The sequence below is a fragment of the Acidovorax sp. Root217 genome (assembly GCF_001428645.1).
Lineage (GTDB): Bacteria > Pseudomonadota > Gammaproteobacteria > Burkholderiales > Burkholderiaceae_C > Acidovorax.
This window is the reverse complement of the sequence record NZ_LMIH01000024.1, coordinates 1-56,441: the sequence shown is the minus strand read 5'-3', so window position 1 is coordinate 56,441 and position 56,441 is coordinate 1. Positions and strand designations below refer to the sequence as shown.

General features: G+C 68.0%; 47 protein-coding genes. 26 read left to right on the top strand and 21 right to left on the bottom strand.

Annotation, left to right across the window (positions count from 1 at the left end):
* Positions 1–257: 257 nt before the first annotated feature.
* The 3 genes from ASE31_RS21840 to ASE31_RS21825 all read left to right on the top strand — a co-directional run bounded on the left by ASE31_RS21840 (position 258) and on the right by ASE31_RS21825 (position 3,845).
* Positions 258–1,520: a cation:proton antiporter gene (locus ASE31_RS21840; RefSeq protein ID WP_057203918.1), complete on the top strand. Its 1,263-nt coding sequence runs from the start codon at positions 258–260 to the stop codon at positions 1,518–1,520.
* Positions 1,517–2,641 carry a YbdK family carboxylate-amine ligase gene (locus tag ASE31_RS21835; RefSeq protein ID WP_057203917.1) on the top strand — a complete coding sequence of 375 codons (1,125 nt, stop codon included), beginning with the start codon at positions 1,517–1,519 and terminating at the stop codon, positions 2,639–2,641. Before ASE31_RS21840 ends, ASE31_RS21835 begins: the two co-directional genes overlap by 4 nt.
* A 301-nt stretch (positions 2,642–2,942) precedes the next feature.
* Complete coding sequence (locus tag ASE31_RS21825; protein WP_057203915.1) at positions 2,943–3,845, top strand: LysR family transcriptional regulator; 903 nt, start codon at positions 2,943–2,945, stop codon at positions 3,843–3,845.
* Positions 3,846–3,869: 24 nt separating this feature from the next.
* On the opposite strand, the gene ASE31_RS21820 is transcribed toward ASE31_RS21825, so the two are convergent.
* On the bottom strand, positions 3,870–10,868 hold the full coding sequence (locus tag ASE31_RS21820; RefSeq protein WP_057203914.1) for an ExeM/NucH family extracellular endonuclease: 6,999 nt from the start codon (positions 10,866–10,868) through the stop codon (positions 3,870–3,872).
* 203 nt (positions 10,869–11,071) lie between these two features.
* Here ASE31_RS21820 and thiL point away from each other — a divergent pair, with 203 nt between their 5' ends.
* The 3 genes from thiL (at position 11,072) to ASE31_RS21805 (ending at position 12,873) form a co-directional block, all read left to right on the top strand.
* On the top strand, positions 11,072–12,028 hold the full coding sequence (gene thiL / locus ASE31_RS21815) for a thiamine-phosphate kinase (RefSeq protein ID WP_057203913.1): 957 nt from the start codon (positions 11,072–11,074) through the stop codon (positions 12,026–12,028).
* Between the two features lie 105 nt (positions 12,029–12,133).
* On the top strand, positions 12,134–12,337 hold the full coding sequence (locus tag ASE31_RS21810; protein WP_057203912.1) for a DUF2892 domain-containing protein: 204 nt from the start codon (positions 12,134–12,136) through the stop codon (positions 12,335–12,337).
* Positions 12,334–12,873, top strand: a complete 540-nt coding sequence (locus ASE31_RS21805; RefSeq protein WP_057203911.1) for an RNA polymerase sigma factor — start codon at positions 12,334–12,336, stop codon at positions 12,871–12,873. Before ASE31_RS21810 ends, ASE31_RS21805 begins: the two co-directional genes overlap by 4 nt.
* A 21-nt stretch (positions 12,874–12,894) precedes the next feature.
* Here the strand turns inward: ASE31_RS21805 and ASE31_RS21800 are convergent, their stop codons facing one another.
* Both ASE31_RS21800 and ASE31_RS21795 read right to left on the bottom strand, forming a co-directional pair.
* The gene (locus tag ASE31_RS21800) at positions 12,895–13,863 is read right to left on the bottom strand and encodes a tripartite tricarboxylate transporter substrate binding protein (protein ID WP_057203910.1); all 969 of its coding nucleotides are present in this window, start codon (positions 13,861–13,863) and stop codon (positions 12,895–12,897) included.
* A gap of 42 nt (positions 13,864–13,905) precedes the next feature.
* Entirely contained in the window at positions 13,906–14,967 is a 1,062-nt protein-coding gene (locus tag ASE31_RS21795; protein WP_235514732.1) for a pyridoxal-phosphate dependent enzyme, read from the bottom strand.
* Between the two features lie 202 nt (positions 14,968–15,169).
* Here ASE31_RS21795 and ASE31_RS21790 point away from each other — a divergent pair, with 202 nt between their 5' ends.
* Positions 15,170–16,090: a LysR substrate-binding domain-containing protein gene (locus ASE31_RS21790; protein WP_057203908.1), complete on the top strand. Its 921-nt coding sequence runs from the start codon at positions 15,170–15,172 to the stop codon at positions 16,088–16,090.
* Here ASE31_RS21790 and ASE31_RS21785 read toward each other — a convergent pair.
* Positions 16,081–17,256 (bottom strand): hypothetical protein, encoded by a 1,176-nt coding sequence (locus ASE31_RS21785; RefSeq protein ID WP_057204122.1) that lies wholly within the window; start codon positions 17,254–17,256, stop codon positions 16,081–16,083. The two genes, ASE31_RS21790 and ASE31_RS21785, sit on opposite strands and share 10 nt — an antisense overlap.
* A 20-nt stretch (positions 17,257–17,276) precedes the next feature.
* On the bottom strand, positions 17,277–18,281 hold the full coding sequence (locus ASE31_RS21780; RefSeq protein ID WP_057203907.1) for an NAD-dependent epimerase/dehydratase family protein: 1,005 nt from the start codon (positions 18,279–18,281) through the stop codon (positions 17,277–17,279).
* A 112-nt stretch (positions 18,282–18,393) separates the two neighbouring features.
* On the opposite strand from ASE31_RS21780, the gene ASE31_RS21775 reads away from it, so the two are divergent.
* Complete coding sequence (locus tag ASE31_RS21775; RefSeq protein ID WP_057203906.1) at positions 18,394–19,278, top strand: LysR family transcriptional regulator; 885 nt, start codon at positions 18,394–18,396, stop codon at positions 19,276–19,278.
* A gap of 13 nt (positions 19,279–19,291) precedes the next feature.
* The gene (locus tag ASE31_RS21770; protein WP_235514718.1) at positions 19,292–21,259 is read left to right on the top strand and encodes a right-handed parallel beta-helix repeat-containing protein; all 1,968 of its coding nucleotides are present in this window, start codon (positions 19,292–19,294) and stop codon (positions 21,257–21,259) included.
* 6 nt (positions 21,260–21,265) lie between these two features.
* Here the strand turns inward: ASE31_RS21770 and ASE31_RS21765 are convergent, their stop codons facing one another.
* Entirely contained in the window at positions 21,266–22,672 is a 1,407-nt protein-coding gene (locus ASE31_RS21765) for an esterase-like activity of phytase family protein (protein WP_057203904.1), read from the bottom strand.
* Positions 22,673–22,767: 95 nt separating this feature from the next.
* On the opposite strand from ASE31_RS21765, the gene ASE31_RS21760 reads away from it, so the two are divergent.
* From ASE31_RS21760 to ASE31_RS21745, 4 genes are all read left to right on the top strand, one after another.
* On the top strand, positions 22,768–24,516 hold the full coding sequence (locus tag ASE31_RS21760) for a DUF4139 domain-containing protein (protein WP_369819483.1): 1,749 nt from the start codon (positions 22,768–22,770) through the stop codon (positions 24,514–24,516).
* A 17-nt stretch (positions 24,517–24,533) separates the two neighbouring features.
* Entirely contained in the window at positions 24,534–25,061 is a 528-nt protein-coding gene (locus tag ASE31_RS21755) for a phosphatidylglycerophosphatase A (protein WP_200961152.1), read from the top strand.
* Positions 25,058–25,546, top strand: coding sequence for a CinA family protein (locus ASE31_RS21750; protein WP_057203901.1), 489 nt, complete (start codon positions 25,058–25,060; stop codon positions 25,544–25,546). Before ASE31_RS21755 ends, ASE31_RS21750 begins: the two co-directional genes overlap by 4 nt.
* Before the next feature lie 101 nt (positions 25,547–25,647).
* Positions 25,648–26,139, top strand: a complete 492-nt coding sequence (locus ASE31_RS21745; RefSeq protein WP_057203900.1) for a nuclear transport factor 2 family protein — start codon at positions 25,648–25,650, stop codon at positions 26,137–26,139.
* Positions 26,140–26,169: 30 nt separating this feature from the next.
* On the opposite strand, the gene ASE31_RS21740 is transcribed toward ASE31_RS21745, so the two are convergent.
* Positions 26,170–27,666 carry a SulP family inorganic anion transporter gene (locus ASE31_RS21740; RefSeq protein WP_057203899.1) on the bottom strand — a complete coding sequence of 499 codons (1,497 nt, stop codon included), beginning with the start codon at positions 27,664–27,666 and terminating at the stop codon, positions 26,170–26,172.
* Positions 27,667–27,804: 138 nt separating this feature from the next.
* A complete protein-coding gene (locus tag ASE31_RS21735) occupies positions 27,805–28,656 on the bottom strand; it encodes a YecA family protein (protein WP_057203898.1) in 852 nt (283 codons plus the stop codon).
* A 169-nt stretch (positions 28,657–28,825) separates the two neighbouring features.
* Between ASE31_RS21735 and ASE31_RS21730 the strand changes: the two genes are divergently transcribed.
* The 3 genes from ASE31_RS21730 to ASE31_RS21720 all read left to right on the top strand — a co-directional run bounded on the left by ASE31_RS21730 (position 28,826) and on the right by ASE31_RS21720 (position 33,389).
* Positions 28,826–30,574: an FMN-binding glutamate synthase family protein gene (locus ASE31_RS21730; protein WP_057203897.1), complete on the top strand. Its 1,749-nt coding sequence runs from the start codon at positions 28,826–28,828 to the stop codon at positions 30,572–30,574.
* The gene (locus tag ASE31_RS21725) at positions 30,571–31,407 is read left to right on the top strand and encodes a hypothetical protein (protein ID WP_057203896.1); all 837 of its coding nucleotides are present in this window, start codon (positions 30,571–30,573) and stop codon (positions 31,405–31,407) included. The genes ASE31_RS21730 and ASE31_RS21725 overlap by 4 nt, the downstream gene beginning before the upstream one ends.
* 257 nt (positions 31,408–31,664) lie before the next feature.
* Positions 31,665–33,389, top strand: a complete 1,725-nt coding sequence (locus ASE31_RS21720) for an ABC transporter ATP-binding protein/permease (RefSeq protein ID WP_057203895.1) — start codon at positions 31,665–31,667, stop codon at positions 33,387–33,389.
* Positions 33,390–33,397: 8 nt separating this feature from the next.
* Here the strand turns inward: ASE31_RS21720 and ASE31_RS21715 are convergent, their stop codons facing one another.
* The 3 genes from ASE31_RS21715 to ASE31_RS21705 are packed head-to-tail and all read right to left on the bottom strand — an operon-like array spanning position 33,398 to position 35,648.
* Positions 33,398–33,889, bottom strand: coding sequence for a putative toxin-antitoxin system toxin component, PIN family (locus ASE31_RS21715; protein WP_057203894.1), 492 nt, complete (start codon positions 33,887–33,889; stop codon positions 33,398–33,400).
* Positions 33,879–35,171: a class I SAM-dependent RNA methyltransferase gene (locus ASE31_RS21710; RefSeq protein ID WP_057203893.1), complete on the bottom strand. Its 1,293-nt coding sequence runs from the start codon at positions 35,169–35,171 to the stop codon at positions 33,879–33,881. The genes ASE31_RS21715 and ASE31_RS21710 overlap by 11 nt, the downstream gene beginning before the upstream one ends.
* A gap of 24 nt (positions 35,172–35,195) precedes the next feature.
* Positions 35,196–35,648 carry a thioesterase family protein gene (locus tag ASE31_RS21705; RefSeq protein ID WP_057203892.1) on the bottom strand — a complete coding sequence of 151 codons (453 nt, stop codon included), beginning with the start codon at positions 35,646–35,648 and terminating at the stop codon, positions 35,196–35,198.
* 197 nt (positions 35,649–35,845) lie between these two features.
* On the opposite strand from ASE31_RS21705, the gene ASE31_RS21700 reads away from it, so the two are divergent.
* From ASE31_RS21700 to ASE31_RS21690, 3 genes are read left to right on the top strand one after another with little or no spacing between them, the layout of a single operon-like run.
* A complete protein-coding gene (locus tag ASE31_RS21700; RefSeq protein ID WP_057203891.1) occupies positions 35,846–36,334 on the top strand; it encodes a glutaredoxin domain-containing protein in 489 nt (162 codons plus the stop codon).
* Between the two features lie 33 nt (positions 36,335–36,367).
* On the top strand, positions 36,368–36,916 hold the full coding sequence (locus tag ASE31_RS21695; protein WP_057203890.1) for a hypothetical protein: 549 nt from the start codon (positions 36,368–36,370) through the stop codon (positions 36,914–36,916).
* A 29-nt stretch (positions 36,917–36,945) separates the two neighbouring features.
* Positions 36,946–37,305: a VOC family protein gene (locus ASE31_RS21690; protein WP_369819482.1), complete on the top strand. Its 360-nt coding sequence runs from the start codon at positions 36,946–36,948 to the stop codon at positions 37,303–37,305.
* Here the strand turns inward: ASE31_RS21690 and ASE31_RS21685 are convergent, their stop codons facing one another.
* The 6 genes from ASE31_RS21685 to argS all read right to left on the bottom strand — a co-directional run bounded on the left by ASE31_RS21685 (position 37,306) and on the right by argS (position 43,636).
* The gene (locus ASE31_RS21685; protein WP_057203888.1) at positions 37,306–38,907 is read right to left on the bottom strand and encodes an RNA polymerase factor sigma-54; all 1,602 of its coding nucleotides are present in this window, start codon (positions 38,905–38,907) and stop codon (positions 37,306–37,308) included. It lies immediately after the preceding gene.
* A gap of 63 nt (positions 38,908–38,970) precedes the next feature.
* Complete coding sequence (lptB, locus tag ASE31_RS21680; protein ID WP_057203887.1) at positions 38,971–39,753, bottom strand: LPS export ABC transporter ATP-binding protein; 783 nt, start codon at positions 39,751–39,753, stop codon at positions 38,971–38,973.
* The gene (lptA, locus tag ASE31_RS21675; RefSeq protein ID WP_057203886.1) at positions 39,750–40,403 is read right to left on the bottom strand and encodes a lipopolysaccharide transport periplasmic protein LptA; all 654 of its coding nucleotides are present in this window, start codon (positions 40,401–40,403) and stop codon (positions 39,750–39,752) included. Before lptA ends, lptB begins: the two co-directional genes overlap by 4 nt.
* A 110-nt stretch (positions 40,404–40,513) precedes the next feature.
* A complete protein-coding gene (locus ASE31_RS21670; RefSeq protein ID WP_057203885.1) occupies positions 40,514–41,170 on the bottom strand; it encodes a thiol:disulfide interchange protein DsbA/DsbL in 657 nt (218 codons plus the stop codon).
* Between the two features lie 74 nt (positions 41,171–41,244).
* Positions 41,245–41,913, bottom strand: coding sequence for an SPOR domain-containing protein (locus ASE31_RS21665; protein WP_057203884.1), 669 nt, complete (start codon positions 41,911–41,913; stop codon positions 41,245–41,247).
* Positions 41,914–41,926: 13 nt separating this feature from the next.
* Positions 41,927–43,636, bottom strand: coding sequence for an arginine--tRNA ligase (argS, locus tag ASE31_RS21660; RefSeq protein ID WP_057203883.1), 1,710 nt, complete (start codon positions 43,634–43,636; stop codon positions 41,927–41,929).
* Positions 43,637–43,868: 232 nt separating this feature from the next.
* Here argS and ASE31_RS21655 point away from each other — a divergent pair, with 232 nt between their 5' ends.
* Positions 43,869–44,219, top strand: a complete 351-nt coding sequence (locus tag ASE31_RS21655; protein ID WP_057203882.1) for a PsiF family protein — start codon at positions 43,869–43,871, stop codon at positions 44,217–44,219.
* Positions 44,220–44,308: 89 nt separating this feature from the next.
* Here ASE31_RS21655 and ASE31_RS21650 read toward each other — a convergent pair whose 3' ends face one another.
* Positions 44,309–44,755 carry a DUF2214 family protein gene (locus ASE31_RS21650; RefSeq protein ID WP_057203881.1) on the bottom strand — a complete coding sequence of 149 codons (447 nt, stop codon included), beginning with the start codon at positions 44,753–44,755 and terminating at the stop codon, positions 44,309–44,311.
* A gap of 175 nt (positions 44,756–44,930) precedes the next feature.
* Positions 44,931–46,295, bottom strand: a complete 1,365-nt coding sequence (locus ASE31_RS21645; protein WP_057203880.1) for a dicarboxylate/amino acid:cation symporter — start codon at positions 46,293–46,295, stop codon at positions 44,931–44,933.
* 230 nt (positions 46,296–46,525) lie between these two features.
* Here ASE31_RS21645 and ASE31_RS21640 point away from each other — a divergent pair, with 230 nt between their 5' ends.
* Positions 46,526–49,201: a PAS-domain containing protein gene (locus ASE31_RS21640; RefSeq protein ID WP_057203879.1), complete on the top strand. Its 2,676-nt coding sequence runs from the start codon at positions 46,526–46,528 to the stop codon at positions 49,199–49,201.
* 13 nt (positions 49,202–49,214) lie between these two features.
* On the opposite strand, the gene ASE31_RS21635 is transcribed toward ASE31_RS21640, so the two are convergent.
* Both ASE31_RS21635 and ASE31_RS21630 read right to left on the bottom strand, forming a co-directional pair.
* Positions 49,215–49,859 carry a response regulator transcription factor gene (locus ASE31_RS21635; RefSeq protein WP_057203878.1) on the bottom strand — a complete coding sequence of 215 codons (645 nt, stop codon included), beginning with the start codon at positions 49,857–49,859 and terminating at the stop codon, positions 49,215–49,217.
* A gap of 27 nt (positions 49,860–49,886) precedes the next feature.
* Positions 49,887–50,819: a LysR family transcriptional regulator gene (locus ASE31_RS21630; RefSeq protein ID WP_057203877.1), complete on the bottom strand. Its 933-nt coding sequence runs from the start codon at positions 50,817–50,819 to the stop codon at positions 49,887–49,889.
* Between the two features lie 172 nt (positions 50,820–50,991).
* Between ASE31_RS21630 and ASE31_RS21625 the strand changes: the two genes are divergently transcribed.
* From ASE31_RS21625 to ASE31_RS21610, 5 genes are all read left to right on the top strand, one after another.
* Positions 50,992–53,202, top strand: a complete 2,211-nt coding sequence (locus ASE31_RS21625; RefSeq protein WP_057203876.1) for a malate synthase G — start codon at positions 50,992–50,994, stop codon at positions 53,200–53,202.
* A gap of 214 nt (positions 53,203–53,416) precedes the next feature.
* Positions 53,417–53,650, top strand: a complete 234-nt coding sequence (locus ASE31_RS31200) for a cysteine-rich CWC family protein (RefSeq protein ID WP_082604301.1) — start codon at positions 53,417–53,419, stop codon at positions 53,648–53,650.
* Between the two features lie 48 nt (positions 53,651–53,698).
* Complete coding sequence (locus tag ASE31_RS21620) at positions 53,699–53,887, top strand: 4-oxalocrotonate tautomerase (protein WP_057203875.1); 189 nt, start codon at positions 53,699–53,701, stop codon at positions 53,885–53,887.
* Positions 53,888–53,914: 27 nt separating this feature from the next.
* Positions 53,915–55,411, top strand: coding sequence for an MFS transporter (locus ASE31_RS21615; protein ID WP_057203874.1), 1,497 nt, complete (start codon positions 53,915–53,917; stop codon positions 55,409–55,411).
* Positions 55,412–55,440: 29 nt separating this feature from the next.
* Positions 55,441–56,208: a class II glutamine amidotransferase gene (locus ASE31_RS21610; protein ID WP_057203873.1), complete on the top strand. Its 768-nt coding sequence runs from the start codon at positions 55,441–55,443 to the stop codon at positions 56,206–56,208.
* The last annotated feature ends 233 nt before the right edge of the window (positions 56,209–56,441 follow it).

Genomic DNA, 56,441 nt, shown 5'->3' with positions numbered 1-56,441 from the left:
CAGTTAAATTAGGCGCACCCTGACAGGCCTCGGCCGGTGCGCAAAACCGAAGCGGTTCCTGAGGTCTCTGCAGGGTACGTTAAGGTAAGGGCGCGCCAGCCGCTGTCGGCTGGGCCATGGCCATGCACCATGCCGCGCTGCACCGATGTGATCTGGCCGGTACCGTCCGGCACGGGCCACCGCACGGGTGGTGCCGTGCTGCCGAAGAATCAACCCGCGGGCGCCTGCCGTGCCCGCGCCATGCAGAGGTCCCCTACATGAATGAAATCCTGAGCTTCTGGGCGCAGTGGCTGCGCCCCTCGGCCGGGCTCCCCACCGTGCAATGGTCCCTGCTGCTGGCGGTGGCCGCCGTGGCGGGCTACCTGTGCCAGCGCCACACGGGCCTGCCCAAGGTGGTGGGCTATTCGCTGGTGGGCACGGCCGCGGGCCTGGCCGGCTTCAGCGGCGCGCTGTGGCCGCTGCAGGGCATCGGCCTGTTCCTGCTGGAGCTCGGGATCGCCCTGGTACTGTTCGAATGCGGCGGGCGCATCCCGCTGCGGTGGTTCCGCCACAACCCCATGGTGCTGGTGCAGAGCATTGCCGAATCCACGCTGACCTACTTTGCCGTGTACTGGGTATTGGTCTGGCTCAACCAGCCCACGCAGGTGGCAGGGCCCCTGGCCCTGGTGGCGCTGGCCGCCTCGCCCGCGGTGCTGACGCGCGTGGTGGCCGACACCCGCGCCGCCGGCCCGGTGACCGAGCGCGCCATCGTGCTGGCCACCCTGTCCACGCTGTACGCGCTGACGCTGGGCAGTGCCCGCGCCGAGCAGATCAACCGCCAGAGCCTGACGCTCATCGACACCATGTACCCGGTGGTGGTGGTGCTCGGCGTTTCGGTGGTGGTGGCGGCTGCGCTGGCGCTGGTGATGCGCATGGCCTTGCGCATCATGAGCCCGGCCAGCGAGAACACCTCCATGCTGCTGCTGGCGCTGATCGCCGCCGGCACGGCCGTGGCGGCGCACATGGGCGGCTCGGCCCCGCTGGCCGCGCTGCTCGGCGGCATTCTGCTCAAGCAACTCAACCCGCGCCCCTGGGCCTGGCCACGCCAGCTGGGCAATGCGTCGTCGCTGTTGACCATGCTGATGTTCGTGCTGGTCTCCACCGTGGCCGCGCAGGCCGACTGGAGCGGCCCGGTGGCCGGCGTGGTGCTGGCCCTGATCGCCGTGCGCCTGGTGGCCAAGGTGCTGGGCGTGGCCCTGGGCAACGTGGGCAGCGGTGCCAGCTGGCGCCAGGCCCTGTGGGTCGGCGGCGCAATGACGCCCATGTCCTCCATCGCGCTGCTGATCGCCTCGCAGTTCGTCGTGGCCTCGCCTTCCACCGGCCACCTGATCGCCCGCGTGGCCCTGCCTGCCATCCTGTTGATGGAAGTCCTGGGCGCGGTCATCGCCACGGTGGCCATCTACCGTGCGGGCGAAAGTTCGAAACCCTGGGCGCCGCTGTCGAACGCCGCCACCACCAGCAGCAACGGAGACAACGCGTGAGCCTTGAAGCCTTCAACCATTCCGAACCGCTGACGCTGGGCGTCGAGCTGGAACTGCAGCTCGTCAACACCAACGACTACGACCTCGCGCCCTATGCCGAGGACATGTTGCGCCTGATGCACAAGACACCGCTGCCCGGCAGCGTGGTGCCCGAGATGACGAACAGCATGATCGAGATCTCCACCGACATCTGCCACTCGGCCAGCGAGGTGCTGGGCCAGCTCACGCCGATCCGCGATGCACTGGTCAAGAGCGCCGACAAGCTCAACATCGCCGTGGTGGGCGGCGGCACGCACCCCTTCCAGCAGTGGCACGAGCGCCGCATCTACGACAAACCGCGCTTTCGCGAGCTGTCGGAGCTGTACGGCTATTTGTCCAAGCAGTTCACCATCTTCGGCCAGCACGTGCACATCGGCTGCCCCGATGCCAATTCCGCGCTGCTCATGCTGCACCGCATGTCGCGCTACATCCCGCACTTCATCGCACTGTCGGCGTCGAGCCCCTATGTGCAGGGCCAGGACACGGCCTTCGACTCGGCGCGGTTGAACTCGGTGTTCGCCTTCCCGCTGTCGGGCCGCGCGCCGTTCGCGCTGACCTGGGAGGACTTCACCGCCTACTTCGACAAGATGACGCGCACCGGCGTGGTCAAGAGCATGAAGGACTTCTACTGGGACATCCGCCCCAAGCCCGAGTTCGGCACCATCGAGATCCGAGTCTTCGACACGCCGCTGACCATCGAGCGTGCCGCCGCGCTGGCGGGCTATGTGCAGTCGCTCGGTGCCTGGTTCCTCGCGGACCAGCCCTTCATGCCCGAGGAAGACGACTACCTGGTCTACACCTACAACCGCTTCCAGGCCTGCCGCTTCGGCATGGACGCGGTGTACGTGGACCCGGCCACCGGCGACCACATGCCGCTGCGCGAGCACATCATGATGACCATGGACAAGATCGCCAGCCATGCCGCCATGCAGGGCGCTGCCAACGCCATGCACATGCTGCGCACCGAGACCGAGGCCGGCCAGAACGATGCCCGCTGGCTGCGCGAGCGCCAGCGCGAAGAGCAACTGCTGGCCGAAGTCAGCCGGCAGGCGGCACAGCGCTTTCGCGGCGCGCGGATCTGAACGGCGCCCTCAGTCGCCGCAAGGCCTGTACGGCCATGCGCCACAGCGCACCTGGGGCATTTTGCAGCGCTTCGTCGCGCAGGCGGTGGGATTCGCGGAGGGCGGCGGCCTTGAGGCGATGCAGGTCGTCGGGGTAGAGCTCATCTATCTGCGGCATGGAACACATCCTTCACGTTCGAAACAGGTGTGGCCACTGTAGGCACAGGCGTGCGCGGGCGAAACGCCATATGGCGCAAGGGCGTTTTGCGCAGCCTGCAAGGGCCACCACGGTTGTGCGCGCCAGTCCCGCTACCATGCGTCCATGCGCGATATCCGCTTTGAAGACATGCACCTCTTTGTCCGCGTGGCGGACCTGGGCTCGCTCTCGGCCGTGGCGCGCGAGCGCGATGTGCCGGTGAGCCAGGTCTCGCGCACCCTGGCGCGCATCGAGAAGGCCTGCAATGCGCGGCTGATCCACCGCTCGACGCATGGCCTCACGCCCACGGCCGAGGGGCTCACCTTCCTCGAGTACTGCCGATGCCTGACCAGCACCATGGACGAGCTCGAAGGCGAGTTCGCCAGCCAGAGCGGCCAGGCCAGCGGTTCGGTGCGCGTGGCCGCCAGCTCGGTGTTGGCCGAGCACCTGCTGATCCCCAGCTTCGACAGCCTGCAGCAGGCACACCCGCTGCTGCGCGTGGAGCTGGTGGTGGACGACCGCATGGCCGACATGGCGCGCGACGGCATCGACATCGCCATCCGCACCGGGCCGCCCACCAGCGATACCGTAGTGGCGCGCCCGCTGGGCACCCTGGTGCGCCGGCTCTATGCCACGCCGGCCTACCTGCAGGCTTACGGTTCGCCGCAGCACCCGGATGAGCTGCACCGCCACCGGCTCATCACCAACAGCGCGATGGCCCAGCTCAACCGCTGGCCCTTCATCGTCGATGGCGAGCCCCACGTGGTGGTGGCCGACGGGCACTGGCGCTCCGGCAGCACCGGCATCACGGCGCGCCTGGCGCTGCAGGGCCTGGGCATTGCCCGGCTGGCCACCCTCGTGGCCGATCCGTTGGTGCAGCAGGGCGTGCTGGCACCGGTGCTGCGCGAATGGGTGGACGAGCAGCCCTCGCCCATCCACGCCATCACGCTCACGCGCAGGCACCGCCTGCCCAAGATCAAGGCCTGCATCGACCACTGGGCGCTGTGGTTCGCAGGCCCGCCGGCATAGCGCGGCGGGCCTGCGCGCTCCTGCTTACACAGGGAAGGCGCTGGCGTCCAATGGCTGCACCACACCCACCAGCTCGGCCAAGCCCTCGGTGGCAATCGGCAGCTTGGTCACTGCAGCCAGGAAGGCGCCCTGCGTGGCATAGGCCTTGCCGGGGCCGATCATCGACGAGAACTCCTGCACCTGCTGGGCCGTGGGGGCCACGCCCGTAACACGCTCGAAGAGGAAGTTCACCAGACCATCGTTGCCGATGCCGGGGGCGAGCATATCGATGAAGGACTGGGCCAGTGCGTCCAGGCCCGTCATGCTGTCGGCCTTGTGCACCCACTGGCTCAGGGCGGCGGTGTCCGGCTTCTGGCCGAAGATGGTGTAGGCCAGGGCCAGCATCTGGCCGGTCTTGCCGCCCTCGCTGGTCGCCGAGGGCAGCGCCACGTCGAAGGCAAACAGGCTGCCCTGCAGCTCCACGCGTTCCACGCCGCTCAGGGTGACAGGGCCCGTGGGGGTGTTGATCACCACCTTGCCGCTGCTGTCCTGGCTGATGCCCAGGCGCAATACGTCGGCCAGCGTGGCCGAGACCACGACCGTGTCCACGCCACCGCCACCCGTCACCGTGTCGGCGCCGCCACCCGTGAACACACGGGTCAGGGGCAGGTCGGGCACGACGATGGTGTCGTTGCCGCTGGAGCCCTGCAGCGTGGCAGGCAGGCCAGGGCCTGCGGGCGGGATGACGGGGATGGTCGGCGTGGTCGGCGTGCCGCCGCCACCACCACCGCCACCGGACGCAGGCGTGCTGCTGAGGTTCAGGCCGATCAGGATCGGGTTGTGGTCGCTGGAGCGGTAGGGGTCGGCGTTGAAGTAGCTGGCGTCTTGCGCGTCGTTCTTGTTCTCCATGTTGTAGTCCAGCAAGGTGGGCTCTTCGGCGTTGATGCCCCACTTGAAGGTGCCGGCAACCTGGCTGGTCAGGCTGGAACTGGCCAGCGCATGGTCGAGCGAACCCCACAGGCCGTCGAACGAATACGAGTTGCCCGTGGACACCTTGCTGTAGCCGCTGGCGGCCAGCGTGGAGATGGGGGTTTCCTTGCTGTAGGCGTTGAAATCACCCACCAGCAGGACATCGGTATCGCTGCTGCCCGTGGGGTGCGTGGCGAGCCACTGCGCAAGCTGATCGGCCGCCTTGTCGCGCGCGATGGTGCTGGCGCCCTGGCCATCGCCGGCATCCACGCCCTGGGCGGCCGTGCCGCTGCCCTTGCTCTTGAAGTGGTTCACCACCACGGTGAAGTCTTCGCCATCGGCCTTCGACTTGAAGGTCTGCGCCACGGGGACGCGGCTGCCGTAGGTGGACGAGAACGCGTCGTACACCGTGGGGTCGGGCGTGGCGGCGGCTCCGACCAGCTCTACCTTGGCCGGCTTGTAGATGATGGCCACCATGATCGCATCGCTGCCGGTCTTGGTCTGTTCCACGAAGGCATAGGTGTTCGGGCCGGCCTTGGCGTTGAGCGCATTCACCAGCGACTGGATCGCGCTGCCGGAGCCGAAGCCGTTGTTCTGCACCTCCATGAGGCCGACCACGTCGGCATCCAGGCCCAGCAGGTTCTCGACGATCTTGTCCTGCTGTCGCTGGAATTCGGTGGCATTGGTGGCCCCGCGTGCCGCGATGCTGTTGCCTTCGGGCGTGACGAAGTTGGCCGTGCCCAGCGTGGTGAAGTAGTTCAGCACGTTGGCGGAAGCCACCTTGATCTCGGCGTTGCGCACGCTGTCCGGGATGGAATTGACGGTGGGGCGAGCGGCATCGCCCGTGAACTGCACCGTCTGCGTGGGCTGCACGCGGTAGCTGGTTTCGTGGGTACCTGCGGCGGCGTCCACGAGCTGGTCCACGATGCCGGTCACGCTCGTCACGCCATCGCCGGCGCGCAGCGTATTGCTGGCCGACAGCGGCTGGCCGTCACGGCCGATGTGGCTGGCGGGGTTCGACGTGCTGCTCAGGTCGTCCAGGATGATCTGGTCTTTCTTCAGATCCGCCAGGTAGTTGGCATTGCCCGCGGTGCTGGGCGCGTTGTTCTCGGTGTACGTCGTCTGGATGGCGTCCGAGGTCAGCGTCACCTGGCCATACTGGGCCAGGTTGAAGTTGTCGGTGACCACCAGCTTGCCGCCGTTCGTTGCGGACTGCACGGTCACCAGCATGCCTTCGTAGGCTTCCCAGCTCACGGCGCTGGCCACGGGCAAGGTCACCACCGTGGCGGCGGGCAGGCCTGCGTTGTCCTGCACCTGCGTGAAACCCGACAGGCCCGTCAGCTGGGTCTGGCCCTTGAAGTCGGCCACCGTGCCCTTGATGCGGATCTTGTCGCCCACGCTGTTGGCGTCCAGGCCCACGATAGGCGTGCTGCCGTAGTACACGAAGATGCCTTCGGAGGTGCTGGCATCGGCATCGTAGTCGGCCGCTTCCTCCTGAACGTAGAAGCCCTGCAGGTTGGGGGCGTAGCCCGTCACGATGCCTTCGATGGTGACGGCGCTGCCCATCAGCAGCGCGGTGTCGTTGCTGCCCTGGATCTCGTGGATCTTGGTGATAGGGGCCTCGTCCGAGCGGATCACGCCCTGCGCGGCTGCGCCGATGACGGTGATGCCGCCGGGCACGCCCGACAGCGTGACGGTGAAGCCTTCGTCCTGCTCGATGCTGGTGTCGCCCTGCACGTTGACGGTGATGAGCTTGCTGGTCTCGCCCGCTGCGAAGCTCACCGAACCCGATGGCAGCGCGTTGCCGACGAAGTCGTCCGCCGTGGCCGGCGAAGCGCCAGAGCCGGTGACCGCCCAGTTCATGGATGCCGTACCCGACGTATCACCGGCACGCGCCACGGTGAAGGTGTAGGCGGTAGTGCCCGCGTTGCCTTCCATCTTGTCGGCGCTGGTGGCCGCGATGGAGACAACGGGGCCGCTGTAGCTGTCGATCTTGAAGTCGTCAACGCGCCAGCTCGACGACGAACTGGACGCTGTGCCGGAAGACTGGTACTGGAAAGCGAAATAGACGTTCGTACCGGTGATGGCTGACAGGTCGATAGGGCCCGATTGGGTCCAGGCCTGGCTGCCCTGCGGCGAAGGCGTGAAGGCAAGATCACTCCAGGTGGCAAGCGCAGGGTCACCCGTACCGGCGTAATTGGTGGAGTACTTCAGCGTGACCGGCTGGGCAAAGCCGCTGTCGGTGAAGTTGGTCCAGGTGCGGAAGCTCAGGAACTCGGCACTGGTGTCGTTCAGGTTGAATGCCTTGGAGATCAGCCAGTCATTGGCCGGGGCACTGTCCCCGAAACCATTGACCTCGGCCGCCTTGTCCGCGCCGGCGGTGGTGTTGAGGTACCAGTTGTTGGCCGCATCGGCGTCCTTGCTGTACTTCGTGAACTCGGCGAAGCCATTGGCATCGTCGAATGCCTGGGTGTACGTGGGCACTGCGCCCTTGGCGCCTTCGGTCAGGCCCGGCGAGCCGATGTTGGCCGGCGTGCCCGTCTGGGCAAAGGCGCCATCCTGGCCCGCCACTGCAGGCTTGTACTGCGGATTGGTCGTGGAGACGCCATCCCACACTGCAGAGGTGCCAGCAGCGCCGCCCACGGCCACACCGGTGTGGCCGCCGGCAGAGTTGCCGCCGCCTGTCTTCACCAAGGGCTGGACCACCGTGCCGTCGCTGGCCGTGACGGAGGTACCGGTAGCCTTGTAGTTGATGGCTGCAGCCACGCTGCCGGTCGCATCGAACACCACGACAGCATCATCACCGCCCAGGCCGGAACCGCCCACGGCGAGAACCTTGGTCGTGGTGGGCAGGTTGTTCCACGCTGCGCGGAATGCAGCTTCGTCCGTGGTGTTGACGATGATCAGCTTCTCGCCGGCAGCCAGCATCGTGCCGGCGGTCAGTGCCGTGGCGCTGGAGAAGGCGCCGGCTTCGTCGGTCCACTTCCAGCCCGACAGGTCGATGGCCGTGGTGCCGTAGTTGTGCAACTCGAAGAAGTCGCCGCCACCCGCGCCCGAGCTGGTGCTGGAGTTCACCTCGGTGATCAGCACCTTGGGCTTGGGAGTTGCGCCTGGCGAGCCGATGTTGGCGGGCGTTCCCGTCTGGGCGAAGGCGCCATCCTGGCCGGCCACTGAAGGCTTGTACTGCGGATTGCTCGTGGAGACGCCATCCCACACCGCAGAGGTGCCAGCAGCGCCGCCCACGGCCACACCGGTGTGGCCGCCGGCGGAGTTGCCGCCGCCGGTCTTCACCAGGGGCTGGATCACCGTGTTGTCGCTGGCGGTGATGGACGTGCCTGTGGCCTTGTAGTTGATGGCTGCAGCCACCTTGCCAGCCGAATCGAAGACCACGACGGCGTCGTCGCCGCCCAGGCCAGCACCGCCCACGGCGAGGACCTTGGTCGTGGCGGGCAGGTTGTTCCATGCTGCGCGGAATGCAGCTTCGTCCGTGGTGTTGACGATGATCAGCTTCTCGCCGGCAGCCAGCGTCGTGCCGGCGGTCAGTGCCGTGGCGCTGGAGAAGGCGCCGGCTTCGTCGGTCCACTTCCAGCCCGACAGGTCGATGGCCGTGGTGCCGTAGTTGTACAGCTCGAAGAAGTCGCCGCCACCCGCGCCCGAGCTGGTGCTGGAGTTCACTTCGGTGATAAGCACCTTGGCAGGGGGCGCGGAGGATGTGGTGAAATTGAAGGCCGTTGCGCCCGTCAGCCCGGCCCAGTTGTTGCCGTAGTGGTCCTTCAGCGTGCCTGCTACGGCTTCAACGTAGTAATCGGTATTCACGGCCAGATCGGCCGTGGGGTTGATGGTGACGGTGTTGAATGCCACTGTGACCTGGGTGGTGTCGGCAGCGGAAATCGTGGCAACGACGCTGTTGTCGCTGACCTTCTTGATCACGAAGTCACCTGTGCCGCGCGCCACGCCCTCATCGAAACGCAGCACGAGGTTGGCCGCCTTGTCCACATTGATCGCATTGTCAGCCGGGGTGCTGTTGACCAGGCTGGGGCCAGCGGAGTCAGTGACGTTGCCACCGATCTGCACCCAGTTGCCCACGAACTTTTGCTGCGCTGCAGGCAGGTCCTTGGACGCAGTGGAACCGCCCCAGGTGCTGTCGCCGTTGTCCTGCAGCAACTGCACCAGGGTGCCCTGGGCCGTGCTCTGCACGTCGACGATGGTCTCGAAACTGCCGCCCGTGCCGTCACGCAGGGCGTCGAGGTTCACGTCCAGCTCAGCGGGCGTGGTGCTCACGCCATCCCAGCGGAACAGGCGGAAATCATGGGTGACCTCGGTGCTGGCCGAGCCCGAGGGGCCGGCCAGGATCAGGTAGCTGCCGTCGCCGGCTTTCTCGATGGAGCGGATGCCACGGCCGCCCAGGTTGAGTTCGAACACGGCACTGACGTTGGGCGCGCTGCCACCCGTGGCGTCGACGAGCCCGGCCACGTCCAGTGCCAGCACCACGGCCTTGTCGCGCGTGTTGGCGTCTGTTTGTGGCGCGCGGAAGGCCACCAGCAGCTTGCTGCCGTCCTGCGAGGCGGTCATGCCCTCGATGGAGAAGCCGTTGACGTTTTCGGGAATCACCCCGACCGACGAGGCGGCGAAGCCAAAGTAGTTCGCGCCCTTGCCGTGGACGTTGCCCTGGTCCCAGGCCACAAGCTGGTCTTCCAGGCCACTGTGCTTGCCCAGGTAGGTGAATTGCGTGTCGGCGCCCGTGCCATCGATCTTCACGGCCAGGATGTATTCGCGGTTGTTCTGCTCCGCGCCGCTCTTGTTGTTGCTGTGCGAGCCGGTGAAATAGAAGGTGTCGCCGATGCGGGTGCCGGCCTCCAGGTCCAGCTCGCCGCCATTGCCCAGTGCGGCGCCGTAGTTCCACTCCTTGACGGCAGCGCCGCCTGCACGGTCGTAGACACGCAGCACGCTGGCTTCATCGTCGCCCACCACCATCCAGTTGGCGTCGAGCGCCAGCGCGGCCGAGGCGTCGGAGCTGCCGAGCGCCGTACCGGCGTTGGGGGTGAAGGTCTGCGCGCTGCCGGCAGCCCCTTCGTCGCTGAAGTTGATCTTCAGGCTGTTCTGGGTGGCGTTCGCGACACCGGAAGCGGAGCCGCCGGTGAATGCCCCATCGGCAAACGTGACCGTGAGGTTGTTGACGTCGTTGGCATTGGCATGGCTGGTGGCCGTGCCGGTAAAGCCCAGCTCGGCCGTGGTGGCGCTGGTGCGGGTGAGCACCGCCGTGAGGCCGGCAGGCACGTTGCTGACGGTGGCGGCCGACAGCAGGCTGGCGCCGTCGGTGCCGGTGAAGGTCTCGCCCGTCAGCGTGATGGTGATCTTGGCGCCCGGGGCCATGTGGCCGTCAAAGGCCTGGGATTCGTTGATGGAGCCACTGTAGGCCAGGCTGGGGCCGACGGGACCGGCTGCGGCAGAGCTCACCACGATATCGTCGATGCCGATCCATTCGTCGTTGCCAGCGGCATTGGTGGTCATGATGCGCAGCTGAAGCTGGGCAGCGCCATTGGCACCGGCTGGCAGCGTGACGGAGATGGGCGTGTCCTTGGTGAGCGAGGGGCCGTTCGATGCATCGGCAACATACGCGGCCGGCACGTTGACGAAGTCGCCGGTGTCGCCCACGCGGTATTGCAGCGCCACGGCCTGTGCAGCGTTGTCGGTGGTCGCATCGATGTCGCGCAAGGTGTAGCTGACCACGATGTCCTTGCGGCCCGTGGCGTTCAGGTGGATCACGAGGTGGGGCGCGTCAGCGGTGCCGGAGCCCTGCATCGCGATCACCGGATTGGGCAAGGTGCTGAACACACCCACTGCGCCGGTGGTGCTGGCCGTGTTGGCATCGAGCAGCGTGGCGCTCTGCGGCGTCGCGGTACCGGCCAAGACGGTCTGGGGATCGGTTCCCGTCACCGTGGTCAGGTCATCGCCCCGGTACCCCACGATGGACGGCACCCCGCTCCAGTCGTTGGCGGTGGTGATCAGGGTGCTCAGATTGGTCCAATCCTGGGCGAAATTGCTGGTCGACAGGGCGTGGTAGACGGTGGTCATGCTCGTTTCCTCCGCGCAAGGCGGGTGGGTGGGGATGGAAGGTGCTGCGAAGGCGCATGCCGCCGCGCAGTGGAATAAGGCCTGCGGGCTCCAGGAACGGGGCATGGGAGCCGGGCACGAAGCGGTGACTCTAGGCACCGTGTGTTGCAGAGATATGTCACGCCGTCGGTACCAATGGCTATGAGGCACGCCACAATCGACCCATGGGTGAATTCGATCTGATCGCACGCTATTTCACGCGGCCCGTGCACCGCGCCGCCCTGGGCGTGGGGGACGACTGCGCGCTGCTGGCACCTGCCGTAGGCATGCAGCTGGCCGTCTCCAGCGACATGCTGGTGGAAGGCCGCCACTTCTTCGCCGACGTGGACCCCAAGGCGCTGGGGCACAAGGCACTGGCCGTGAACCTGTCGGACCTGGCCGCCTGCGGAGCCCGGCCATTGGCCTTCACCCTGGCACTGGCGTTGCCGCGCGTGGACGCGCCCTGGCTGGCCGGCTTTTCACGCGGGCTGCTGGCCCTGGCCGATGCGCATGGCTGCGAACTGGTCGGTGGTGACACCACCCAGGGTCCGCTCAATATCTGCATCACGGTGTTCGGCGAGGTGCCTGCCGGCCAGGCGCTGCTGCGCAGCGGCGCGCGCGCGGGCGACGATCTCTATGTAAGCGGTACCCTGGGCGATGCCCGGCTGGCGCTGGAGGCGCTGCTGGGGCACACCCCGCTGGCTCCCGAGGTGCTGGCCGCCGCGCGCCTGCGGCTGGAGCAGCCCACGCCGCGCGTGGCCCTGGGCCTGGCGCTGCGCGGCGTGGCCAGCAGTGCCATGGACGTGAGCGACGGGCTGCTGGGCGATCTGTCCCACATCCTCAAGGCATCCGGGGTGGGTGCACGCATCGACACATCCATCACCGCCACCCTGATGGCCCAGGCCGGCGCCGCCACGAGCCCCGAGCAATTGCACCAGTGCACCCTGGCCGGTGGCGACGACTACGAGCTGGCCTTTACGGCGCCGCCCTCGCAGCGCGCGGCAGTGGTTGCAGCCGCACAGGCCAGCCAGACCCCGGTGGCGCGCATCGGCAGCATCGAGGCGGAACCCGGGCTGCGCCTGGTGGATGGGCAAGGCCGGCCGGTGGAGCGGCACTACGCCTCGTTCGACCATTTCGGTTGATGAAATATTTTTCGCGGCATGAATCCTTTCACAGCAGAGCCCGCTCTTGTCAGGGAAGGCGCCCCGTGTCGGCGCTTTCTCTTTCAACCCCCAAGGAGCTTTGCCATGCTGTACCGCAAGAACATCACCCGCCCTGAAAGCCTGCTGCGCGTCGTCGCCGGGGTGGCCCTCATCGTTGCCAGCCTTGTGTGGCTGGGCGCCACGCCGTGGGGCCTGGTGCTGGCCGCATCGGGCGCCACAGGCATCGTGACCGGTCTCTTCGGCTATTGCCCGGCCTGCGCCATGGTGGGCAGAAAGCCGGTGGAATGACCGGCAACGCATCGACCACCGTGGCGCAGTTGCTGCCGGCAGCGCGCGCGGGCGACACCGACGCCATGGAGCGCCTGCTGGCGCTGGCACGGCCGGACATCCGCCGCTATGCGCTGCGCCACTGCGCGGCCACCACCGCCACCGATGATGTGGTGCAGGAGGCGCTGATCATCGTCTACCGCCGCGTGGGTGCGCTGCGCGAGGTGGCGGCCTTTGGCGGCTGGGTGGTGCGCATCGTGCAGCGGCTGTGCATGCAACCGGCGCTGGCCTGGCTGCGGGGCGAGCCGCTGGCGCAGGTGGAAGACGCCCTGGCCTGGTCGCACCGGCCAGACCACGAGTTGCGCCACGACCTGGCCCTGGCCATCGATTCTCTGCCGCCCCTGTACCGTGAAGCCTTGTTGATGCGCGACTTCGAGGAGCTCACCATCGAGGAGATGGCCCAGCGCCTCTCCACCACGCGCGAGGCGGCGAAGAGCCGGTTGCACCGCGCGCGCAGCCTGGTGCGGGAATACCTGGCGCCGTCGCAGCCCGGCTGATCCTGGCAGTACCAGGCAAGCTCACTCCGGCTGCAGGCCGGTCTTGCGCACCACGGCGCCCCAGTGGCCCACCTCATCGCGCAGGAAGCCGCGCAGTTCGTCGCGGGTGGAACCCTTGAGCTCGATGCCCAGCGTGGTCAGGCGCTCGCGCGTGGCAGGGTGCTCCAGTGCGGCAATGGCCTCCTTGCGCAGACGCTCTATCACCTCGATGGGCGTGGTGGCCGGCGCCACCAGGGCCCACCACTGGTTGAACTGCATGCCCGCCAGGCCCGTCTCGCGGGCCGTGGGCACCTGGGGCATGGACGGCAGGCGCGTGGGCCCGGTGGTCATGAGCACCGAGATCTTGCCCGCCGAGAGCAGTGATGCGCCACTGGCCAGCGTGGCGAAGTGGCCCGCCACCTGCTCGGCCGCCACATCGGTGAGCGCCGGGGCCGAGCCCCGGTACGGGATGGCATTGACCTTGAGCCCGCTGGCCCCGGCCAGCAGTTCGGACGAGAGGTGGCTGATGGACCCATTGCCGCTGTGGGCCAGCGTGACCGGCGTGGCGCTGGCGCGCCCGTCCTTCAGAAAGCCCTTGATGTCGCCCGCCTTGTACCTGCTGCCATTGACGAACAATAGCAGCGGCGAGGTGCCGACCATCGAGATCGGCGTGAAGTCCTTGAGCAGGTCGTAGGGCAGCCTGGCCGTGACGGCCGGCGCAATGGCATGGGGCAACTCCACGATGGCGATGGTGTAGCCATCGGGTGCGGCCTTGGCGGCCGCCTCGGTGCCGATGCGTCCGGACGCGCCCGAGCGGTTGTCCACGATGACGCTCTGCCCCAGCGACTCGCCCATGCGCTGCGCGATGGCGCGGGCAATGGCATCGGTGCTGCCGCCCGGTGCCCACGGCACGATGAGGCGTACGGGTTTGTCGGGGTAGGCGGCGAAGGCACTGCTGCCCCAAAGGCAGGCACAGGCCAGCACGAAGCTACGGCGGAACAGGAAAGTCATGGCAGGGTCCTTGGTCAGGCGAAGAGATACGAAAAAAAGCGATCAGGCGTCTCGGTCGCCCTTGGCGGTGAGCAACAGCAGCACGTGGTCCTCTGGCGCAATGCGGCCCTGCCGGCGCAGCTGTGCCGCGGCAGCCACGCAGGCGCCTGCACACAACTCCACCCAGAGGCCCTGGGCACCGAGCTCGGCCACGCCACGGGCCGCATCCGCATCGCCCACCACGGCGGCACCGCCGCCCGAGCGTTCCACTGCGATCTGCTGCTGCAGGGTGACGGTGCTGCCGGCAATGGAGAACTGCGCGGTGCTGCCGCTGAAGTCGGCCTGGGCGGGCGCCCCGGCGAGCACCTGGCTCAACCGGGCGAACGGCTCCACCGCCCACAGGCGTGGCATGCGTGCGATGAGGCCGGCCGCCAGCAGGTCGCGCAGGCCGCTGTACAGGCCCCAGAGCAGGTCGCCGCGCGCCGTGGGCACTAGCACATGGTCGGGCACACAGCCCTGGGCCGCGCATTCGAGCGCCAGCGCGCGGTAGCCTTCCACACCGAAGACCGGGCTACCCACGGCCGGCACGCTGAAGTTGGTGATCGCAAAAGCCCCCTCGTCCAGTACCTGCCGGCGCACGTGGGTCCAGCGGTCCAGCCCCTGATCGAACGCAACACGGCGGGCACCCAGGCGGTCCAGCGCTCGGGCAAAGGACTCGGGCATGTCCCGGTAGGTGGCGATCTCGCACGGCAGACCCGCCGCCGCACAGTAAGCGGCAGCGGATACGGCCGCATTGCCGCTCGATGCCAGCACCACCTTGGAGGCACCCACCGCCAGCGCGCGGGTCACGGCCTGCGCCGACATGCGGTCCTTGTGCGAACCCGTGGGGTTCATGCCCTCGTGCTTGGCAGTCAACCCACGGATGCCCAGGGTCTGCGCCAACCGTGGCAAGGAAAGGCACGGCGTGTTTCCCTCGCCCAGCGACACCCCGTGGGTGTACGGAAGCCACTCGCCCCATCTATAACCCGAACTGCTTGCTGCCAGCGCGCGGGGCAGCTCACTGTAGACCGCCTCAACGCTGGCGGGCGTGCCTTGCGCTGCACAGGCGGGGCAGCCCGCAGGCATATCCTGCAGCGGATAGCGGGCCCCGCAGTGAACGCAGCGCAGGCCCTGGAGCCGCGCATTGGCCCGCAATGCAGGCACCTTGATGGATGAGGAGTGGTACGGTTGCACACCGGCTAAATTATCGGAATTCATGCCTGCATCGTAGTCAGGCGCTCAGCGTCGCGGTACCATGCCGCAGCTGTTTCCATTAAGCCAAACTTATATGAAAAGCCTGCCCACGCACGATGCCAAGGAGGTCAGTGCGCGCCAGATCGAGGTTTTCCGCATGGTCATGCGGCTGGGCTCCGCCAACCGCGCGGCGGCCGCGCTGCATGTAAGCCAGCCCGCCGTGACGCAGTTGCTGCAGCAACTGGAGGTACGCGCTCAGCTCACGCTGTTCGACCGGCCCAAGGGGCGCCTGGTGCCCACACCCGAAGCCCATGCGCTGATGGAAGAGGTCGAGCGCGTGTACGAGGGACTGGAGGCGGTGCAACGCAAGATCGTGGCGCTGCAGTCGCTGGAAGACCAGGTGCTGCGCATCGGCAGCCTGCATGCCCTGGCCGCGAGCATCATGCCCGGGGTGCTGGCCGGGTTCCAGCGCCACTACCCGCGCACCCGCTGCCTGCTGATGGTGGATAGCTCCAAGCTGCTGCGCGAGGCGCTGTTCCAGGGCGCGGTGGACCTGGCCTTCCTGGGCGACGAGGCGGACACGAGCGGCCTGGTGTCCTCGCCGTTCTACGAACTGCCTGCCGTGTGCGCCGTGCCCGCTGCCCACCCGCTGGCACGCAAAGCAGTGCTGGAGCTGGCCGACCTGCGCGATGCGCCGCTGATCGGCCTGTCGGCCACGGACCCCGCCCAGCAGCGGCTGGAAATACTCTTTGCCGCCGCAGGGATCACGCCGCGCTTCGTGATCGAGACCCCCTACAGCGCGACACAGTGCGCGCTGGTGCTGGCGGGTGCAGGGCTGGCCGTGACCAACCCGCTGGTAGCGGCCGAGCATGCGCCCCTGGGGCTGCGCAGCGTGCCCTTGGCGGGCGAGGGCCTCTTCTTTCGGGCCTTGCTGGCATTCAAGCCGCGCCAGGCCCAGTCGCGTGCGGTGCAGGAGTTCGTGGCCCTGTGCCGGCGGCGCCTGGCCTATGCCTGAAGCAGGTGCGCCAGTGGCCGGCGCGGCGTGGCAGGTACCTCGCCCTGCGGGTAGCCGATGCGGCACAGCATCTGCACCGTGGGGTCGCCGGCTTCCTTGGGCGCGCCCTGCCCCAGCACCAGCTGGTGCGCGCGCTCGTAGTGCGGCGCCATCTCGGCAAACTCCTGCAGCGCCTGGCTCATGGGATGCATGCCCACGCCCAGTTCGGTGGCCTTGAGTTGCAGGCGCACGTAGGCGCGGCCGGCCGCGATCTGGTCGGCGCGGGTGTTGCCCCCCGTCAGCCACACGAAGCCCATCGCCGTGCGGCTGTGGCCCTCGAAGCGGTCCATCGCGCCCTTGTAGCCTGCACTGCCCTCCTCGGGCGGGGCGGAGCGGTCGAAGAAGCCGAGCGCCGCTGCGGCGCGTATGAACGGTGTGTTCAGCGAGATGCCGTCGCGGTGCTCCAGGATCTCGGAGGGGCCGACGCGGGTGAGGCGGATGCTTTCCATCATGGTGCGCGGCGTGCGCAGCTCCACCTGGGCCGACTGCCAGCACAGCGCGCGCAAGGCGTCCAGGCGGGCGGGCTCCACCGTTCCACCCGCCTGCGGGCTGCCCGACCGGGGCGCACTGGCCAGCAAGGCCTTGAGCAGATCGGGTGCCACGGGCCGGGCCAGGTCGAAATCCACCTTGGGCGTGCGGCGGCGCAGCACCTGGGTGAACAAAACCTCGGGCTCGCTGCCGGGCCGCAGTACCACGCGGGCCACGGGGCGATCATCCCAGTCACGCAGTTGCGCCGGCAGCGGCCCCTGGGGCCACAGCGTGACTTCGCTGGCCATGCCCTGCTGGGCCAGTGCCAGCACCAGCAGCTCCAGGAAGGCGCCGTGGCCGATCAGGATCTGGCGGCCCAGCGGGTCGGTCTCGGGCAGCACGCGCTCGCGGTCGGTGCGCAGGGTGATCACGCCCCCTTCGCGCAGGTCCACCACCCAGGGCTGCAGGTTGTGCGGGTTGGGCGCGGTGATGGCATAGGCCACGGCGCGGCGGCGCAGGTCGGTTTCGCCCACCGGGCCTTGCCAGGCCTCCACGGCCTGGGCCGGATAGTGCGGACCCGAGCTGCAGGCAGCCAGGGGGGCGATGGCGGCGGCGATAGTGCCACCGCCGGCCAGGCGGATGAAGGTACGGCGTTGCATGGTGAGAATCTCCTTGCGGTTCATGCCAGGGTGGCTTGGGGAAGGGCCGGGGCCAGCAGCCCCAGGTCGTGGAGCGCACGGCGAACCGCCTGCTCGAAAGGGGTGTGCGGCTCCTCGCCGATCAGCGCGGCGAGGCGCGTGTTGTCCAGCCGGTGCGGCGTGCTCCAGAGGTAGCGCATGTCTGCCAGGGCCGCCAGATGGGGCACCACCAGGCCGGCCATGCGCAGCAGCGGCCAGGGCAACCGGCCCACGCGCACGGCCTGGGCGTCTGCTGCCCAGCCCTGCTCGGCCGCCACCACGGAGAGCACCTGCACCCACTGGTGCGCCGTGACCTGGTGGCCGGCGAAATGCAGCGTGTCGAACGCGGACAGGCGGTGGCGCGCATCGGCCACCCGCACCAGGGTGCGGGCCAGGTCAGGCAGATAGGCCCAGGGCCGGCTGATATCCAACGGGCCGGGCCAGGTGACACGGCCTTTGGGCAGGTCCTTGGCGATGGACTGGTCCAGCCAGCTGCCCACGCCACTGCCGAAATAATCGCCTGCGCGCAGCACCACGGCGCGCATGGCGCCATCGCGCGTGGCGGCCTGCAGGCGCTGCTCCAGGTGGATGCGCATCAGTCCCTTGAAGTCCAGCGCAGTCTGCGGCGTGTCTTCGCGCAGCACCGGCGGCATGGCACGGCCATAGTTGTAGACACTGCCAGGCAGCATGAGCGTGGCGCCCAGGGTGCGGGTGACTTCGATGGCTGCGTCCATCAGCATCGGCGCCTCCTTGCGCCAGGCCTTGTGCGTGTAGGCCGGGTTCATGGCATGCACCACCACCTGCGCCCCCTGCGCTGCGGCGGCAAGGGCTGGAGTGTCCTGCGGTGCGATGCCGACCCACTGCACGCCTGGCACAGCGGGGTCGCTGGCACCCGGCCGTACCTGGGCACGCACCTGCCAGCCCGCCTGTGCGAAAGCGCGGGCGGCAGCAAGGCCCAGGCGCCCGCGGGCCCCGAGGATGAGAACGGTGGATGCAGCGATCGACATGGCAGGGCTCCTGAACAAAGAGGGAATGGAGCGATTGTGGAAATGCGGCCGCCGTTACACAATTGGCTAACTGTCGATAGCAGCAATGCAAAAATGAATACCTGTACCGGCCATGAAACAACGCTTTGACTGGAGCCTCATCCAATCCTTCCTGGCTGCCCTGGACCAGGGCAGCCTGCTGGGCGCTGCGCGCGTGCTGAACGCGAGCCAGCCCACCATCGGGCGCCACATCGCCGAGCTGGAGGCCCAGCTCGGCGTGGTGCTATTCGAGCGCACGGGGCGCGGCCTGCTGCCCACGGCGACAGCACTGCGCCTGGCCGAATCGGCCCGCGCCATGGAGACGGGTGCCGACCAGCTGGCACGCAGCGTCTCGGGCGGCGAGGCCGGGGTCAGCGGCACCGTGCGCATCACCGCCAGCCAGCCGGTGGCCTGCATGCTGCTGCCACCCCTGCTGGCGCGCATGCGACTGGAACTGCCCGAGGTGCAGGTGGAACTGGTCTCCAGCAACGAGGTCACCAACCTGCTGCGCCGCGAGGCCGACATCGCCCTGCGCATGGTGCAGCCCACGCAGGCCAGCCTGGTGGCCAAGCGCATCGGCAAGGTCACGCTGGGCACGTACGCCCACCGCGATTACCTGCGCCGCCGGGGCACGCCGCGCCAGCCGCCCGACCTGCTGCAGCACGACCTGGTGGGCAACGACCGCTATGGCGACATCGCGCGCGGCTTTGCCGCCATGGGCTACCCGGTGGAGCGCCAGCACTTCGCGCTGCGCACCGATGACCTCATGGCCTACTGGCAGGTGGTGCGCAACGGCCTGGGCATCGGCTTCGTGGCCGACCACATGGCCCGCACAGACCCGAACCTGGTGGCGCTGCTGCCCATGCTCAAGCTGCCCGAGCTGCCCATCTGGCTCACGGTGCACCGCGAGATACGCACCAGCCAGCGCATCCGCGCGGTGTACGATTTTCTGGCCGAGGCCGTTCCCGACGCGCTGTAAAAAACTTCCCACCATGACCATGCCATTCACCTGTCTGTCACGGCTTGTGGCGACCCTCCTGGTCTGCATGCAAGGGGTCGCCCTGGCCGCCGACACGGCGACCTTCGAGCCCGCGACCGCCACGCTGCGCCTGCCTACACTGCAGCTCGACGCGGGCGACCGCTACCGCGACGTGGTGGTGCGCCTGCTCGACCCGGGCCAACTGCGCGTGGACGACCCAGCCGTGGGCACTGAGCTGCAGTACCTGACCACGGGCAGTGTGCTGCGCCTGCCGCAGGTGGTGATCGGCACTGCCACCTACCCCCGGGTGAGCCTGACCCGGCCGGGGCTGGAGCTGCTGGGCGCGGGCGGCCTGGTGGGCCCTGCCAGCGCGGCGGACGCGAGCGTGCCCGGCGCCGTCACCACGCCCTTCCCCACGCTGGAGAACATCACGGTGGAATGGGACTTCACGGGCGATGCCAACCGCAATGCGGTGGTCGGCGTGCGCTACCGTGCGCAGGGCAGCAGCGCCTGGCGCACCGGCATGCCGCTGCGCCGCATCCACAATGAGACCTCGGGCCAGGGCCGCACCTGGCCGCTGCGCCATTCGGGCAGCATTTTCGACGTGGCGCCAGGCACCACCTACGAGATCGAGGTCACGCTCACCGACCCCGATGGCGGCAGCACCGTGCGCACCGCCACCGCCACGACCCGCAGCGTGCCCACGCCTGCGCCTGGCGCAGTGGTCAAGCCCGCCACGCCGGCCACGCTTGCCAGCGTGCTGGCCGGCGCGAATGCCGGTGAGGTCGTGGAACTGGGGGCCGGGCGCTACAGCGGCTTTAGCGTGGCGCGCAGCGGCGCTTCGGGACGGCCGCTGGTGATCCGGGGCACCCCGGGCGCGGTGGTCGAAGGCGAGATCAGCGTCTTCAACCAGCGCCATGTGATGCTGACCGAGATGACTCTGAACGGCCGCGTGCGCTTCAACGGCAGCAACGACTTCAGCATGACGCGCAGCACCGTCAACGCCACGGCGGCACTGGGCGGGCACGGCATCATCACCTTCACGCGCGCGGAGAACGCCTACATCGCCGACAACACGGTCACCGGCACGGTGGTCTGGTCCGAAGCGGCCCTCGGTGCATCGGGCGGAAACGCGGGCGAGGGCATCCTCATCACGGGCCCCGGCCATGTGCTCATGAACAACCGCGTGGCGCGTTTTCGGGACAACATCTCGCTGCTCGAAGACGACGAGGCGGTTGACCAGTACAGCATCGACATCCTGAACAACGACCTTTCGGAGGCTGCGGACGACGGCGTGGAGGCCGACTTCTGCATGCACAACTGCCGCATCATGCGCAACCGGCTGACCAATGTGTTCATCGCGCTGTCATCGCAGCCGGGCCTGGGCGGGCCCACCTACTTCGTGCGCAATGTGGTCTACAACGCCGTACACGTGGCCTTCAAGCTGTACCGCAGCAGCTACGGCGACGTGCTGCTGCACAACACCGTGGTGAAGTACGGCGACGCACTCGGCATCTATGCCGGCGCTACGGTGGGGCGGCTGTATGCACGCAACAACCTGTTCATCGGCGGGCCGGGTGGTACCTATGGCGGCTATTCCAGCGGCACCGGGCGCGTGCTGTCGATTGCCGACCTGGATGCCGCCAGTGCCGACCTCGACTTCGATGCCTATGGTTCCACCGTGGGCAGCTTCACCGGCCGCTGGGGCGCCACCAGCTTTTCCAGCCTGGCCGAGCTGCGGGCCCGCACCACCGAGCGCGCCGCCGTGCAGGTGGGCATGGACTCGTTCGCCTCCGTTCCCGTTTTTCCCGGCTCGCCCATCACGCTGTACACCGTGCCCGACCTGCGCCTGCAACCCGGCTCGGCCGCAGTCGATGCAGGGCAGGCCATTCCCAACATCAGCCAGGGTTTCCAGGGCCGAGCCCCTGATGCCGGAGCCTATGAACTCGGCCAGGCCCTGCCCGTGTACGGCCCCCGCTGAGCAGGATCAGAACAGCGGAGATATCGGCTTCACCACATACAGCATATTGCTGTCGGGCTTGCCGTCGTACAGGTACTTCTGCTTGATGCCGCCCAGGTTGTCCGGGGCGATCACGAAGTCGGCATCGTTGATGATGGCCAGGCGGTTCGCGTCGATGACCCACATGCCTTCCAGCTTGTCGTGCGGGTACTTCTGCGAGGCAATGGCGTCATACGCCAGCACCTTGGTGATGGGCTTGATGCCCAGCGCCGCCAGTTGCGCCCAGCCGGCGGCGTAGTTGTCGGCGGTGCCGCCGTCCTTGACCACCAGCTCCAGGGTCTTGCCGTCCACCAGCAGGCCGTTGGCGGCATTCACCGTGAGCGATGCGTTGGTGCTGCGCAGGGCGGTGTTGGAGCGGTCCACATTGGTCGCCTGGCCGATGTCGATCTTGTAGATGTTCTTGCGGACCACCCCGGTGTCGATGCCGTAGAACTTGGTATCGCGCTCGACCGCCAGGAAGCTGGTGGCGGAGAGGGCCACGATCTCGGAGTTGGCCAGGCCCGCCGCATCCTGGCGGTACAGGTACTGCGCCGTGGCACCGGTTTCGATGTTCACCGTGACGAGGCGAACCAGGTTGATGCTGCCCACGGCGCTGGTGGGGTTGTAGAGGTTCGATTGCATCATGCCCACCAGCGTCTTGCCGTCGGGCGTGATGGTCAGGCCTTCCATGCCCCGGTTGGGCCAGCGCGTGGACAGCTCGGCCGGCAGGGTGCGCCCGGCCTTGTTGCGCGGGTCGGCCGCAAAGGGGTTGATGCGCTCGATCTCCTTGCCCGTGGCGTCGAAGTGCACGATGTGCGGGCCGTACTCGTCGCTGATCCAGAACGTGCCATCCTTCAGCGCCACCAGGCCTTCGGAATCGAGCCCGCTTTCATCGAAGCCCTTGATGCCATCGCCGTCCGGGTCCAGCGACACGACGCTGCCGTCCAAGTTGTAGGGCGTCTCGCCGGTGCCGCCGAATTGGCGGTTGGGCAGGCCGGTGATCGGGCGGCCCTTGGGGTCCTTGAGCAGGATGGTGCTCACCAGTTCGGCCTTGCCTTCAGACGTGAGCTTGAACAGGCCGATGCGCGGGGTGTAGTCCGGCTTGACGAAGATGATGCCGGGCGGCGAGCGGGTGGCCTCGGTGGCGGCGTTCGGGCCGCGGTCGCTCAGGGCATAGAAGTACCCTTCCTGGGTGGGGTGCGGCGCCATGGACGAGCCGTAGCTGCCGTTGCGCAGCTCGGTCTTTTCGGCATTGTCCACCCGGCCCATCACCTCGTAGGGCAGGCTGGTCCCGTTGGCGCCGGGATACTGGAACCCGTCGTCGGAGCCGCCGCAGGCGATCACACCTACTCCCAGGGCAAGGAGGGACAGGGCGCGGGGAACGAAATGCTTCATGGTTTGTTGGGGGGTGAGAATGGAAGACTTTTCGAGGGTATGAAGGCTGCGTGACAATCCCATGAATCCACCCAGGTTGGCGCCGCTGATCGCCCATGCGCCGCCGCACGACGACCTGCATTTGCGCTACAAACGCTGAAACAATTCCTGCGCTGCCGCCTGCGGCGCGCCCCGAACCACACCAGGAGGCATCCTTGACCCCTACCATCGGTTTCGCCACCCGGCTCGCCGTCTGCGCCAGCCTGTTGCTGTGCGCAGCGGGCACCGCGCTCGCGCAGGACAGCAGCGCCAACTCGCGCATTGCCCGCGTCACCGTCTATTCAGGCACCGCCACCGTGGAGCGCGTGGCCAAGGTCGCGATGGGTGCGCGCAGCTTCACCTTCAGCTGCCTGCCGGCCTCCCTGGATGCGCAGAGCCTGCAGATCAGTGCCGATGCCAGCGTGCGCGTGGGCGAATTCAACGTGCTCACCGAAGACCGCGACGTGGCCCCGGCATGCGCCAGCCCGCTGGACGGCCGCATACGCGACCTGGAAGACCAGATCGCTGGCGTGAAGGCCGAATCCGGCGCGCTGGGCCTGGTGGACAGCTACCTCAAGGGTGTGGCCGGCGGCCGGGGCACTGGCGACGAGACGCCCGGTGGCCGTGTACAGAGCCCCACGCCAGCGCAGATCACGGCCATGGCCGACGTGCTGCGCAAGTCGGGCCAGGACGCACTGGCCCGCACGCACCAGCTGCAGCGCAAGCAAGAGGCACTGGAACTGGCCTTGAAGCCCCTGGTGGCCGAGCGCAACCGTGTGGCCAGCCAGCGCGCGCGCGTGGTGTCGGTCAGCATCAACCTCGCGGCCGAGCGCGAGGGCGAGCTGCGCCTGTCCTACCAGGTGCGCGGCCCCGGCTGGCAGCCCACCTACCGCGCCACGCTGGACCCGGCCAAGGCCACCGTGCTGCTGGAACGCCAGGCCCTGGTCGCACAGAACAGCGGCGAGGACTGGAGCAATGTGCAGCTCGTCCTCTCCACCGGCCAGCCGGGACGCGCCACCCAGGGCCGCCTGCCGCGCCCGTGGACGCTGGATGTGGCGCCGCCACCGCAGCCCATGAGCATGGCAGCCCCCGCGATGGCCATGGCCCCTGCCGCGCCTCCCGCCCCTGTGGCTCGGGAGCGGTCCATGGCCGAAGAGGCCATGCCGAGCTTCGACGTGAGCACCACCGACAGGGGCTTTGCCACCGAGTTCGCCGTGCCCCAGCGCATCAGCGTTCCCTCCAGCGGCCAGCGCGTGACCCTGGCGCTGGGCAATCACAGCGCAGCGGCCACGCTGCTCACGCGCACCGCGCCGGCGGTGGAGGATGTAGCCTACCTGGTGGCCGAAGTCGCCACGCCGCCCGGCGTGTGGCCTGCAGGCGCCGTGGGGCTGTACCGCGACGGCGCCTTCGTGGGCACCGGGCGGCTGGACTTCGGCGCGCCCAGCACCGCACCTGCAGGCAGCACCAGCCTGTCGTTCGGCAAGGACGACCTGGTCACCGTGCGCGCCGAGGCGCCGCAGGACCTGACCAGCGCCACGGGCTTCACGGGCTCGCGCACCGAGCGCCGCACCCGCCGCGCCTACAGCGTGGAAAACCGCCACCGGAGCGGCATCACGCTGCAGGTGCTGCATGCGGCACCCGTCTCGCGCAACGAGAAGATCGAGGTCGAGTCGCGCTACCAGCCGCAGCCCGCCGAGATGGCTTTCAACCGCACACCGGGCACCGTGGCCTGGCAGCAGCCCTTGGCGGCGGGCGCCACGGCGCAGTTCAGCGCCGAGCACACGATCCGCTACGCCAAGGACATCCAATTGCAGGAACGCCAATGATCCCCGCCATGGACCCCATGTCCCCGTCTTCACTGCCGCCCGCCGCGCCGCGCCGCGCCACTGCCGCCTTCATGCTCTCGCACCCGGCCCACTGCATCGCGCTGGGTTTTGGCGCGGGGCTCTCGCGCATCGCCCCCGGCACCGTGGGCACGCTCTGGGCCTGGCTAGCTTTTCTGGCGCTGCAGCAGTGGCTGAGCCCCCTGGCCATGGGCCTGCTGATCGCCGCCAGCACGGTGGTCGGCTGGTGGGCGTGCACGGTGGCGGCGCGCAACCTTGGCATCGCTGACCCCGGCAACATCGTCTGGGACGAAGTGGTGGCCTTCTGGCTGGTGCTGTGGCTGGCCATGCCCATGGGCTGGTGGGGGCAACTCGCTGCGTTTGCGCTGTTCCGCTTCTTCGATGCCGCCAAGCCCGGCCCCGTGGCCTGGGCCGACAGCCTGTTCAAGGGCTTTGGCTGGCGTGGTGGCTGGGGCATCCTGTGGGACGACTTTGTGGCGGCCTTCTGCACACTGCTGGTGATTGCGCTGTGGAGGTTCTGGGCATGAGCGAGGCGGCACACCAGGCCCGGCTGCTGGCCGACATCGCGGCCCAACTGCTCGCGCGCGGGCAGATGCTGGCCACGGCCGAGAGCTGCACGGGCGGCATGATCGCCGCGGCCTGCACCGACCTCTCCGGGTCGAGCCAGTGGTTCGAACGCGGCTTCGTGAGCTATTCCAACGAGGCCAAGGCCGAGCTGCTGGGCGTGCCGCCGGCACTGATCGCAGAACACGGCGCGGTGAGCGAGCCGGTGGTCCGCGCCATGGCTGCGGGTGCGGTGGCGCGTTCGCGCGCACAGGTGGCCATGGCCGTCACGGGCGTGGCCGGCCCCACGGGCGGCAGCCCGGCCAAGCCGGTGGGCACGGTGTGGTTCGGATGGGCCATCAACGGCTCCGTGCATACCGAACTGCAGCAATTCCCGGGCGACCGTGCCACGGTGCGCAGCGCCACCGTGGCGCACGCGCTGCAGCGGCTGCACCACTACCTGGGTTGACGCGGCAAGCGCGTCGCCCAGGCGCCAGCGGGCCTGCACAGCGTCGGTGTAGCATCCTCCGCCCGGGCTCCAGAGCCCGCATTGCCCCTACCGGAGCCTCCATGCACCCCAACGCCCAGACCCTGCAGCGCTTTTACACCGCCTTCGGCCAACTCGACCACGCCACCATGCAGGCCTGCTACGCGCCCGACGCCACGTTCGACGACGAGGCCTTCTCGCTCAAGGGCCGCGAGCAGATCGGCGGCATGTGGCGCATGCTGGCCACTGCCACGCGCAAGAACGGTGCCGAGCACTGGAAGCTCGAATCGAGCGGCATCGAGGCCGATGACAAGGGCGGACGCGCGCACTGGGAGGCACACTACCTTTTCAGCGCCACGGGGCGCAAGGTGCACAACATCATCGACGGCACCTTCACCTTCACGCCCGAAGGGCTGATCGCCACGCACCGCGACCGCTTCAATTTCTGGCGCTGGTCGCGCCAGGCCCTGGGCACTCCCGGGCTGCTGCTGGGCTGGTCGCCCTCGCTCAAGCGCAAGGTGCGCAGCACGGCGGCGGGCAACCTGGCCAAATTCCTCGCGCAGGAAAAGAAGTAAGCCAGCGCAGGCTGCGGCAGCAGCCTGACCTCAGCCGCTGCGCGGCGCCGAACCCAGCCGGTCGATCAGCACCGCGCTGGCCTGGTTGAGCCCCAGCACCTGCACCGTGCAGCCATGGTGCTGCAGGCGCTGCACCACCTTGTCGAGCGCAGCCACGGCGGTGACGTCCCAGAAATGCGCGCCCGAGACGTCGATGCGCACGGGCCGGCCTTCGGCGCCCAGGATGTCGAAGGCGTCGATGAAGGCATCCGCCGAGGCAAAGAACACCTGGCCCGTGACCTGCCAGGTGCGCAGGCCGCTGGCTTCATCATCCGTTGCGCGCACCTGCAGCATGCGCGCCACCTTGAAGGCAAAGAACACGCCGCTGAGCAGCACCCCCACCGCCACGCCGGCTGCCAGGTTGTGCGTGAACAGGGTCACGGCCACCGTGGCCAGCACCACGGCGCTGGACATGCGCGGGTGGCGCACCAGGGTGCCGAGCGACTTCCAGTCGAAGGTGGACGCCGACACCATGACCATGATGGCCACCAGGGCGATCACCGGCACCTGCGACACCCAGGGCTTGAGCACCACCATGAGGATGAGCAGAAACACGCCCGCGAACAGCGTGGACAGGCGTCCGCGCCCGCCGTATTTCACGTTGCCCACCGCCTGGCCGATCATGCCGCAACCGGCAATGCCGCCGAACAGGCTGGCTGCCACGTTGGCCACGCCCAGGCCGGCGCATTCGCGGTTCTTGGAGCTCGGCGTATCCGTCATCTCGTCTACCACGGCAGCGGTCAGCACCGATTCCAGCAGGCCCACCATGGCGATGGCCAGCGCGGGCAGCGCAATGATGCGCAGCGTGTCGAACGCCAGCGGCACCTCGGGCAGGCCGAACAGGGGCAGGGAATCGGGCAACTGGCCCAGGTCGGCCACGGTGGGCAGCGGCAGGCCCATACCAGAGGCCACGAGCGTGAGTGCCACCACGCAGATCAGCGGCGAAGGGATGGCCGTGAGCGCGCGCCAGCCCAGGCGCTGGCCCAGCGCAGGCAGTCCGTAGATGATGGCCAGCCCCAGGCCCAGCATGGCCCAGGTGGCCGTACCCGCGCCGGCAAGGTGCGGCAGTTGGGCCGAGAAGATCAGGATGGCCAGGGCGTTCACGAAGCCGGTGCGCACCGAGCTGGAAACGAATCGCACCAGCACCCCCAGGCGCAGCAGCCCGAAGGCCAGTTGCACCAGGCCTGCCAGAATGCCTGCAGCCAACAGGTACTGCAGCCCATGCGACTGCACCAGCGGCGCCGCCACCAGGGCAACGGAGCCAGCCGCCGCCGAGACCATGGCCGGGCGCCCGCCCACGAAGGCGATCACCAGGCTGATGACGAACGAGGCAAAGAGCCCCACCGACGGGTTCACCCCCGCGACAAAGGAAAAGGCGATGACCTCGGGGATCAGTGCAAAGGTGGCAACGGCACCGGCCAGCAGTTCGCGCGGAATGCTGACCGGCGCCCATTCGGCGCGCAGGCGGGACAAGGTGGAGGCGTTCATGGGACAGGCGCACGCCGCAGGCGCGTTCGGTCAACGGGGACAGGATAGAGGAAGCAGTAAACACACCCACGGACGCCGCGCCCGTGGAAACGGCGCACCGCAACCGCGTGCGCCGCAGGACAAGGGCTCAACCGCCGCTCAGTTGGCGCCGTGGCACTTCTTGTACTTCTTGCCGCTGCCGCAGTGGCAGGGGTCGTTGCGGCCGGGCTCGGGCGCCTTGCGGATGGTTTCCACGCGCGGGCCCATGCTCTTCCAGATCTGGCGCAGGTCGTACACGGCCCAGATGGCCTCGCCGAAGGCCTCTACCCGGGCCTGGCTGGTGCTGGGCGGGCCGTTCTCGTCGAACATGCAGACTTCAGGCTTGCCAGTGTCGTCTTCGGTCAGGGCAACGATGCTGTCCAGCGCGTCGTTGAGCCATTGGGCGGCCTCCTTGTCGCGCGGGGCCGCCCAGTCCTCGGGCCAATTTTCCACCGCGAACATGAAACCCAGCGCCCAGACCTGGCCGAACGAGGGGATGTCCTGCTCGTCGGAGTCCATCTCGGCGCGCTGCTCTTCGGTCAGGCTGGCCACCGCGCCGCGCATGTCCATGGCCTCGGGCTGGAAGGTCTGATCGTCGTCCAGGCGGTCGACCTTGGCATCGAGCTGGCGCACCACCTCGTCCCAGCGGCGTGTCCACAACTCCAGGAACCGCGCCTGCTGGGCTGCGTCGGCAAACGCCGGCAGCAGCGGCAGGGGCTCGCCCTCGGCCACTTCGAGCTCGGCGCCATCGCCCAGCAGCATGGGCAGGTACTCGGCCGGCGCGATTGGGCGGCGGTTGCAGATGACGGCGGTCATGAAGCCATCGCAGAACTCCCACTGGGGAATCTCGTCGCCGCGCGTGCGCAGGTCGTCAAGGAGGTTGTCGATCTCTTCGAGCTCGTCAGGACCCAGGGCCGGGGCCAAGGCAGCGGTTTCGGGATCGGTTTCGGGCTTTTCAATGGGGTCGGTCATGGCGGGGCTCCGTGGTGCGGCTGCTGGAAGCAAAGTTTTACTTTTATGATGCGCAAGGCCTGCGCCCGAGCGCAACACCCGGGCACAGTGCGGTGGGCGGCAACGCCACCCGCGCAAAGGCGGCCAGTGTAGCCCTCCCGCTTCGCCCGCAAAAGAACCAGGACACCCGATGATCCACCAACTCAACTCCCTGTACCCGGTGCGCTACACGGCCTTTGCACTGTGTGTGCTGGGCCTGCTGGCGGCGCTCTGCGCCCTCGTGGCCTTCGGCGCAAGCCTGCCGCTGGTGCTGGCCCTGGGAGCGCTGGGGGCGCTGGTGGCCGTGGGCGTGTACGACCTGCGCCAGACGCGCCATGCCATCCTGCGCAACTACCCGGTCATCGGGCACATCCGCTTCATGCTCGAATACGTTCGCCCCGAGGTGCGCCAGTACTTCATCGAGAGCGACAGCGAGGCCGCCCCCTTCTCGCGCGCCCAGCGCTCGCTGGTCTACCAGCGCGCCAAGGGCGAGCCCGACAACCGGCCCTTCGGCACGCACCTGGACGTGGGCGCACGCGGCTACGAGTGGGTGAACCACTCCATGGCGCCTTCGCACCTCACGTCGAGCGACTTTCGCGTATGGATCGGCGGCAGCCCCGATGCGCCCTCGCCCTCGGTGTCGCCGTGCACCCAGCCCTATCACGCCAGCGTGTTCAATATCTCGGCCATGAGCTTTGGCGCGCTGTCGGCCAACGCGGTGCTGGCGCTGAACAAGGGCGCGCAGTTGGGTGGCTTTGCCCACGACACAGGCGAAGGCTCCATCTCGCAGCACCACCGCGTGCACGGAGGCGACCTGATCTGGGAAATCGGTTCGGGCTACTTCGGCTGCCGCAACGACGATGGCAGCTTCAGCCCCGAACGCTTTGCCACGAATGCGCAGGACCCGCAGGTGAAGATGATCGAGCTCAAGCTGAGCCAGGGCGCCAAGCCCGGGCACGGTGGGGTACTGCCCGCAGCCAAGGTCACCATCGAGATCGCGGCCGCACGCGGCGTGCCCGTGGGCAAAGACTGCATCTCGCCCTCGCGGCACAGCGCGTTCGCGAGCCCGGTGGAGATGATGCAGTTCATTGCCCGCCTGCGCGAGCTCTCGGGCGGCAAGCCCACAGGTTTCAAATTCTGCCTGGGCCATCCCTGGGAGTGGTTTGCCATCGTCAAGGCCATGCTGGTCACGGGCATCACGCCCGACTTCATCGTGGTGGACGGGGCCGAGGGTGGCACGGGCGCAGCCCCCGTGGAGTTCAGCGACCATGTGGGCGCGCCGCTGCAGGAAGGCCTGCTGCTGGTGCACAACACCCTGGTGGGCGTGAACCTGCGCGAGCGCGTGCGCATAGGCTGCGCGGGCAAGGTGATCACCGCCTTCGACATCGCGCGCATGATGGCGCTGGGTGCCGACTGGTGCAATGCCGGCCGTGGCTTCATGATGGCGCTGGGCTGCATCCAGGCGCAAAGCTGCCACACCGGCCACTGCCCCACCGGCGTGACCACGCAGGACGCGCAGCGCCAACAGGCCCTGGTGGTGCCCGACAAGGCCTCGCGCGTGGCGCAGTTCCACCACAGCACCCTGCATGCGCTGCAGGAGCTGGTGCAGGCCGCCGGCCTTCAGCATCCCAAGGACATCACGGCCCACCACATCGTGCGCCGCATCAGCGATACCGAGGTACGTCTTCTGTCCAACCTGATCACGCGCATGCAGCCCGGCGCTTTGCTGGGCTCGCTGGAGGCGCAGCACAACGTGTTCCGCCTGTACTGGCCGCTGTCCAGCGCGCACAGCTTTGCCGCCAGCGAACCGGTGCTGGAACCGTCGGTGCCGCACCATGTGGAAGTGGCCCACGCGGCCGTGGCCGCCGTCAGCGATCTGCCCGCCAACGCCGCCGTATGACGATGGAGGCAGGCAAGGTTCCTGGCAGCAACCCCGGCAGCAACACCGTCGATTACGCGGCCTACCTGCGCCAGCAGCTCGTACAGCAGCAATTCAACGTGGCCAGCTACCGGCTCGGCGAGGAGCAGGTATGGCTCAAGAAGGCCGGTGCACCCCACGGCCCGGGCCGCTACCGTGCCATGGCGGCAATGGCTGCGGTGCTGCGCCTGGAAGTGCTGCGCCCGGTGCCCAACCGGGGCGGGCGCGAAGCCATCGCCACCGAGGTGCGGCGCCTGCGCGACCTGCAGGCGCGCGGCCTGCGCGTGCCCACCGTGCTGGCGGCGCAGGAGGATGGCTTTTTGATGCGCCACCTGGGGCGGCCCGCGCAGCAAACGCCCTCGCTGGGCAATGAGATCGACCATGCCGTGTCCGCCGGGCCCGCCGCCGTGCTGGCGCTGTGGCAGCAGGGCCTGGTGGCCATTGCGCAGGTGCACGCCAGCGGCACCTGCCTGAGCCAGGCGTTCGCGCGCAACCTGGTGCGCTGCCCCGATCGCGTGGTGGGCTACATCGATTTCGAGGACGACCCGGCTGCCGTGCTGCCGCTGCCGGTATGCCACGCGCGCGATGCGCTGTGCTACGCGCACTCCACGGCCATCTACCTGCGCCTGGTGGGCGCGCTCGACGACGCCCGCGCGATGTGGACCGCCTGGATCGCGTCAGGCAGCCCGGAGCTGCAGGCCATGCTGGCCACCAGCATCGGGCGCATGGGCTGGATGCAGCACCTGCCGCAGAACCGCAAGCTCGGCCGCGACATGCAGCGCGTGCGCGCGGCCTACGACCTGCTGCGGCCTTGAACCATGCGCGTGGGCATGGGCTGCGCGCAAAGCGGGCCCGTCCTTAGCGGGCTGTAGGCATTGGCTGACAGCGGCAGATCGGGCGCCCGCCTATCGTGCAGGCGGTGCTCCCGTTTGCCTCCTTTTGCCTCTGCCCAATGTCTACTCCTGCCGCCACCCTTTCAGCACCACCCGCTCCCGCATCGCCGCCGCCGGCCGCGAAGAAGCCCCGTCGCCGCCGCCCTCCCACCCTATCGCTCTCGGCATGGAAGCAGTTCATGAGCGTGGCCCGCCCCTACTGGATGGGCGAGAAAAAAAGAACCGCCTGGGGCCTGCTCGCGCTGCTCATCGGCCTGATGGTCTGCGAGACACAGCTGGCCGTGATGCTGATCGACAAGACCGGCGAGATGACCTCGGCCCTGGCGGCCAAGCAGGCCGATCGCTTTTGGGACGCGGTGCGCGCCAGCCTCATCGTGCTGGCCTTCGCGGTGCCGGTGTACGCCTTCTACTACTACATGCGCGACGCGTTTTCCAACCACTGGCGGCGCTGGCTCACGCACCGCTTTCTGGATGGCTACCTGGGTGAGCGCAAGTACTACGAACTCGGTACCGGCAGCGACATCGACAACCCCGACCAGCGCATCAGCGAAGACATCAACACCTTCACCGGCCGGTCCACGCACTTCCTGCTGATCTTTCTGGGCTCGCTGATGCAGCTCGTGGCCTTCAGCGCGGTGCTGTGGTCCATTTCCAAGGTGCTGGTGGCCTTTCTGGCGGTGTATGCACTGCTGGGAACCTTCGGCGCGCTGTACCTGTTTGGCGCACCGCTGATCCGGCTCAATTTCTGGCAGATCCGGCGCGAGGCGGACTTCCGCTTCGGGCTGATGCGGCTGCGCGAGAACGCCGAGTCCATCGCCTTCTACCGCGGCGAGCCGCAGGAGCGCGCGCAGATCGACCACCGCTTCGAGGCGGCCTTCACCAACTATGCGCGGCTCATCAAGAAGCAGCGTTCGCTCAACCTGTTCCAGCGCTCGTTCAGCCAGCTCACGCTGGTGCTGCCGAGCATCATCCTGGCCAATGGCGTGCTTTCGGGCGAACTCGAGGTGGGGCGCGCGATCCAGGCGGCGGGCGCCTTTGCTGCGGTGCTGGGCGCGGTGTCGCTCATCGTGGACAACTTCGAGAGCCTGAGCCGCTTCGTGGCCGGCATCGACCGGCTGCATGCGCTGTCGCAGATGGTCCTCAAGACCCCTGCAGCACCCACCCCCTGGGCCGAACCTGCCGCCGCACCGCGCACCGACAGTCCGCAGGATCCCCCTGCAGAACCCGCGCCGCAGATCTCCTCGCGCATTGGCGAGGCCATGGCCATCGAGGGGCTCACCCTCTACACCCCGCAGTTCGGCCGCCTGCTGGTGCAGGACCTGTCACTGCAGCTGCAAACCGGCGATGCCCTGCTGATCACCGGCCCCAGCGGCTGCGGCAAAAGCTCGCTGCTGCGGGCCATTGCAGGCCTGTGGCGCACCGGCAGCGGTGCCGTACAGCACCCGCCGATGGAGGACGTGTTCTTTCTGCCCCAGCGCCCGTACATGCAGATGGGTACGCTGCGCAGCCAGATCATCTACCCCATGAAGGAGACCGACCTGGCGGACGAACGCTTGCTGGAGCTGTTGCAGGAAGTGCAGCTCGAATCGCTGGCCGAACGCGTGGGCGGGCTCGACGCCTCGCACGACTGGGAAAAGCAGCTCTCCATCGGCGAGCAGCAGCGCCTGGCCTTTGCCCGGGTGCTGGCGCGTGCGCCGCGCATCGTGATCCTGGACGAAGCCACCAGCGCCCTCGACAGCGCCAACGAGGCGGCGCTTTACGAGCGCCTGCGCGCCAACGGCACCACGCTGATCAGCATTGCCCACCGCCCGGCCGTGCTCAAGCACCACACCCATGTGCTGGAGCTCAAGGGCGAGGGCGCGTGGCAGGTGCACGCGGCGGGCGATTTCAGCTTCGACCGCTGACGGAAATATCAGGCGCCAGCGCTGGCGGGTTCGGCCGCCACCTCCCACACCAGCGCTGTCGCCACGTGAGCGTCCAGCGTCAGCAGGCGCTTGCGCATGCAGATCACGGCCTTGTCCTTGCTCAACAGGATGGCGCGGTGCGCGGCGGCCAGGTCGATGAACTTCTGGTCGTCGGTGTCCTTGCAGACGTAGGCCACGCGCGGGGCAATCGCCACCAGGCGGGCCTGGGCGTCGAAGGCAGCCAGCACCTGCGCCGCGTCCACACGGTAGTAGTCCATGCGGCCGACGATGTGCGGGTAGGCCAGCACGCGCTCGAGTTCGTCGCGCATGACCTGCGTGGCGATCCAGGCCAGGCGCCCTTCGGCGAGCAGTTGGCGCAGCGGCACGGTGGCCGGGTCCGAGAAGATCAGCAAGTCCAGCGCGACGTTGGTGTCGACGACCACAGGGCGCACGGGTTCACCCGCCGGCGCCTGGGCCGGCAGCGCCAACTCAACCCGCATCGCGCGGGCCGGCCGGTGGCGTATCGGACGATGGCTTGGTGCGCACCGATCCCTTGACCATGTCGAAGCGGAACATGCGGCACTCGATGGGGCCGTTCCACATGGGCACGCGGCGCGACTCCTTCAGGCGCATCTTGCCGGGCAGCTTGAGGTCGGGGGTCAGCATCCAGGCCGTCCAGCCCGCATAGTTCTTCTTCCAGTGGGTGGCCAGCTGGCTGAAGAACTCGCCGCCGTCGTCGGTGTGCGCGGCCTCGCGGCCCACGCTGGCGCCCAGGGCCCGCTCGGCCGCGCGCTCATTGGCGTTCTGGCCGGCGGAGCCGGCGGCGGCAATGCGCTCGCCGTAGGGCGGGTTGAGCAGCATCAGGCCCGGCTGTTCGCTCGGCGGCATGCGCTGCAATGCGTCGCCACCGCGCAACTGCACGGCGTCGGCCACGCCCGCGCGCTCGGCATTGCGCTCGGCAAAATCGACCATTCGGTGGGCCACGTCGCTGCCGAAGATGGGCACGGGGCTCGCCTGGATGGCGCTCTCGGCCTCGGCCTGGATGGCCGACCACACATGGCCCTGGAAGGGCAGGAGCTTTTCAAACGCAAATCGGCGCAGCATGCCGGCCGGGATACGGCAGGCGATCTGCGCGGCCTCGATGGCGATGGTGCCGCTGCCGCAGCAGGGGTCGTACAGCGGCACGGGCGCATCACCGAGCGGGTCCCAGCCGCTGGCGGCGATCATGGCGGCGGCCAGGGTTTCCTTGAGCGGGGCGTCGCCCTTGTCCTCGCGCCAGCCGCGCTTGAACAGCGGCTCGCCCGAGGTGTCGATGTAGACCGTGGCCTCTTCGGTGGTCAGGTGCAGGTGGATGCGCACGTCGGGCCACTGCGTGTTCACGTCGGGGCGCACGCCGGACTTGGCGCGAAAACGGTCGGCCACCGCGTCCTTCACGCGCAGGCCGGCAAAGTTCAGGCTCTGCAGCGGGCTGTGCTGGGCCGTGACCTCGACCTTGAAAGTCTGGCGCGTGGTGAACCAGATTTCCCAGGCCACCTCGCTGGCGATGCCGTAGAGGTCGTTCTCGGAGCGGTAGGGCCGGTGCGCCAGTTGCACCAGCACGCGCTGCGCCAGCCGGCTGTGCAGGTTGAGCAGCAGCGCCTGGCGCCACGAGGCGCGCAGCAGCACGCCGCCCCGGCCCATGAGCAGGTCCTGGCCCGTGAGGCCGGTGATGGCGTGCACCTCGTCGGCGAGGTAGCCCTCGACACCGGCGGCGCAGGGGAGAAAGAGTTGGAGTTGGTTCATGGCACTGGGCGACAGGATACGCGCTTAAACGCCGACTGCGTCGGTCGCTGCGCGCGCCAGCAGCAGTTGGCGGATGGATTCAGGGATGGGCGCCACCTTGCGGTCGCTGCGGCCGATGAAGACGATGCCGACCTTGCCGCGCGCCACTTCACGCCCCGTGGTTTTCTCGGTCATGCGAAAGACGAGGTCGAAGCCGTAGCGGTTGAGGTCCTCGGGCGCCATCTCCACGCACATGGTCTCGCCATGGAAGCCTTCGGACTTGTACTGGGCCACGATGTCGCCCACCACGGTGGACAGGCCGCCCACATCCGCCTCGGGGTAACCGAGCGACTGGAAGAAGCGCACGCGCGCCTCGGACACCAGGGTCAGCAGTTGCGCATTGTCCAGGTGCCCGCCCTGGTTGACGTGGCTGATGTAGATCTGCAGCTCGGTGGCAAAGCCGAAGTGCGTGGGGAGGTCGAAAACAATGCGGGCCATGGGGCAGGGAAACAGAGGGTCGAGAAAAGACAGCGAAACGGGGGCAGGACGCCCCCGAAAAAGCCCGCAACGGGCATCGAAAAGCTGCATGCCGGACGGCAAGGATGGCCCATACGGGTGAGGCCTTGCCCCAGCGGGCCTCGGGGCGGCAGAAGTCTCTTATGCTCCCGGGATAACCGATTTTACCCGGAGCCCCCATGCACACCCTGCGCTGCAGCCTGATCCTCGCCCTGATTGCGGCCGCGCTCACAGGCACGGCGCATGCCCAGACGCTCTACAAATCCGTGGATGCAAGTGGAAAGGTCGTTTACAGCGACCAGCCGCCCGCGTCCGGCGCGGTGCAAAAGACCCTGAAGCTCGAGAGCCTGCCCGTCAGCGTGGTCCCCGGCAACCCGCTGCCGCCCGCCACGCCCGGCCAGGGGCCTGCAGAAGCCCAGAAGGCGGCCCAGCCCCGGGGCGAGGTCACGCTCTACATGGCCACCTGGTGCGGCTACTGCAAGGCGGCCAAGGCCTACCTGGGAGGCAAGGGCATCGCGTACCGGGAGTTCGACGTGGACACGCCCACCGGCAAGGCCGCCTTTGCGCAGCTCGGGGCCCGTGGCGTGCCGGTGCTGCTCACCAATGGCCAGCGGGTGGCGGGCTTCAGCACGCAGTCGTATGACGCCGTCTTCACCAGCCGCAAGTAAGCCACCACCTCACTCACTCCGTTCCACCGCTCCATGCTCCGCACTGCCCTCACGCTGCTCACCTTCGCCCTGTGCCTGCCCGTTCTTGCCGAAGAACTGCGCGTTCCGCTGCCCGGGCGCGACGACCTCGTCATCGACCTGCCCGCCCAATGGCGCGCCCAGGTGCGCCGCCCCCATGCCGAGCTACCGCCCTCGGTCGCCATCAGCGGTCCCGATGCCACGGCCCTGCAGATGATCCTCACGCCCATCTGGCCCGCAGGCAGCTCCGCCAAGGCCCCCACGGCCGATGAGCTGCGGGCGCAGGTCCAGTCGGGCGCGACCCAGGCCAAGCCCAGGGCCGTCGAAGCCGAGCTGCCGCTCAAGGACCTGAGCGCCTCGGGCAAGACGGGCTACTACTTTTCGGCCACCGACCGCGCCCCCGAGCCGGGCGGCTACAAGCACCTGACCCAGGGCGTGCTGGGCATGAACGAACTGCGCGTGGCCTTCACCGTGCTGGCCAATGGCCAGTCGCAGGAGCCGACCGCACAGGCGCTGGAGCTGCTGCGCTCGCTGCGGCGCGCACCGGCCTCGAAGTCGCCTTGATGGCGGATGGCCCACCCACCATGCACCCCATGCTCGGCACCATCATGGTCTACGCGCGCGACATGCAGCGCAGCGCTGCGTTCTACGGCACGCATTTCGGCCTGCAGACCACGGGAGAGGTGGTGGAGGGCCTGATCGAACTCAAGGCCCCGGACGGCGGCGCCAGCATCCTCATCCACCAGGCGGCCAAGAGCGTGAAGCTCGGCCAGGCCGGGGTGAAGCTGTGCTTTCATGTGCACGACGTGGAGGCCTTCAAGGCCAATGCGCTGACGCAGGGCCTGGCATTCGGCAGCACGCACCAGGCCAATGGCTATGCGTTTGCCAATGTGAAGGACCCGGACGGCAACGCCGTCAGCATCTCCAGCCGGGCGTTCAGAACAGCGGCCTGATCAGAGCGCCTTGCGCAGGTTGGCTGGCGCGATCCGGAGCGCCTCGCGGTACTTGGCCACGGTGCGGCGCGCGCACTCGATGCCCTGCTCCTTGAGCATCTCGGCGATCTGGCTGTCCGACAGCGGCTTGGCGGGGCTTTCGGCCGCCACGAACTGCTTGATGAGGGCGCGCACGGCCGTGCTCGATGCGTTGCCGCCGGTCTCGGTGCCCAGGCCCGAGCCGAAGAAGTACTTGAGCTCGTAGGTGCCGATGGGCGTGGACATGTACTTGGCCGTGGTCACGCGGCTGATGGTGGACTCGTGCAAACCCAGCTCATCGGCGATGTCGCGCAGCACCAGCGGGCGCATGGCCAGCTCGCCATGGGTGAAGAAGCTCTTTTGCCGCTCGACGATGGCCCGCGAGACGCGCAGGATGGTGTCAAAGCGCTGCTGGATGTTCTTGATGAACCAGCGCGCCTCCTGCAACCGCTGCTGCATGGCCTGGTGGCCCTCGCCGCCCTTGTGGCCGCGCAGGGCACCGGCATAGATGTCGTGCACGCGCAGGCGCGGCATCACGTCGGGGTTCAGGGCCACGATGAAGTTGTGCTGGCCATCTCGGCCATTCGCCCGCCCGGCCTTGCGCACGATGACGTCGGGCACGATGATGTTGCGCTCCACGTCCACGAACTTGCGCCCGGGGCGAGGCTCCAGCCGCGCGATCAGGGCCATGGCGGCGCGCGTGCGCTCCTCGCCATCGCCACACAGCTGCGTGAGGCGGCGGATGTCGCGGCGCGCCAGCATCTCCAGCGGCTGCTGGCACACACGCAACGCGGTCTGCACGGTGTCGGGGTCGATTTCGCTGTCTTCATCGGCGGCCAGCGCGGTAAGCTGCAGCGTGAGGCATTCACCCAGGCCACGTGCACCCACGCCCACAGGCTCCAGGCTCTGCAGCAGGCGCAGGGCGACGGTGAAGCGGTGCACCAGCTCCTCGATCTGCTCCAGGTCGTCGGGGCCGGCCAGGCCCACGGCCAGCTCTTCCAGCGGGTCTTCGAGGTAGCCGTCGTCGTTGAGCGATTCGATCAAAAAGCGCAGGGCGGCCCGGTCCACCTCGGACAGGCGCAGCGACAGGGCCTGGCGGTGTAAAAACGCGGTGAGCGATTCGTGCGTACGCGCCAGTTCGGTGGCATCGGCCTCGTCGCCTTCGGAATCATTGCGGTTGCGGGCCGGCGCATCGCCGCCCCACTCGGCATCGTTGGGGGACACGTCCACGGTGCCATCGCCACTCCAGTCGGGCTCGTCGCCCGCACTGCTGCCCACTTCCGCATCGCCCTGCGGGCTGTCGGCCGAGGTCTCGGTCGACGTGCTGGTGCCCGGGGCGCTGGAATAGACCGCGTCGTCGGAACTGTAATCGTCTGGCTGCACCGGCGCATCGGCCGTTTCCACGCCGAACTCCTCGCGCGGCGCCTCGTCGGCATTGCGTTCGAGAAAGGGGTTTTCGTCGAGCATCTGCTCGACCTCCTGCCCCAGCTCCAGCGTGGACAGCTGCAGCAGCCGGATGGACTGCTGCAATTGCGGCGTGAGCGCCAGGTGCTGCGATACGCGCAGTGACAGGCCGGGCTTCATCGCACAGCCCCCCGGGGCTGCCGCAAAGGCAGGTGCATGGCGAACGGGTGGTCCATCGGTCTGCTACATGCGGAAGTGTTCACCCAGGTACACCCGGCGCACTTCGGCGTTGTCGACGATTTCGGAGGGGGTTCCCTGGGCCAGCACATGGCCATCGCTGATGATGAAGGCGTGGTCGCAGATGCCCAGCGTCTCGCGCACGTTGTGGTCGGTGATGAGCACGCCGATGCCGCGCGCCTTGAGGAAGCCGATGATGCGCTGGATCTCGATCACGGCGATGGGGTCGATGCCGGCAAAGGGCTCGTCCAGCAGGATGAAGCGCGGCTGCGTGGCCAGCGCGCGGGCGATCTCCACGCGGCGGCGCTCGCCGCCGGACAGGGCCAGCGCGGGCGAGGCGCGCAGGTGCTCCACGCGCAGTTCCGTGAGCAGCGCGGTCAGGCGCTCTTCGATGGCCTGGCGCGGCAGCGGCTGGCCGTCCTCGCCGCGCTGCAATTCGAGCACGGCGCGCACGTTCTCCTCGACCGTGAGCTTGCGGAAGATCGAGGCTTCCTGCGGCAGGTAGGACAGCCCCAGGCGCGAACGGCGGTGGATGGGCATGTGGGCCACCGAGTGGCCGTCGATGCGGATGTCGCCGGCATCGCTGCGCACCAGGCCCACGATCATGTAGAACGAGGTGGTCTTGCCCGCGCCGTTGGGGCCGAGCAGCCCGACGACCTCGCCCTTTTGCACGACCAGCGATACGTCCTTGACGACCTTGCGGCTGCCATAGGATTTTTCGAGGTGGTGCACCTCCAGCCGGCTGTCCGCCGGGGAATCGGCGGCGGTACTCACGTGCTGCCCACTCACTTGGCGCCGCCGCTCAGGGTGCTGCTGGGGCGCAAGGGGGTGCCCGGTGCCGCTGAGGCAGGGGCGGCCGCGCTGGCGGGTGTTTCCTTGGGCGACAGGATGGCACGCACGCGGCCACCGGGCGCCGGGGTGTCGCCCGCCGCGTTGGTGCTGCCGCGCGGCTTGGCGTCCACGGTGAACACGTCGGTCAGGTTGTTGTAGACGATGACCTGCCCGGTGATCTCGTCGGTCAGCGTGGATTCGCGGTAGCGCCGCAGCTCGGCGCGGGTGATGAACTTCACGTTGTCGGCCCGGCCGTCGTACTCGATGACCTCGCTCTCGCCCTCGATGAACTCGTCGGGCGCGCCCGCCAGCGTATCGCGCTTCTGGCGGAAGAAGGCGCGCTTGCCCGGCTCGGCCGTGACCACGCCGAACTGGTAGCCGTCCGCGTCCTGGCGCACGTCCAGGCGCGCGCCACGCAGCACGATGGTGCCCTTGGTCATGACCACGCGGCCGGTGAACACGCTGGTCTGCTTGAGCTCATCGTGGCGCAATGCGTCGGCCTCGATGTTCATGGGCTTGTTGCGGTCGGCCTTTTCGGCGTGGGCCGCCGTCTGGACCATGGCCAGGGCCGAGAGGAGGAGTAGGGTCGGGAGGATGCGGTAGTTCATAGGGCACGAATCTTGCAGATCATTGTAGCCACCCGTGGCGACATGCCATGAAAAAAGCCCGCATCCGCGGGCTTTTGGTACACACAGGCGCCAGTCCTGCCAAGAAATGGTCAGCCTTTGCGGACCGCGCCCACCAGATGCTCCACCACCTGCAGCACGACAGGCATGCTGCCGGCCATGGTGCCATCGGTGTAGAAGCGGCCGGCCACACCCATCGAGGGCACGCCTTCCACACCGTACGCATCCTGCAGCTGCGACGCGCGGCGCACTTGATTGGAGACGGTGAACGAGCTGTAGATTTCCTTGAACTTGGCCACGTCCACGCCCTGCGTGGCGATCCAGGCCATGATTTCATCGTCCTTGGCCAGCTTGGCCTTCTCGACGTGGATGGCACGGAAGACCTTGGCGTGCAGGGCATCGAGCTTGCCCATGCCTTCGAGCGTGAAGTACAGCTTTTGCTGCGGCACGAAGCTGGGGTTGAACGCCACGGGAATGCGGCGGATGCTCAGGTCCTTGGGGGCCGCCTTGACCCAGGCGTCGAGCGTGGGCTCGAAGGCATTGCAGTGGGGGCAGCTGTACCAGAAGAATTCGATCACATCGACCATGCCCGCCGGCGCGTCGGGCGTGACGGGCTTGTCGAGCTTGCGGTAGTCCTTGCCCTCCTTGAACTGGCGCGGTTGCGCCAGCGCGGGGGCGGCCACGGGCAGGGTCAGGGCTGATGCGGCCACTGCGGAAGCGGCAGACAGGGAAAACTCGCGGCGTTTCATGAAAGTGGCACTCCTTGGTCTGGTATTGGGGGGTGTGAGCCACGCCCCCGGAAAAAGTTCAGGCAGGCATGCACTCAGCGCTGCACCCGCACCAGGGCGGACTCGACGCCCGTGGTGTCGAGCTTGTCCTTGAGCTGGGCGGCGTCATCGCGCTTGGTGAACGGGCCGACGCGCACGCGGAACACGGTACGGCCATTCTGCTCGCGCTCGCTCACGCGGGCCTCCCAGCCCAGCATGGCCAGCTTGGCGCGCTGCGCATCGGCATCGGCCTGGGTGCGGAAGGCACCGGCCTGCACGAAGTAGTCGAAGGGGTCGGCACTGTTGCCGGGCGCCGCAGCGGCCTTGGCAGCGGCCAGATCCCCCAACGGGTCGGCACTGCCGGGCTTGGTGGCTGCGGCGGCAGGCTTGGCCGACGAGGCGGCGGCACGCGGGTCCGCTGCTGCCACGGCAGGTGCCGAGGCAGCAGGCGCAGGCGCCGGTGCCACCCCTGCCGTGGCGGGAGCCGACGCTGCGGCCGCAGGAGGCCGCGCGGGGTTCTTGCCATACAGCGGCGAGTTCGGGTCCCAGTTCTTGTTCTTCTGCGCTTCGGCCGCGTCCTGGTCGGTGCCGCGTGCGCCACCCTTGTTGAGGAAAGGCACGGGCACCTTGGTCACGTAGACGGCGACCGCCAGCGCGGCGCCCAGGCCGAAGATCACGCCCACGATAAAGCCGATGATGGTTCCGCCCAGTTGCTTGTTCTTCATAGGTAGTGGTCGCTTACATTCTGGCCGGAGCCGATACGCCCAGCACAGCCAGGCCATTGTGCAATACCTGCGCGGTGGCGGCGACGAGGGCCAGGCGCGCGCGCTTGACGGCCTCATCGTCCACCAGGATGCGCTCGGCATCGTAGTAGCTGTGGTAGCTGGCGGCCAGGTCGCGCAGGTAGAAGGTGACGTCGTGCGGGGCTTCTCCGTCGGCCGCAGCGGTGAGCATTTCGGGGTACTTGGCCAGCTGCAGCATCAGTGCCTGGGCTTGCGGGCCTTCGAGCGGGGACAGGTCCACGCCCTGGAGCGAGGCCACATCGCCACCGCCCTGCTCGGCCCAGCTGCGCAGCACCGAGCAGATGCGCGCATGCGCGTACTGCACGTAGTACACCGGGTTGTCGTTGTTCTGCGCCACGGCCAGGTCCACATCGAAGGTGTACTCGGTGTCAGGCTTGCGGCTGAGCAGGAAGAAGCGCACCGCGTCCTTGCTGGTCCATTCGATCAGGTCGCGCAAGGTGACGTAGCTGCCCGCCCGCTTGCTGATCTTGACCTCCTCGCCACCCTTGACCACGCGCACCATGGTGTGCAGCACGTAGTCGGGGTAGCCGTGCGGGATGCCCACTTCGGCCGCCTGCAGGCCAGCGCGCACGCGCGCGATGGTGCCGTGGTGGTCGGTGCCCTGGATGTTGACCACCTTGGTGTAGCCGCGCTCCCACTTGGCGATATGGTAGGCCACGTCGGGCACGAAGTAGGTGTAGGTACCGTCCTGCTTGCGCATCACGCGGTCTTTGTCGTCGCCGTAGTCCGTGCTCTTGAGCCACAGGGCGCCGTCCTGCTCGTAGGTCTTGCCGTTGGCCACGAGCTTGCCCACCGTGGCCTCCACGCGGCCGCTGGTGTACAGGCTCGACTCAAGGTAGTACTCGTCGAACTTCAGGTTGAAGGCCTGCAGGTCCTTGTCCTGCTCGTTGCGCAGGTAGGCCACGGCGAACTGGCGGATCGATTCCACGTCGTCCACGTCGCCGCTGGCTGTGTACTCGCGGTCATCGGCCTTGACGGTCTTCTTCGCCAGGAAGTCGTTGGCGATGTCCTGGATGTAGTCGCCGTTGTAGAAGGCCTTGCTGGCCGGGTTCTCGGAATCCGTAGGCCAGCACTCGTCGCCGGGCTTGAAGCCCTTGGCGCGCAGCTGCGTGCTGTTCGTCAGCGTCTGGATCTGCACGCCCGCATCGTTGTAATAGAACTCGCGGTGCACACCCCACCCCTGGGTGGCGAACAGGTTGCAGATGGCATCGCCCAGGGCGGCCTGGCGGCCGTGGCCCACATGCAGCGGGCCCGTGGGGTTGGCCGAGACGAACTCGACCAGCACCTTGGCGCCCCGGTCGGCCTGGTAGCCGAAGCGCTCGCCGGCAAACAGCACCTCGCGCACCACCTCCTGCTTGGCAGCGGGCTTCAAACGGATGTTCAGGAAGCCCGGGCCCGCGATCTCGATGGCATCGACCCAGCGCCTGAAGGCGGGCGTGGCCTCCAGCGCCGCCTTGAGCTGCTCGCCCAGCGCGCGCGGGTTGAGCTTGAGCGGCTTGGCCAGTTGCATGGCCGCCGTGCAGGCGAAATCGCCATGCGCGGCCACCTTGGGGGATTCGAATGCCGCCTTGGCGCCCGCGCCAGGGGAAAGGGTGTCCAGCTCGGCCGCGAGAGCGGCCAGCAGATCGTGTTTGACAGAGAGCATCCCGGGATTTTACGGGGCGGGCCGTGACTGCCCTGGCAGGGTGTGTTGCCCACGCCACCAAATGCGCGCACGGGCCTGCACAACAGGCACATAAAAAGCGCTGCGCAGCTGCAACAGATTGCAAAGAATCCTGTCATCCCGCGAACCGTGTCAGCGCAGCCCGGGGGCGGTACGTTGTAATTGGGCAATCCGATGCGGATTGCATCGGATGCCCTTACCACCGGAGCACTATATGAAAAAGCTTCTCTCCCTGACGGCCCTGAGCCTGGTCCTCTCTTTCGGTGCAGCACACGCTGCCGACGCCCCTGCGGCCAAGGCCTCCGCGCCCGCAGCTGCGGCTGCAGCCGCCCCGGCGGCGACTGCAGCATCGGCCGCAGCACCCACCAAGCAGCAGTCCAAGATGGCCACCTGCAACACCGAGGCAGCCGACAAGAAGGGTGACGAGCGCAAGGCCTTCATGAAGACCTGCCTGTCCAACAAGCCTGCCACGCAGCAGGACAAGATGAAGACCTGCAACGCCGACGCAAAGGGCAAGAAGGGCGACGAGCGCAAGGCCTTCATGAGCGATTGCCTCAAGAAGTGATCTGCCGTGCCGGCCTGCCTGGCCGGCATTCGCCAGCAACCCGCCCGGCCCCGTGCCCGGCGGGTTTTTTCATGGCCTGGGGCCTGTGCTTACCAGCCCCGCGCCCAGAACACCGCGATCACGGCCACCACCGGGATCGCATGGGCCTGCAGCATCACCAGGCGGCGCACCCTGGCGACTTCTCTCTTATCCGGCAGGGTGCCATCGGCGCGCAGCTGGCGCAGCCAGCGCCGGAAGGCGATGGTAGGGAAGATGGAGACGATGGCAATCGCCACCACCAGTGTGATCTTGAAGTGGAACATGGGCTGGGATACGTACCAGGACATGCCCTTGACCCCGAAGAACACCCGCGCCAGCCCCGTGGCCACCAGCGCCATGGCCGAGGCGGCATAGATGGCGTCGAGCCGCGCCAGGCGCTCCACCACCGCGGCATTGAGCCATTCGATGCGGCACAGCGCGGCCTGGCTTGACAGAAAGACCACCAGGGTCAGGATGGCCACTATGTGCAGGGCGGCCAATACGGCTTCGAGGGTCATCGCGGATCCTTGTTTGGGGCAGTTCGCGGCGATTGTGCGCGAGGAACGGCCCCGCAGAGGTAGGCGCCCTTCCTGACCCGTCCCTCGGCCGGCAGTTGCATGCGAAAAAGGAGCGTGCCCATGCAGGCACACCCCTTCTTGTGAAACCATGGCCCCGCAACGGGCCTGCCAGCGATCAGGCGGCCGTGCGCGCCACGGCGGCCACATCGGCCGGCACCACGGGTGCTGACACGGGGACTGCCACGTCCGGCAGCGGGTGACCGTCCAGGGCGGCGTGCAGGCGGGTGTAGTCGAGCGCATTTTCCCAGCGCGAGACCACTACGGTGGCGACGGCGTTGCCGATGAAGTTGGTCAGCGAGCGGCATTCGCTCATGAAGCGGTCCACGCCCAGGATCAAGGCCATGCCGGCCACGGGCACTTCGGGCACCACGGCCAGGGTGGCGGCCAGGGTGATGAAGCCCGCGCCCGTCACACCGGCCGCGCCCTTGGAGCTGAGCATGGCCACCAGCAGCAGGGCGACCTGGTGGCCCAGCGTGAGTTCGGTATTGGTGGCCTGGGCGATGAACAGCGCGGCCAGCGTCATGTAGATGTTGGTGCCGTCCAGGTTGAAGGAGTAGCCCGTGGGCACCACCAGGCCGACCACCGACTTGCTGCAACCGGCCTTTTCCATCTTTTCCATCAGTGAAGGCAGGGCCGATTCGGAGGACGAGGTGCCCAGCACCAGCATCAGCTCGGCCTTGAGGTAGCGGCACAGCTTGAGCACCGAGAAGCCGCACAGGCGCGCCACGAAGCCCAGCACCACCAGCACGAAGAGCAAGGAGGTGATGTAGAACGAACCGACCAGCCAGGCCAGGTTGACCAGCGAGCCCAGGCCGAACTTGCCGATGGTGAACGCCATGGCACCGAAGGCCCCCAGGGGCGCGGCCTTCATCACCAGGCCCACCACCTTGAACACGGGGGTCGTCAGCGCTTCGAGAAAGTTCTGCACGGGGCGGCCGGCCTCACCCACCATGGCCAGCGCCACGCCGAACAGCACGGCCACCAGCAGCACCTGCAGGATGTTGTCGCCCACGAAGGGGCTGATCAGCGTCTTGGGGATGATGTCCATGGCAAAGCCGGTGAGCGTCATCTCGTGCGACTTGGCCACGTAGGTCTTGACGGCCGTCTGGTCCAGGTCGGCCGGGTTGATGTTCATGCCCGCGCCGGGCTGCACCACGTTGGCCACGATCATGCCGATGACCAGCGCCAGCGTGGAGAAGAACAAAAAGTACGCCATGGCCTTGCCGAACACGCGGCCTACGGAGCTCAGCTGCGACATGCCCGCGATGCCGGTCACTATGGTCAGAAAGATCACAGGGGCGATGATCATCTTCACCAGCTTGATGAAGGCATCACCCAGGGGCTTGAGCGCTTCGCCGTAAGCCGGTTCGAAATAACCCAGCAACACGCCCAGGACGATGGCGAGCACCACCTGGAAGTACAGTTGGCGGTAGAACGGCAGGTGCACCGGTTGGGCGGCCTGGGCAGGAATGGCGTGCATGGGGGACTCCAGAAGTCACGGGAACTGCACCACCGGGGTGCTTCGAGGGTGCTGTTTGTACCGCTGCCCGCTGTTTCCGCAGATAGCTAATTGGTAGTAGTCGGCGGCGCCCCCATAGGAGGCCCATCGGCAAATCCTAGGGAAAACACCTAGCACCCCAGAAAGGTGCGGCACACTCCCACGCGCACCAAACACGCGCTTGTGAGCGCCTTCCACGAACCGCCTCGTCCATGACCACCTCCCACCGCCGCAAGTTCTGGACTGTGCTGATCCTGCTCGCAGGCATGGCGGCCAGCATGTTCGCGGCCGGCCAATGGGCCTGGCAGCATTCGCTCGACGAAGAGAGCGACAGCGTACAGCGCCAGCTGGCCCTGTACGGGCAGACGCTGGGCCAGCGCATCGACCGCTACCGCACCCTGCCCGAGGTGCTGGCGCTGGATGCGCAGCTGTACGACGCGCTGAGCCGCCCCCAGAGCCCGGCGCAAGTGGAGCAGCTCAACCTCAAGCTGGAGCGGGCCAACGGCGCCAGCCAGTCGTCCACCCTGACCCTGATCAACCGCGAGGGCCTGGCCGTGGCAGCCAGCAACTGGCGCAGCGCCACCAGCAACGTGGGCGTGGACTACAGCTTTCGCCCCTACGTACAGCAGGCGCTGGCGCAAGGCAGCGGCAGCTTCTATGGCATCGGGGTGACGACGGGAGAGCCTGGCTACTTCCTGTCGCAGGCCATCCGCGATGACCAGGGCGAGCCGCTGGGCCTGGTGGTGATCAAGATCGCACTGCAGGAGCTGGAGCGCGAATGGCTGCAGACGGAGGACATCGTGCTGGCGTCCGACGCGCATGGCGTGGTCTTTCTCGCCAGCCAGGATGCCTGGCGCTACCGGCTGCTGGAACCGCTGACCGAAGCGGAGCGCCGCGAGCTGGCCGCCACGCGCCAGTATTCGGACCAACCGCTGCGCCCGCTGGACTACCGGGTGGACGACCGCATGGACAACGGCGGCCGCCTGGTGCGCATGCAGACAGCCGACCTGCCGGGCCTGCCCGGCCGCCTGCTGTGGCAGACCCAGCCCCTGCCCGGCACGCCCTGGCAACTGCACCTGGTGCACGCAACCCACAGCAGCGTGGCGGACAGCCGCTGGGCTGCTGCGGCGGGCGGCGGCGGCTGGCTGGCGCTGGCGCTGCTGGTGCTGTTCGTGCGCCAGCGCCAGCGCCTGGCCCACCTGCGCCAGCGCAGCCGCCAGGAGCTGGAGACCGTGCTGCAGCAGCACGCCCAGGAACTGCGCACCGCGCAGGACGGCATCGTGCAGGCGGCGCAGCAGGCCGCGCAACAGACGGATACGGGACTGTCACGCAGCCTGGAGCACCTGCCGCAGGGCGTGGTCATCATCGACGCCGACCTGCGCCTCGTGGCCTGGAACTCGCGCTATGTGCAGCTGTTCCGCTACCCCTCCGACCTGATGCAGGTGGGCCAGCCCATCGAGGGCCTGCTGCGCCACAACGCACGCCGCGGCCTGCTGGGCCCTGGCCCGGTCGACGAATCCGTCGAGCGGCGCCTGTCGCACCTGCGCAGCGGCCTGCCCCACCTGCACGAAAGCGCCAAGGACGACGGCACGGTGCTGGAGATCCGCGGCACCCCCCTGCCCGAGGGCGGGTTCGTGACCAGCTACGCCGACATCACCAGCTACAAGAACGCCGCGCGCGAGCTGCGTTCGCTGGCCGATGCGCTGGAACAGCGCGTGGCCGACCGCACGCGCGACCTGGACGCCGCCCGTCGCGAGGCCGAGCAGGCCAACCGCTACAAGACCCGCTTCGTCGCAGCGGCCGTGCACGACCTGCTGCAGCCGCTGAACGCCGCCCGCATGTTCAGCTCGCTGTTGCGCAGCCACCTGCACGACGATGCCGGCCGGCATGCGGCCGACAGCATCGACGGGGCCCTGGCTGCGCAGGACGCGATCCTCAACAGCCTGCTCGATATCTCGCGCATGGAGTCTGGTCAGCTCGACGTGCGCATCCACGACGTGGCCCTGGGCCCGCTGCTGCAGGTGCTGGCCCACAATTTCGGTGTACTGGCCGAGAACCAGGGCCTGAAGCTCTCGTGTGTGGCCACGCGCCAGGTGGTGCGCACCGACGAGAACCTGCTGCGCCGCATCCTGCAGAACTTCGTCTCCAACGCCATCCGCTACAGCCGGCGCGGGCGCATCGTGGTGGGTTGCCGCCGCGTGGGAAACGGCCACCTGCGCATCGAGGTGCATGACCAGGGGCCAGGCATTCCCGAGGCGCTGCAGCGCGAGATCTTCGAGGAGTTCCGCCGTCTGGACGAGGGTCGCGCCGACGACCGGGGTGCCGGCCTGGGCCTGGCCATCGTGGAGCGCCTGGGCCGCCTGCTGGGCCACCCCATCGGGCTGCGCTCGCAACTGGGGCGCGGCAGTGTGTTCTGGGTCTGTGTGCCGCTGGGTGATCCGACCGCCCTGCAGCAGCAGATCGCAGCCCCCGCCACGGCCCAGCCAGCGCTCGAGGACGCCCCGCTGCACGGCAGCAGTGCCTGGGTGATCGAGGACGATGGTCCGACCTGCGCTGCCACGAAGGCCCTGCTGGAGCGCTGGGGCTGCCAGGTGCCGCTGGCCGGTGACGCGAAGGAGGCGTTGGCGCAGGCCCAGCCGGGCCAGGCACCGCAGCTGGTGCTGCTGGACGTGCACCTGGGTGGCGGCCAGCACGGTCCTGACGTCTATACCGAACTGTGCCGCCGTTGGGGCCAGGCTCCGGCCGTGATCCTGGTGACCGCCGAGCGCGACGCCACGCTGCGCCGCCAGGCCGCCGAACGCGGCTGGGGCTTTCTGGCCAAGCCGGTGCGCGCACCCGCGCTGCGGGCACTGATGAGCCAGACCTTGCTGCGCCTGCGGGAAAGATAGCGCCGCAGCAGGCTCAGGCGGATGCCGCGTCCTCGGTCTCCAGGCTCTTGACCAGCACAGCGGCCTGGGTGCGGCTGTGGCAGGCCAGCTTTTTCAGGATGGCGGTGACATGCACCTTGACGGTGTTCTCGGCCAGGCCCAGCTCACCCGCAATCTGCTTGTTGAGCAGGCCGTCGGCCAGGCACAGCAGCACGCGGAACTGCTGGGGCGTGAGCTGCGCCAGGCGGGCGGCCAGCTCGGCGTCGGCCTCGGAGCGCTCGGCGGCCATGGGCGGAAACCAGCTGTCGCCGGCCAGCACCGCCTCGATGGCCTCGCCCATGGCTTCGGCGGGCGCGGACTTGGGGATGAAGCCCACCGCGCCGAACTGCTGGGCGCGGCGGATGACGCGCGGGTGGTCGTTGGACGAGATGATCACCACGGGCAGCTCCGGATACTCACCACGCACGTGCAGCAGGGCCGAGAAGCCGCGCGCGCCCGGCATGCTCAGGTCCAGCAGCACCAGTTCCACCTCGGGATGCTCCTGCAGCGCCGTGCCCAGCGTGGCCGCACTGGCGGCCTCCAGCGTGCGGAACTGGGGCAGTCGCCCGTGCAGCACATGCAGCACGGCAGCGCGGAACAAGGGGTGGTCGTCAGCGACCAGGAGCGTGGGCTCGGACATGGAGTCTGCAGTCTGCCACGGGCCCGATCAATGGGCCGGTATGCCCCGCCAGAAGGCAGGCTGCGCGTAATGGTGCTTGAGGAAGTCGATCCACAGCCGCACGCGCAGCGGCATGTGCTTGCGCTGGGGGAAGACCACGTAGATGCCGTTGGGCGGTGCGGCAAACTCTTCCAGCACCTCCACCAGGCGGCCGGCGGCGATCTCGGCCTCCACCTCCCAGGTGCTGCGCCAGGCGATGCCGTAGCCGGCCAGGCACCAGTCGTGCAGCACCTGCCCGTCCGAGCAGTCGAGCGGCCCGCCGGGCTTGAGGTGGACCACCTCGGTGCCGCCGCCCTCCAGCGGCATGCGGAACGCCCAGCCACGCGTCTGCGAGGCTTCGCTCGACAGGGTCAGGCAGTCGTGCGAGGGCAGTTCGCCCGGGTGGCGCGGGGCCGGGTGGTTTTTCAGGTACCCGGGCGTGGCCACGCACAGGCGCCGGTTGTCGGCAATGCGCACACTCACCAGGGACGAATCGGGCAGGTCGCCCACGCGCACGGCGCAGTCGAAGCCTTCACCGGCGAGGTCGACCACCCGGTCACTGAGGTTGAGTGAAATCGTCACGTCCGGGTGTTCGCTGCGAAAGCGCGGCACCAGCGGCGCCACATGCCTGCGGCCAAAGCCTGCTGGCGCCGTGATGCGCAGGTGCCCTGTGGCCTTGACGCCGCCCTCGGACACGCTGGCCTCGGCATTGGCCACGTCGGACAGCAGGCGCTGGCAGTCCTCCAGGAAGGCGCTGCCTTCATGCGTCAAGCTGATGCGCCGCGTGGTGCGAACCAGCAGCTTCACGCCCAGGTGCTCTTCGAGCGCATCGAGCCGGCGGCCCATGATGGCGGGCGCCACGCCCTCGGCCTTGGCGGCGGCGGTGAGGCTGCCACGCGTGGCAACCGAGACGAAGGATTCGAAGGCCTTGAGCTTGTCCATGGGGCTGATTATGGTGAAGGAGCGCGCCCACCGCACCCTCACTTGTGCGTAAAAGTCATTGGTTTACAGCTTTTGAGCATATTTATACCGACAAACATTTGCAATACAGTCTGTCCATGGCCTGCAGTGGCGGGCTCCGCATTTGTTCACATCCAACGCCTGAGGCACTCCCATGACCGACCGCACTTCCATCCACGGCCTCCAAGTGGCCACGTCCTTGTTCCGCTTCGTCGAAGACAAGGTGCTGCCCGGCACCGGCGTGGACAGCGCCGCCTTCTGGAAGGGCTTTGACGGCATCGTCGCCGACCTGGCGCCGCGCAACATCGCCCTGCTGGCCGAGCGCGACCGCCTGCAGACCGAGCTCGACACCTGGCACCAGGCCAACCCCGGCCCCATCACGGACATGGTGGCCTACCGCGGCTTCCTCGAAAAAATCGGCTACCTGGTGCCCCAGCCTGCCGACGTGCAGGCCACCACCACCAACGTGGACGACGAGCTGGCCACCCAGGCCGGCCCGCAGCTGGTGGTGCCCATCCTGAACGCCCGCTATGCCCTGAACGCGGCCAACGCGCGCTGGGGTAGCCTGTACGACGCTCTGTACGGCACCGATGCCATCCCCGAGACCGATGGTGCGGACAAGGGCAAGGGCTACAACCCCGTGCGCGGCGCCAAGGTGATCGCCTTCGCGCGCCAGGTACTGGACGACACGGCGCCCCTGGCCACCGGCTCGCACAAGGATTCGACCGGCTACCGCGTGGAAGACGGCCAGCTGGTGGTGGCGCTCTCCAACGGCGGCACCACGGGCCTGAAGGATCCCTCCCAATTCAAGGGCTACCAGGGCGACGCAGCAGCGCCTTCCTCGGTGCTGCTGCAGCACAACGGCCTGCACCTCGATATCCAGATCAACCGCAACACCCCCATCGGCCAGAGCGATGCGGCCGGCGTGAGTGATCTGGTGCTGGAGGCTGCGCTCTCCACGATTCTCGACCTCGAAGATTCCGTGGCCGCCGTGGACGCCGAAGACAAGGTACTGGGCTACAGCAACTGGCTGGGCATCATCCAGGCCACGCTGACCGAACAGGTCGCCAAGGGCGGCAAGACCATCACGCGCGGGCTCAATCCCGACCGGGTGTACACCGCCCCCTCCGGTGCAGCCGGTGCGGTGCGCCTGCACGGCCGTTCGCTGATGTTCCTGCGCAATGTGGGCCACCTGATGACCAACCCGGCCATCCTGTACACCGACGCCCAGGGCAAGGAGCGCGAGATCCCCGAAGGCATCATGGACGCCGTGGTCACGACCACCATCGCGCTGCACGACCTGCAGGGCCATGGCGCCAACGACATCCGCAACTCGCGCAAGGGCAGTGTCTACATCGTCAAGCCCAAGATGCACGGCCCCGCCGAAGTGGGCTTTGCCAGCGACCTGTTCGGCCGCGTGGAGCAGTTGTTGGGCCTGCCAACCAACACCGTGAAGCTGGGCATCATGGACGAAGAGCGCCGCACCAGCGTGAACCTCAAGGCCTGCATCGCCGCCGCCGCCAGCCGCGTGGCCTTCATCAACACCGGCTTCCTGGACCGCACGGGCGACGAGATGCACACCGCCATGCTGGCCGGCCCCATGATCCGCAAGGGCGACATGAAGACCAGCGCCTGGATCCAGTCGTACGAGAAGAACAACGTGCTGGTGGGTCTGTCGTGCGGCCTGCGCGGCAAGGCGCAGATCGGCAAGGGCATGTGGGCCATGCCCGACCTGATGGCCGAAATGCTCAAGCAAAAGATCGCCCACCCCAAGGCCGGCGCCAACACCGCCTGGGTGCCCAGCCCCACGGGCGCCACCCTGCATGCGCTGCACTACCACCAGGTCAACGTGGCCGATATCCAGATAGGCCTGGAAAAGACCGACGTGAACGCCGAGCGCGACAACCTGCTGACCGGCCTGCTGACGGTGCCCGTGACCGCCACCCCGAACTGGACCGATGCCGAGAAGCAGCAGGAGCTGGACAACAACGCCCAGGGCATCCTGGGCTACGTGGTGCGCTGGGTCGACCAGGGCGTGGGCTGCTCCAAGGTGCCCGACATCCACAACGTGGGCCTGATGGAAGACCGCGCCACCTTGCGAATCAGCAGCCAGCACATGGCCAATTGGCTGCGCCACGGCGTGGTAACCGAAGCCCAGGTGAAGGAGACCTTCGAGCGCATGGCCGCCGTGGTGGACGGCCAGAACGCCGGCGACCCGCTGTACCAGCCCATGGCCGGCCATTTCGGCACCAGCATGGCCTACCAGGCGGCCTGCGACCTGGTCTTCAAGGGCATGGCCCAGCCCAGCGGCTACACCGAGCCACTGCTGCACGCCTGGCGCCTGAAGCTCAAGGCGGCGGCCTGACCACCGGGGCCTTGCGGCCCCCCTGCACAGAGGGGTCCTCCGGATCCCTCCACCAACGGCACCTTCGGGTGCTTTTTTTTGGGCATGGCCCCACACCGCTGACCCCACAAAGGCCCTCACCCTGGCCCCTGGGCCCGGGAGGCGGCACAATGGGCCGGGCACGCCAGCCAGGCAGCGCGCGAGGCATGGCGCGCCCTGCTGCACCCACCCCACGATGACTCCCCCACCGATTTCCACCGTCTCGCAGTGCGCTTTGTGCGGGCAGGCGAACCAGTGCGCCATGGCGGCCGGACAGCCGCCCGAAACCTGCTGGTGCATGGCCACCACCGTGGCGCCCGAGGCCCTGGCCGAAATTCCTGCGGCGGCCCGTGGCAAGGTCTGCATCTGCCCGCTGTGCGCTCGGCCTCGTCCGGCTCTGGACGCATTGGACCCGGCGGCCCCGATATGATTTCCTCTTTTCTTTTCGTTCATTGACCATTACCCCAAGGAGTCCTGCATGCCCACTTACCACGTCGAGATGATGGAAGGCCGCACCATCGAGCAAAAGAAGAAGCTCGTGGAAGAAATCACCCGCGTGTCCGTCGAAGTGCTCGGCGGCTCGCCCGAGTCGGTCGACATCCTGATCACCGACATCAAGCGCGAGAACTGGGCCACCGGCGGCAAGCTCTGGTCCGAGCGCACCTGATACCCTTCTGACCACGATCCCCCGCCCATGAGCGCACAGCCATCCTCCAGCTCCCTCGCCGCACTGCGCGAACGCCATGGCGAGCGCTACCGCTGGCTGCTGCTGCTGACGGTCATGGTCGGCACGATGGCGTCGATAATGTCCTCGACCATCGTCAACGTCGCCATCCCGGACATGAGCCATTACTTCACCCTGGGGCAGGAACGTGCCCAGTGGGTGACCTCGGGCTTCATGGTGGCCACCACGGTGTCCATGCTCACCACGCCGTGGCTGCTGTCGCGCTACGGCTACCGCGCCACCTACGTGGGGGCCATGCTGCTATTGCTGGCGGGCGGCATCGGGGGTGGCCTGGCGCGCGATTTCGGCCTGGTGCTGGTGGCGCGTGTGGCCGAGGGCCTTGCGGCCGGGGTGGTGCAACCCATTCCTGCCGTCATCATCCTGTACGCATTCCAACCCCATGAACAGGGCCGCGCGAGCGGCATCTTCGGCATGGGCGTGGTGCTGGCACCGGCGATCGGCCCGAGCATCGGCGGGCTGCTGGTCGACTGGTTCGGCTGGCGCTCCATCTTCTTCATGGTGGTGCCGCTGTGCCTGGCCTCCATCTGGCTGGCCTACAAGTTCGTACCGGTCACGGCGCCGGGCGGCGTGGCGGCCAACCGCAATGGCGAGGCGCTCGACTGGCGCGGTCTGGCGCTGGGTACCGCCGGCACGCTGTGCCTGCTCAATGGGCTGGTGGCCTTGCATGGGGGCACCGCCACGGAGGCCATCCTCCTGCTGGCGGGCGCCGTGGTGGCCACAGGCCTGTTCATCGGCTGGCAGCGCCGGCAACTGCGGCAGGGCCGCAAGCCGCTGATGGACCTGCGGCTCTTTCAGTACCGGCAATTCGCCATGGGCAGTATCGTGGCCTTCATCTACGGCACGGCGCTGTTCGGATCCACCTACCTGCTGCCCGTGTTCATGCAGCTCGGCATGCAGCTGTCGGCCTCGCACGTGGGCACCATCATGCTGCCCGCAGGCTTCGTGCTGGCCATCACCATCGCCATGGTGGGCCGGCTGGCCGACCGGCAGCCCACGCACTTGCTGGTGAGCATCGGGCTGGCCCTTCTGGCCCTGTCCTTCGGGCTCATGGTGCTGGTGGGCCTGGGCTCGGCGCTGTGGATGCTGGTGGCCTTTGCCATCCTCGGCCGCATCGGCCTCGGTTTCATCCTGCCATCGCTGAACCTCGGGGCCATGCGGCCGCTGGACAAGTCGCTGATCTCGCAGGGATCGAGCGCCATCGGCTTTCTGCGCATGCTCGGCGGTGCTGCGGGTGTGAGCCTGTGCGGTATCGTGCTCGAATGGCGCCTGGGTGCGCATGGTGCATCGCTGACCTCGGGCGCGAGCAACGCCGCCCGCATCGATGCCTTTGGCGAAACCTTTCTGATGCTGACCGCGCTGTGCGTGCTGGCCCTGGTGGCCGCCTGGCAACTGCGCGAAGCGCCTGCGGCGCCGGCCGATACCCCCTCCTCTTCACCCCAGGCCTGATGGCCGACTGATCCGGACTTCTCGCGACCATGTGCCAACTGCTGGGTATGAACTGCAACACGCCGACCGACGTGACCTTCAGCTTCACCGGGTTCGCACAGCGCGGCGGCAACACGGCCGACCATGCCGACGGCTGGGGCATCGCCTTTTTCGAGGACCGGGGGTTGCGGCACTTCGTGGACCATCTGCCCGCCGTGGATTCGCCCGTGGCAGAGCTCATCCGCCGCTACCCCATCAAAAGCCAGAATGTGATTGCGCACATCCGCAAGGCCACCCAGGGCCTGGTGAGCCTGCAGAACTGCCACCCCTTCGTGCGCGAATTGTGGGGGCGCTACTGGGTGTTTGCCCACAACGGCGACCTCAAGGACTTCCGGCCCCGCCTGCATTCAACCTTCCACCCGGTGGGCGATACCGACAGCGAACACGCGTTCTGCTGGATCATGCAGGAGCTGGCGAAGTCCCATGCCAGCGTGCCCAGCATTGCCGAGCTGACCATCACCTTGAAGGAACTGGCCGCGCGCATCGCGCCGCACGGCACCTTCAACTTCCTGCTCTCCAATGGGCAGGCGCTGTGGGCCCATGCCTCCACTGGCCTGTACTACGTCGAGCGCAAGCACCCGTTCAGCGAGGCGCAACTGTCCGACGAGGACGTGCGCATCGACTTCGCCACCCAGACCACAGCCACCGACCGCGTGGCCGTGATCGTGACCGCACCACTCACCACCAATGAGGAGTGGACGGCATTTGGCAAGCAAGAACTGCTGGTGTTTGTGGACGGCCAGCGGCAAGGCGGCTGAACCGCTGGGTGCGGGCCTGGATCGCGAGAAGACTTGCCGGACCGGCCCACCAACCTCTGAACGCTCTGCGGAAAATCGCAAAGGCCGTGCGGTCATGGCAGCACGTGCCGCGCGGCTATGTGTCTTCTGCAGCCATCACGACCATCGGGCCGGAGGCATTTCGCTCGCCTAAACGCAAAACCCCCCAGTCCTTTGGAGACTGAGGGGGTTTGGGGCTATAAGAGCCTGACGAT

What these genes read in the sequence shown, in the direction of transcription:
- ASE31_RS21840 (WP_057203918.1), top strand. Translation starts at nt 258, where the DNA reads ATGAATGAAATCCTGAGCTTCTGGGCGCAGTGGCTGCGCCCCTCGGCC.
- ASE31_RS21825 (WP_057203915.1), top strand. Translation starts at nt 2,943, where the DNA reads ATGCGCGATATCCGCTTTGAAGACATGCACCTCTTTGTCCGCGTGGCG.
- ASE31_RS21820 (WP_057203914.1), bottom strand. Translation starts at nt 10,868, where the DNA reads ATGACCACCGTCTACCACGCCCTGTCGACCAGCAATTTCGCCCAGGAT.
- thiL (WP_057203913.1), top strand. Translation starts at nt 11,072, where the DNA reads ATGGGTGAATTCGATCTGATCGCACGCTATTTCACGCGGCCCGTGCAC.
- ASE31_RS21810 (WP_057203912.1), top strand. Translation starts at nt 12,134, where the DNA reads ATGCTGTACCGCAAGAACATCACCCGCCCTGAAAGCCTGCTGCGCGTC.
- ASE31_RS21805 (WP_057203911.1), top strand. Translation starts at nt 12,334, where the DNA reads ATGACCGGCAACGCATCGACCACCGTGGCGCAGTTGCTGCCGGCAGCG.
- ASE31_RS21800 (WP_057203910.1), bottom strand. Translation starts at nt 13,863, where the DNA reads ATGACTTTCCTGTTCCGCCGTAGCTTCGTGCTGGCCTGTGCCTGCCTT.
- ASE31_RS21795 (WP_235514732.1), bottom strand. Translation starts at nt 14,967, where the DNA reads ATGCCTGCGGGCTGCCCCGCCTGTGCAGCGCAAGGCACGCCCGCCAGC.
- ASE31_RS21790 (WP_057203908.1), top strand. Translation starts at nt 15,170, where the DNA reads ATGAAAAGCCTGCCCACGCACGATGCCAAGGAGGTCAGTGCGCGCCAG.
- ASE31_RS21785 (WP_057204122.1), bottom strand. Translation starts at nt 17,256, where the DNA reads ATGCAACGCCGTACCTTCATCCGCCTGGCCGGCGGTGGCACTATCGCC.
- ASE31_RS21780 (WP_057203907.1), bottom strand. Translation starts at nt 18,281, where the DNA reads ATGTCGATCGCTGCATCCACCGTTCTCATCCTCGGGGCCCGCGGGCGC.
- ASE31_RS21775 (WP_057203906.1), top strand. Translation starts at nt 18,394, where the DNA reads ATGAAACAACGCTTTGACTGGAGCCTCATCCAATCCTTCCTGGCTGCC.
- ASE31_RS21770 (WP_235514718.1), top strand. Translation starts at nt 19,292, where the DNA reads ATGACCATGCCATTCACCTGTCTGTCACGGCTTGTGGCGACCCTCCTG.
- ASE31_RS21765 (WP_057203904.1), bottom strand. Translation starts at nt 22,672, where the DNA reads ATGAAGCATTTCGTTCCCCGCGCCCTGTCCCTCCTTGCCCTGGGAGTA.
- ASE31_RS21760 (WP_369819483.1), top strand. Translation starts at nt 22,768, where the DNA reads ATGCGCCGCCGCACGACGACCTGCATTTGCGCTACAAACGCTGAAACA.
- ASE31_RS21755 (WP_200961152.1), top strand. Translation starts at nt 24,534, where the DNA reads ATGTCCCCGTCTTCACTGCCGCCCGCCGCGCCGCGCCGCGCCACTGCC.
- ASE31_RS21750 (WP_057203901.1), top strand. Translation starts at nt 25,058, where the DNA reads ATGAGCGAGGCGGCACACCAGGCCCGGCTGCTGGCCGACATCGCGGCC.
- ASE31_RS21745 (WP_057203900.1), top strand. Translation starts at nt 25,648, where the DNA reads ATGCACCCCAACGCCCAGACCCTGCAGCGCTTTTACACCGCCTTCGGC.
- ASE31_RS21740 (WP_057203899.1), bottom strand. Translation starts at nt 27,666, where the DNA reads ATGAACGCCTCCACCTTGTCCCGCCTGCGCGCCGAATGGGCGCCGGTC.
- ASE31_RS21735 (WP_057203898.1), bottom strand. Translation starts at nt 28,656, where the DNA reads ATGACCGACCCCATTGAAAAGCCCGAAACCGATCCCGAAACCGCTGCC.
- ASE31_RS21730 (WP_057203897.1), top strand. Translation starts at nt 28,826, where the DNA reads ATGATCCACCAACTCAACTCCCTGTACCCGGTGCGCTACACGGCCTTT.
- ASE31_RS21725 (WP_057203896.1), top strand. Translation starts at nt 30,571, where the DNA reads ATGACGATGGAGGCAGGCAAGGTTCCTGGCAGCAACCCCGGCAGCAAC.
- ASE31_RS21720 (WP_057203895.1), top strand. Translation starts at nt 31,665, where the DNA reads ATGAGCGTGGCCCGCCCCTACTGGATGGGCGAGAAAAAAAGAACCGCC.
- ASE31_RS21715 (WP_057203894.1), bottom strand. Translation starts at nt 33,889, where the DNA reads ATGCGGGTTGAGTTGGCGCTGCCGGCCCAGGCGCCGGCGGGTGAACCC.
- ASE31_RS21710 (WP_057203893.1), bottom strand. Translation starts at nt 35,171, where the DNA reads ATGAACCAACTCCAACTCTTTCTCCCCTGCGCCGCCGGTGTCGAGGGC.
- ASE31_RS21705 (WP_057203892.1), bottom strand. Translation starts at nt 35,648, where the DNA reads ATGGCCCGCATTGTTTTCGACCTCCCCACGCACTTCGGCTTTGCCACC.
- ASE31_RS21700 (WP_057203891.1), top strand. Translation starts at nt 35,846, where the DNA reads ATGCACACCCTGCGCTGCAGCCTGATCCTCGCCCTGATTGCGGCCGCG.
- ASE31_RS21695 (WP_057203890.1), top strand. Translation starts at nt 36,368, where the DNA reads ATGCTCCGCACTGCCCTCACGCTGCTCACCTTCGCCCTGTGCCTGCCC.
- ASE31_RS21690 (WP_369819482.1), top strand. Translation starts at nt 36,946, where the DNA reads ATGCTCGGCACCATCATGGTCTACGCGCGCGACATGCAGCGCAGCGCT.
- ASE31_RS21685 (WP_057203888.1), bottom strand. Translation starts at nt 38,907, where the DNA reads ATGAAGCCCGGCCTGTCACTGCGCGTATCGCAGCACCTGGCGCTCACG.
- lptA (WP_057203886.1), bottom strand. Translation starts at nt 40,403, where the DNA reads ATGAACTACCGCATCCTCCCGACCCTACTCCTCCTCTCGGCCCTGGCC.
- ASE31_RS21670 (WP_057203885.1), bottom strand. Translation starts at nt 41,170, where the DNA reads ATGAAACGCCGCGAGTTTTCCCTGTCTGCCGCTTCCGCAGTGGCCGCA.
- ASE31_RS21665 (WP_057203884.1), bottom strand. Translation starts at nt 41,913, where the DNA reads ATGAAGAACAAGCAACTGGGCGGAACCATCATCGGCTTTATCGTGGGC.
- argS (WP_057203883.1), bottom strand. Translation starts at nt 43,636, where the DNA reads ATGCTCTCTGTCAAACACGATCTGCTGGCCGCTCTCGCGGCCGAGCTG.
- ASE31_RS21655 (WP_057203882.1), top strand. Translation starts at nt 43,869, where the DNA reads ATGAAAAAGCTTCTCTCCCTGACGGCCCTGAGCCTGGTCCTCTCTTTC.
- ASE31_RS21650 (WP_057203881.1), bottom strand. Translation starts at nt 44,755, where the DNA reads ATGACCCTCGAAGCCGTATTGGCCGCCCTGCACATAGTGGCCATCCTG.
- ASE31_RS21645 (WP_057203880.1), bottom strand. Translation starts at nt 46,295, where the DNA reads ATGCACGCCATTCCTGCCCAGGCCGCCCAACCGGTGCACCTGCCGTTC.
- ASE31_RS21640 (WP_057203879.1), top strand. Translation starts at nt 46,526, where the DNA reads ATGACCACCTCCCACCGCCGCAAGTTCTGGACTGTGCTGATCCTGCTC.
- ASE31_RS21635 (WP_057203878.1), bottom strand. Translation starts at nt 49,859, where the DNA reads ATGTCCGAGCCCACGCTCCTGGTCGCTGACGACCACCCCTTGTTCCGC.
- ASE31_RS21630 (WP_057203877.1), bottom strand. Translation starts at nt 50,819, where the DNA reads ATGGACAAGCTCAAGGCCTTCGAATCCTTCGTCTCGGTTGCCACGCGT.
- ASE31_RS21625 (WP_057203876.1), top strand. Translation starts at nt 50,992, where the DNA reads ATGACCGACCGCACTTCCATCCACGGCCTCCAAGTGGCCACGTCCTTG.
- ASE31_RS31200 (WP_082604301.1), top strand. Translation starts at nt 53,417, where the DNA reads ATGACTCCCCCACCGATTTCCACCGTCTCGCAGTGCGCTTTGTGCGGG.
- ASE31_RS21620 (WP_057203875.1), top strand. Translation starts at nt 53,699, where the DNA reads ATGCCCACTTACCACGTCGAGATGATGGAAGGCCGCACCATCGAGCAA.
- ASE31_RS21615 (WP_057203874.1), top strand. Translation starts at nt 53,915, where the DNA reads ATGAGCGCACAGCCATCCTCCAGCTCCCTCGCCGCACTGCGCGAACGC.
- ASE31_RS21610 (WP_057203873.1), top strand. Translation starts at nt 55,441, where the DNA reads ATGTGCCAACTGCTGGGTATGAACTGCAACACGCCGACCGACGTGACC.